Annotated in this window: 44 protein-coding genes, 1 tRNA gene and 1 pseudogene (1 of these 46 running past the window's edge); 31 read left to right on the top strand and 15 right to left on the bottom strand. The window is 65.8% G+C overall.

What is annotated here, in order from left to right:
- Positions 1-2509, bottom strand: partial view of a hypothetical protein gene (locus ABE423_RS06550; RefSeq protein ID WP_346485448.1) — the 5' portion only. 1235 nt of this gene lie to the left of the window's left edge; the window shows 2509 of its 3744 coding nt (coding positions 1-2509); the start codon lies at positions 2507-2509; its stop codon lies beyond the left edge, outside the window.
- Positions 2510-2869: 360 nt separating this feature from the next.
- Here ABE423_RS06550 and ABE423_RS06545 point away from each other — a divergent pair.
- Both ABE423_RS06545 and ABE423_RS06540 read left to right on the top strand, forming a co-directional pair.
- Positions 2870-3388 (top strand): annotated as a pseudogene (locus ABE423_RS06545) (DUF1629 domain-containing protein); the annotation flags it as partial.
- Between the two features lie 23 nt (positions 3389-3411).
- Positions 3412-3738, top strand: a complete 327-nt coding sequence (locus tag ABE423_RS06540; protein ID WP_346485446.1) for a DUF1629 domain-containing protein — start codon at positions 3412-3414, stop codon at positions 3736-3738.
- Between the two features lie 76 nt (positions 3739-3814).
- Here the strand turns inward: ABE423_RS06540 and ABE423_RS06535 are convergent, their stop codons facing one another.
- The 8 genes from ABE423_RS06535 to fdhE form a co-directional block, all read right to left on the bottom strand.
- Positions 3815-4198: a nucleotidyl transferase AbiEii/AbiGii toxin family protein gene (locus ABE423_RS06535; protein WP_346485444.1), complete on the bottom strand. Its 384-nt coding sequence runs from the start codon at positions 4196-4198 to the stop codon at positions 3815-3817.
- Positions 4199-4468, bottom strand: a complete 270-nt coding sequence (locus ABE423_RS06530) for a nucleotidyl transferase AbiEii/AbiGii toxin family protein (protein WP_346485442.1) — start codon at positions 4466-4468, stop codon at positions 4199-4201.
- A complete protein-coding gene (locus ABE423_RS06525) occupies positions 4465-4956 on the bottom strand; it encodes a helix-turn-helix domain-containing protein (protein WP_049400724.1) in 492 nt (163 codons plus the stop codon). The genes ABE423_RS06530 and ABE423_RS06525 overlap by 4 nt, the downstream gene beginning before the upstream one ends.
- 70 nt (positions 4957-5026) lie before the next feature.
- Positions 5027-6106, bottom strand: a complete 1080-nt coding sequence (selD, locus tag ABE423_RS06520) for a selenide, water dikinase SelD (protein WP_346485439.1) — start codon at positions 6104-6106, stop codon at positions 5027-5029.
- A gap of 26 nt (positions 6107-6132) precedes the next feature.
- A tRNA-Sec gene (locus tag ABE423_RS06515) sits at positions 6133-6228 on the bottom strand.
- 24 nt (positions 6229-6252) lie between these two features.
- The gene (selB, locus tag ABE423_RS06510; protein ID WP_346485437.1) at positions 6253-8184 is read right to left on the bottom strand and encodes a selenocysteine-specific translation elongation factor; all 1932 of its coding nucleotides are present in this window, start codon (positions 8182-8184) and stop codon (positions 6253-6255) included.
- A complete protein-coding gene (gene selA / locus ABE423_RS06505; RefSeq protein ID WP_346485435.1) occupies positions 8181-9605 on the bottom strand; it encodes an L-seryl-tRNA(Sec) selenium transferase in 1425 nt (474 codons plus the stop codon). The genes selB and selA overlap by 4 nt, the downstream gene beginning before the upstream one ends.
- Before the next feature lie 4 nt (positions 9606-9609).
- Positions 9610-10593 (bottom strand): formate dehydrogenase accessory protein FdhE, encoded by a 984-nt coding sequence (gene fdhE, locus ABE423_RS06500; protein ID WP_346485433.1) that lies wholly within the window; start codon positions 10591-10593, stop codon positions 9610-9612.
- Between fdhE and ABE423_RS06495 the strand changes: the two genes are divergently transcribed.
- Positions 10592-10831 carry a hypothetical protein gene (locus tag ABE423_RS06495; RefSeq protein ID WP_185749956.1) on the top strand — a complete coding sequence of 80 codons (240 nt, stop codon included), beginning with the start codon at positions 10592-10594 and terminating at the stop codon, positions 10829-10831. The genes fdhE and ABE423_RS06495 overlap by 2 nt on opposite strands.
- 49 nt (positions 10832-10880) lie before the next feature.
- On the opposite strand, the gene ABE423_RS06490 is transcribed toward ABE423_RS06495, so the two are convergent.
- Genes ABE423_RS06490 through fdnG form a run of 3 tightly spaced genes read right to left on the bottom strand, consistent with a single transcriptional unit; the run spans position 10881 to position 15521 of the window.
- Positions 10881-11528: a formate dehydrogenase subunit gamma gene (locus tag ABE423_RS06490; protein WP_032127833.1), complete on the bottom strand. Its 648-nt coding sequence runs from the start codon at positions 11526-11528 to the stop codon at positions 10881-10883.
- Entirely contained in the window at positions 11525-12442 is a 918-nt protein-coding gene (gene fdxH, locus ABE423_RS06485; RefSeq protein WP_012481154.1) for a formate dehydrogenase subunit beta, read from the bottom strand. Before fdxH ends, ABE423_RS06490 begins: the two co-directional genes overlap by 4 nt.
- 10 nt (positions 12443-12452) lie before the next feature.
- Positions 12453-15521 carry a formate dehydrogenase-N subunit alpha gene (gene fdnG / locus ABE423_RS06480; protein ID WP_346485431.1) on the bottom strand — a complete coding sequence of 1023 codons (3069 nt, stop codon included), beginning with the start codon at positions 15519-15521 and terminating at the stop codon, positions 12453-12455.
- A 290-nt stretch (positions 15522-15811) separates the two neighbouring features.
- Between fdnG and gmk the strand changes: the two genes are divergently transcribed.
- From gmk to recG, 5 genes are all read left to right on the top strand, one after another.
- Positions 15812-16477 carry a guanylate kinase gene (gene gmk / locus ABE423_RS06475; protein WP_014038334.1) on the top strand — a complete coding sequence of 222 codons (666 nt, stop codon included), beginning with the start codon at positions 15812-15814 and terminating at the stop codon, positions 16475-16477.
- Positions 16478-16587: 110 nt separating this feature from the next.
- Positions 16588-16887 (top strand): DNA-directed RNA polymerase subunit omega, encoded by a 300-nt coding sequence (gene rpoZ, locus ABE423_RS06470; RefSeq protein ID WP_005410877.1) that lies wholly within the window; start codon positions 16588-16590, stop codon positions 16885-16887.
- Positions 16888-16993: 106 nt separating this feature from the next.
- Entirely contained in the window at positions 16994-19156 is a 2163-nt protein-coding gene (locus tag ABE423_RS06465) for a bifunctional (p)ppGpp synthetase/guanosine-3',5'-bis(diphosphate) 3'-pyrophosphohydrolase (protein WP_019661980.1), read from the top strand.
- A 177-nt stretch (positions 19157-19333) separates the two neighbouring features.
- Positions 19334-19720 carry a RidA family protein gene (locus ABE423_RS06460; protein WP_005410875.1) on the top strand — a complete coding sequence of 129 codons (387 nt, stop codon included), beginning with the start codon at positions 19334-19336 and terminating at the stop codon, positions 19718-19720.
- Between the two features lie 7 nt (positions 19721-19727).
- Positions 19728-21839, top strand: a complete 2112-nt coding sequence (gene recG / locus ABE423_RS06455) for an ATP-dependent DNA helicase RecG (protein ID WP_346485429.1) — start codon at positions 19728-19730, stop codon at positions 21837-21839.
- Positions 21840-21983: 144 nt separating this feature from the next.
- Here recG and ABE423_RS06450 read toward each other — a convergent pair whose 3' ends face one another.
- Positions 21984-23312, bottom strand: coding sequence for a Fic family protein (locus ABE423_RS06450; RefSeq protein ID WP_346485427.1), 1329 nt, complete (start codon positions 23310-23312; stop codon positions 21984-21986).
- Positions 23313-23535: 223 nt separating this feature from the next.
- Here ABE423_RS06450 and ABE423_RS06445 point away from each other — a divergent pair, with 223 nt between their 5' ends.
- The 11 genes from ABE423_RS06445 (at position 23536) to ABE423_RS06395 (ending at position 39729) form a co-directional block, all read left to right on the top strand.
- On the top strand, positions 23536-24474 hold the full coding sequence (locus tag ABE423_RS06445) for a nucleoside hydrolase (protein ID WP_032127836.1): 939 nt from the start codon (positions 23536-23538) through the stop codon (positions 24472-24474).
- A gap of 88 nt (positions 24475-24562) precedes the next feature.
- The gene (locus ABE423_RS06440) at positions 24563-24805 is read left to right on the top strand and encodes a type B 50S ribosomal protein L31 (RefSeq protein ID WP_005418951.1); all 243 of its coding nucleotides are present in this window, start codon (positions 24563-24565) and stop codon (positions 24803-24805) included.
- Positions 24806-25101: 296 nt separating this feature from the next.
- On the top strand, positions 25102-26379 hold the full coding sequence (locus ABE423_RS06435; protein WP_032127838.1) for a citrate synthase: 1278 nt from the start codon (positions 25102-25104) through the stop codon (positions 26377-26379).
- A gap of 291 nt (positions 26380-26670) precedes the next feature.
- The gene (locus tag ABE423_RS06430; RefSeq protein ID WP_346485424.1) at positions 26671-27741 is read left to right on the top strand and encodes a hypothetical protein; all 1071 of its coding nucleotides are present in this window, start codon (positions 26671-26673) and stop codon (positions 27739-27741) included.
- Positions 27742-28041: 300 nt separating this feature from the next.
- Complete coding sequence (locus ABE423_RS06425) at positions 28042-28404, top strand: NirD/YgiW/YdeI family stress tolerance protein (protein WP_197617237.1); 363 nt, start codon at positions 28042-28044, stop codon at positions 28402-28404.
- Positions 28405-28908: 504 nt separating this feature from the next.
- Entirely contained in the window at positions 28909-29418 is a 510-nt protein-coding gene (locus ABE423_RS06420) for a CS1 type fimbrial major subunit (RefSeq protein WP_106469007.1), read from the top strand.
- Between the two features lie 51 nt (positions 29419-29469).
- Entirely contained in the window at positions 29470-32202 is a 2733-nt protein-coding gene (locus ABE423_RS06415; RefSeq protein WP_346485422.1) for a TcfC E-set like domain-containing protein, read from the top strand.
- Entirely contained in the window at positions 32199-33344 is a 1146-nt protein-coding gene (locus ABE423_RS06410) for a CfaE/CblD family pilus tip adhesin (protein WP_346485420.1), read from the top strand. Before ABE423_RS06415 ends, ABE423_RS06410 begins: the two co-directional genes overlap by 4 nt.
- 18 nt (positions 33345-33362) lie before the next feature.
- Positions 33363-34070 carry a pilus assembly protein gene (locus ABE423_RS06405; RefSeq protein ID WP_197616954.1) on the top strand — a complete coding sequence of 236 codons (708 nt, stop codon included), beginning with the start codon at positions 33363-33365 and terminating at the stop codon, positions 34068-34070.
- Between the two features lie 61 nt (positions 34071-34131).
- Positions 34132-38916, top strand: coding sequence for an ESPR-type extended signal peptide-containing protein (locus ABE423_RS06400; protein ID WP_346485417.1), 4785 nt, complete (start codon positions 34132-34134; stop codon positions 38914-38916).
- Between the two features lie 69 nt (positions 38917-38985).
- Entirely contained in the window at positions 38986-39729 is a 744-nt protein-coding gene (locus ABE423_RS06395; RefSeq protein ID WP_346485415.1) for a hypothetical protein, read from the top strand.
- Between the two features lie 281 nt (positions 39730-40010).
- Here the strand turns inward: ABE423_RS06395 and ABE423_RS06390 are convergent, their stop codons facing one another.
- Together ABE423_RS06390 and ABE423_RS06385 are read right to left on the bottom strand one after the other, a co-directional pair.
- Positions 40011-40655 carry a hypothetical protein gene (locus ABE423_RS06390; protein WP_012511978.1) on the bottom strand — a complete coding sequence of 215 codons (645 nt, stop codon included), beginning with the start codon at positions 40653-40655 and terminating at the stop codon, positions 40011-40013.
- Between the two features lie 295 nt (positions 40656-40950).
- Positions 40951-43374, bottom strand: a complete 2424-nt coding sequence (locus tag ABE423_RS06385; RefSeq protein WP_071229171.1) for a penicillin-binding protein 1A — start codon at positions 43372-43374, stop codon at positions 40951-40953.
- A gap of 219 nt (positions 43375-43593) precedes the next feature.
- On the opposite strand from ABE423_RS06385, the gene ABE423_RS06380 reads away from it, so the two are divergent.
- The 12 genes from ABE423_RS06380 (at position 43594) to ABE423_RS06325 (ending at position 57254) form a co-directional block, all read left to right on the top strand.
- Positions 43594-44652, top strand: coding sequence for a pilus assembly protein PilM (locus ABE423_RS06380; protein WP_010484061.1), 1059 nt, complete (start codon positions 43594-43596; stop codon positions 44650-44652).
- The gene (locus ABE423_RS06375) at positions 44652-45566 is read left to right on the top strand and encodes a PilN domain-containing protein (protein WP_346485412.1); all 915 of its coding nucleotides are present in this window, start codon (positions 44652-44654) and stop codon (positions 45564-45566) included. Before ABE423_RS06380 ends, ABE423_RS06375 begins: the two co-directional genes overlap by 1 nt.
- Positions 45563-46219 (top strand): type 4a pilus biogenesis protein PilO, encoded by a 657-nt coding sequence (gene pilO, locus ABE423_RS06370; protein ID WP_049400744.1) that lies wholly within the window; start codon positions 45563-45565, stop codon positions 46217-46219. Before ABE423_RS06375 ends, pilO begins: the two co-directional genes overlap by 4 nt.
- A gap of 26 nt (positions 46220-46245) precedes the next feature.
- A complete protein-coding gene (locus tag ABE423_RS06365; RefSeq protein WP_010484064.1) occupies positions 46246-46752 on the top strand; it encodes a pilus assembly protein PilP in 507 nt (168 codons plus the stop codon).
- Positions 46753-46773: 21 nt separating this feature from the next.
- Positions 46774-48747 (top strand): type IV pilus secretin PilQ family protein, encoded by a 1974-nt coding sequence (locus ABE423_RS06360; RefSeq protein ID WP_049422631.1) that lies wholly within the window; start codon positions 46774-46776, stop codon positions 48745-48747.
- 172 nt (positions 48748-48919) lie between these two features.
- Positions 48920-49945: a MoxR family ATPase gene (locus ABE423_RS06355; protein WP_032127852.1), complete on the top strand. Its 1026-nt coding sequence runs from the start codon at positions 48920-48922 to the stop codon at positions 49943-49945.
- Between the two features lie 8 nt (positions 49946-49953).
- Entirely contained in the window at positions 49954-50883 is a 930-nt protein-coding gene (locus ABE423_RS06350; protein ID WP_049422629.1) for a DUF58 domain-containing protein, read from the top strand.
- Complete coding sequence (locus ABE423_RS06345) at positions 50880-51329, top strand: DUF4381 family protein (RefSeq protein WP_032127854.1); 450 nt, start codon at positions 50880-50882, stop codon at positions 51327-51329. The genes ABE423_RS06350 and ABE423_RS06345 overlap by 4 nt, the downstream gene beginning before the upstream one ends.
- A complete protein-coding gene (locus tag ABE423_RS06340; RefSeq protein WP_032127855.1) occupies positions 51326-52330 on the top strand; it encodes a VWA domain-containing protein in 1005 nt (334 codons plus the stop codon). The genes ABE423_RS06345 and ABE423_RS06340 overlap by 4 nt, the downstream gene beginning before the upstream one ends.
- Positions 52327-54165 (top strand): tetratricopeptide repeat protein, encoded by a 1839-nt coding sequence (locus ABE423_RS06335; protein WP_346485409.1) that lies wholly within the window; start codon positions 52327-52329, stop codon positions 54163-54165. Before ABE423_RS06340 ends, ABE423_RS06335 begins: the two co-directional genes overlap by 4 nt.
- Positions 54162-55877: a BatD family protein gene (locus tag ABE423_RS06330; protein ID WP_346485407.1), complete on the top strand. Its 1716-nt coding sequence runs from the start codon at positions 54162-54164 to the stop codon at positions 55875-55877. The genes ABE423_RS06335 and ABE423_RS06330 overlap by 4 nt, the downstream gene beginning before the upstream one ends.
- Positions 55878-55934: 57 nt before the next feature.
- Entirely contained in the window at positions 55935-57254 is a 1320-nt protein-coding gene (locus ABE423_RS06325; RefSeq protein ID WP_032127858.1) for a dicarboxylate/amino acid:cation symporter, read from the top strand.
- Positions 57255-57671 lie beyond the last annotated feature (417 nt).

Below are 57671 nucleotides of genomic sequence, written 5' to 3'. Positions count from 1 at the left end.
TATAGCTGTCGACGGCGAGCTGTGCATTCAAGATGGCCAACCACTCACGGTTTCGAGTCACCTCCGGTGGGGCGAAGAAGACCTCCCTCGGGATGCGCTTCTTCACCAGAAATTGGTCCGTTCCTGGAAGCATCATCGGAGAGCCGTCCGCCCCCAGCGCTGTACTCGCGACGACATCGGCGATGGGTGTCAGAGCTACTAGAACATCGCAGGCCCGCACCACCGAGTCGTGAATGTCTGGCTGGACAGATGAAGCCACATACCAGATGTTTGACTGGACCATCCACCCCTCTTCGCAAGTCTGCAGATAGGGGGTATCGGCCCAGGAGACGTGCTCACTGAAGCGCTGATGGAGCGAAGGTTGGCCGACACGGTTGACCCATTCGATCGCCAGAGATCGGTCGATCCGTGCTGCCACGTCCAGCAAAGACACCACATCCTCAAAGTCGGCTGTCAGTAGCGGAGGACTTAGCTGGCCGAACTCGGACAGGAGTGCTGGCGGGATGGCTTGACCCAGGAGTGCAGAGAGGCAGTCGGTGAGTTCAGAAGTTTGAACGGCGCCCGCAAGAATTGGCCGGAGTTGCGCCGGAGCCAGTCGTGCCAGAAATCGGGCGGTCAAGCCGGATGTGGCCACTCCCGCTCGGATCTCCGTAAAGCGTCGACAGGCCGGAACCATCGGTCCGACATCGGGCGGCTCGACATTCGCGATCGCAAACCCGGCGGGTGCGGACTGTAGAGACTTCGGCACAGCCTTGGCCTCGGGCGTATCCAGCCATGTACGTACAGTTCGATGCGCGTTGGCGAGGTCCAGGCCAGTCAGGATGGCACTGAAGAGTACCGGACTGGGGGCTTCCTCCAGTCTGAGTGCCAGCGACTCAAGAACGCTATTGTCACATTCTGCGTACCGGGAGAGGGTTCGTTCCAAGAAACGCTTGAGGTCGTTGGCGGGAATAAGCAATGCCGCCATGGCGGCCGTATCGGCGAGCAGTGGTGGCGGATACTCATGGCACAGACGGAGCAGTTCTTGCGATCGAACTTCATGAAGCCCGACGACCAGCCCATCCCTGGTGTTCTGAGCAAGATGCTCGTTCTTGAGCCGAGTGAGGGCGTGGGAAACGGTCGACGGAGAAACACCGAGCCTCTTGGGAATCTCTGAGATGCTCGCCCCACATCCAGCGGCGTTGGCGCAACTGACAAGCCTCAGTATGTCTAGCTCACCGTGCCGCGCCGGGTCGTTCATTCTCTGGGCGACTTGCGCGTGAAGGGTTTCGCTCAATCGTTGCCCTTGGGTGAGGGCGTGGATGTACTCGAGCAGATGCCCCGCGGCAAGGTTCCATGGCTCCTTCCATCCCTTCCAGGCGGTTTGTCCCCGTTCCCGGAGCTCCCGCCAGACACGTTCGGCGAGCGTTTCGTCGCCCACGACTTCGATCTGCAAGGCGCGGCGCGCTTCCGTCAGGGGATATCGGTCTTCTTCTCGCACTGAAGCTAAGAGCAGAAGTCCAGGATTCCGATCCACCTCTGTGGCTAGTGCACCCCACCCGTCCGAGAAACCGCGGCCGACGTCATCGATGATGAAGCCCACCGGCGCTTCAGGAGAGGCACGGCGGGAGCGGGCCAGTTGGACCAGCGAGGGAACGGCGGATGGCGAAAGGCTGCGGATCAGGAACCAGCGAACCGAGTGGCGACTCGCATGCGCCGCTTCCCACAACAGCGCAGACTTCCCCGATCCTGAGGCGCCGTAAATAAGAGCGTTTCGCTTGGACTCCAAGCCAGAGAGAACGGTAGCACGGAGTTCAGGGCGCTCCACCACGAGGCCGGCTGCTACATGCGATGCCTGCACGTCCACGCCCAGATAGAACAGAGGGTCCGCATCCTGAGACAGGAAATCGACTGCATCACAGTAGCCAAGTGTGAGTGCCTCCTCGACGACGAGTGATGTCAACATTGGCTGCAACGCAACGAAGCGATACTGAACGTCGGAGATGGAAATGCCGAGGAACTCACCACCTGAGCGCAGACCATTGTCATCGGACACTCGCCCAACCAAGCCGATGAGATCCGAGAAGAAGATTTCGGCCTCAAGGAGTGTGCAGCCCTGTGTAGCTGCGATGAGATCTATCGCGCCGGAGCGCGGATTTGGCAGGACGAGTACCTTGGTTCTTGCAATCATGGCGTCCGGTGCGCTGCGCCTTTTCAGCTCCGCGACGACGGCATGATACGAGGACAAGTCGAGAAGGTTGTCCTCCGGGCTACGATTTTTGCCGACGTCACTTTCGAGCACCAGTAGAAAGCGGTCATCGGCCCCGAGGTCCTGGGCATCCCACATCTTTCTGATGAAAGAGGCCACGGTCCGCGGTGAAAATGGGCCGAGGTGGTCACGGCGTGACTTGACTTGGACCAGCGTTCTGGCGGCGAGAGATCTTAACTCGAGATCGTCTCCCCCTTCGGGGAACACCGAGCCATGGTGGGCGTGCCCCGAAATTTCCTGGGCGCAGAAGTACACCGCCACCGCGTCCTGGTATCGGAATCCTCGTCCTGCATGAGAGCCAGCTCTTGTCGACACGTCACATCTTCCTTTGCGATGGCCCTTGGGGCTCTGTACGTCTTCCTGAACGTCTCATGCCGTTGGCTGGGGCCGAAGCGGCTTGATCCTGCCTTGTATACCGCGAAAACGTCGAAGGAGCAGGGCACCATTCTAAGGGCCCGGATTGCTTTGGTTGCGTATCTGTCCCATTTGCCTGGCCAGTGACCGGAGTGCCTGGTTCGATGCTCCGGTATAGACCGAGTCACTATCGCCCGCGCGAGAACTGGAGATGCTCGGCAGCAGAGTATCGAGAGGCACGCCCGTTCGCTGGGCGGGCAGCGGGTGATGAGGGTAGCCGGGGCCTGCTTGAGTGCGTTGAGGCAGCCACGACGGACCTCCAATTGGGTCTGGCATGTCTGTATTCCCGTCGTCATTCTGATCAAGCGATACCTGCAATCGAATGTGACGTTTCATCCTGTCGCTCCATCACCTTCGTTCAGAGGCACAATTTTCATCAGGTTCTTGCAGAGCACGCATGGGCCAGGTCGACGCGCAAGGGAAAGGAACGCTCGTATGGAATCGAACCTCAAGCGTTGCCCTCATGTTGGGGAGTACTTCCTGTTCCACGTAAAGGTGGAGCGTCAAGGGCGCTGGCGGGGAGTGGAGTTCGAGAACCTTGAGCGACTGCTATCCCCCGATCACCCGAGCCTTCGGCCCCGCGGCGGCGGCTTTCCGCATCTGCGCGAAATGGCGCGCCTGGTGTTCAACCCGGAAGCCGGCGATCCTCCGCGTGATCTGGAGGGTGGCTTCTCAGGCTACTGGCTGGTGTCCGAGCGACTGCGGTTGGCGATACTCTCGGTGGACCAGCTGGCGTGCGCCTTTGTCGAGTGCGACTACGTCTGGTCGATGGCTCACCGGGGCCCCGCTATTTCCTCTGCGACGTGGTGCAGGAGCGCGATGCGCTGGATGAACAGGCCTCCACGGTCTCGATTGAGAACGGTCCGGACTTCCCCAGCGGCCGGTTCTATGACGTGGTCGGTGGCAGCCGTTTGGTCTTCCGTCCCGAGGCCCTGGCTGGTGCGCATCTGTTCTTGACCCCGCACTCCTATTTCGCGTTCTGCGACGGGATGCTGCGTGAGGCGATCGCGGCCGCCGGCATCGATGTGGAGCAGGGGCGTGACGGCGTGAGCTTTCTTGATGCGACCGATCTGTAAGGGCGTGACGCGTGCCGCGGACCTACCTGGCTGGAGCATGCTGTAGGGACTGTGGCAGCATGCGGGTAGGGCAGGATCACAGTCCTTCCAGGTAGTCCGCAGCTATCGCGACGCAGTGGTCGAAGTCTGGCGTGTAGTCCAGCGTGTCGATGGCCTTGAACGCAATCTTCAATGTCGGATGGGGATTGCGGATCTGATCAAGAAACGTTGATCGATGGCGGACCAGTGCGTCTGCGGCGGCCGCCAGCGCGTCCGGCTCGCGTTCGATGACCAGCGCAAGATCGAACAGGTCTCGGGCCGTTGTTCGATGCCCGCGATGGAACATTTTCTTGGCGATGATTTCCGCCGACGTTTCCACCCGTATGCGCTGCCCATCGATCGTCCATTCCTCCCAGGCATCATCGAGAAGATTGGGGGCCGCGACGAAATCCACCTCGCCTTCCTCGAACTGCAGCTTCACTCAGGCGCTGGGATCTTCGCTGTAGTCGCCGGTAAGGCTCGCGGCCACATCGCTCAAGCGGGGAGTAACGAACCCCAGGTACTGAGGATTCGGCACGAAGATGTCGATATCCTTGCTGAGCCGATGCCGATGTCGAAACATCAGTACCGTTCCGCCGCCCAACGTCCAGAACGGATCGATGATGCCGCCGTGGCGCCGGATCTCCCCGATGAGGACAAGCGCCCGAGGCAGCAGCGCCTGCCAGGCGCCGGCCGGCAGTTTGCGGTTCACAACCACAGGTCCTTGCGATGGGCAGAAAGTGTGTTGGCCATCTTCGCCACGTTGCGCCAGATGCGCCGTGGCGGCAGCTGCGCGCCGATTGCAGCTTCCTCGACTGCCATCACCATCATGGAGGGAGGGGCTTCATCCAGTAGGTGCGCCATCTGCGCTGCGTAGGTGGCAGGAACTTCCCCGCTGACCAGCACGCGGGCCAACTCGCCAGCCGTCAGTTCGCTCGCGTAGCTCACGTTCGCAGTTCGTGCGGCCATTTTCAGGCCTTGTTTGCGCTGCCGGTTTTCGGTGGTGGGTGCCGGAACATCCAGGCCGAGCACGGACAACAACTGGCCGACACGATTGACGCCCAGGTCGCTCAGGGTGCCCCCTTCCAGGCCGACCACGGTCTGCCGGGAAAGACCGCTGAGATGAGCCAGTTGGCCTTGCGACAGGCCAAGTTCCTCACGGCGGGCACGAACCGCCTTGCCGATGTCGATCAGGTTCATGGTATGAGTGTCCAATATTTTGGACATAAATCAAGTATCCGGGAGCGACGTGTTGGCAAACCTTCACGTCTCAAACCACCCTGACGCCCGGCGTTCCCTCGCCCAAGCGCCCCAGCACGGCCGCCTGGCCGAACCCCGCGTCGTGGAAACAGGCCAGCACCGCATCCACCGCTTCCGGCGCACAGGACACCAGCAGGCCGCCGCTGGTCTGCGGGTCGGTCAGCAGTGGCTGCCAGTGGGCGGCCAAGCCCTCGGCGAAGCGCACCTCGGCGCCGTACGAGGCCCAGTTGCGGTTGGAGGCGCCGGTCACGCAGCCACGTTGCAGCAGGTCCAGGGTCTGCGGCAGCAGCGGCACCTGTGCACTATCCACCTCGGCGGCCACGCCACTGGCGCGGCACACTTCCAGCAGGTGGCCGAGCAGGCCGAAGCCGGTGACGTCGGTCATGGCATGCACACCGTCCAGCGCGGCCAGCGGTACGCCCACGGCGTTCAGGCGGGTGGTCGACTCGATCATCTGCCGGTAGCCCTCGGCATCCAGCACTTCCTTCTTCAGTGCTGACGAATACACGCCCACGCCCAACGGCTTGCCCAGCACCAGCACATCGCCGGCGCGGGCATCGGCATTGCGCTTGAGCCGCTGCGGATCGAGCACGCCGATCGCGGCCAGGCCGTAGATGGGTTCCATCGAATCGATGCTGTGGCCACCAGCGACCACGATGCCAGCATCGGCGCAGGCGCGTTCGCCACCCTGCAGGATGCCGCGGATGGTGTCCTGCGGCAGGCTGTTGATCGGCATGCCGACGATGGCCAGCGCGAACAGTGGCCGCGCGCCCATCGCGTACAGGTCCGACAGCGCATTGGTGGCGGCGATGCGGCCGAAGTCGAACGGGTCGTCGACAATCGGCATGAAGAAATCGGTGGTGGCGACGATCGCCTGCCGGTCATCGAGGCGGTACACCGCGGCGTCGTCGCTGGTCTCGCGGCCGACCAGCAGCTCAGCCGGTGCGGGAAGCGCTGGAACGCCACGCAGCAGTTCGGTCAGCACGCCCGGCGCGATCTTGCAGCCGCAGCCACCGCCATGCGCGAGAGACGTCAGTCGTTGCGGGGCATCGGCCGTTGAAGGAGCGGGGGACTGCGCGTGCGTGGCCATGCCGACATCTCCTGCGGGAACGCGAATGGCGGAAGGCAGCAGGAGTCGAACCTACCAGGGAACGATCGACGCCCCCTACTGGGTTTGAAGCCCAGCCGCATGCCCGGATGCGCATGCCTTCCGAAAGTACGGTGGTACCGGTGGGCTCAGTCGCGGGCTGCGTTCCACTGCAGGTCGCCGCGCGGCCGATGCTGGTCACCGACGCGTCGAGTGTAGCCAACGCGATTGAAGAACTCCAAGATCTGGATGCTGCGTTTGCGGCCCAGGCCGATGGCATCGCGGAACGCCGCCGCATCCACCGTGCCGCTGGCCTGTGACAGCTGCGCGACGATAGCAGCGAGTTCCGCAATGCGCGCGGGTGAATAAAACAAGTCCGGTACCACCTGGAACAGTTCACCACGTGCGGCGGCGCGGCGCAGGGCGGCGCGGACTTCGTCTTCGGCCAGGCCGATCTCGGCAGCAAGGGTGCGCACCCACGGCGGATCGAAGCGACCGGCGTGCAGTTGCGGCAGCACGCGTTCCAGCAGCAGACGCTCGCGTTCCGGTGGCGCATGGTCATGCCCGGGCAGGCGCCACCAGGCACCCACGCGTTGCACGCTGCCGTCGTCCAGCAGGTCCTGCAGCAGCGCATTCCAGAGGCTCGCTGCAAGCGCGGGCAGGGTGCTGCGCTGCAGGCGGCCGCTGTCGACACCGGGTTCGTCGGGGCGTCGCTCATGCCATCCACGCAGCGAGGTGATTACCTGCTCGCGCAGCGCCTGCCAGTGCGAAGCGAAGATGATCACCGTGTCATCGCGGGTCGCGATGCGTCGCGCGTCCTCGGGCAGGTCGATGCGGTCGGCGGCGCGTCGGCAATAGCGTTGCAGCGCGGTGAGGGGAATGCCGGCAGGTGCCTGCTGCAGCAGAGGGACAACACCGGCACCGGCCGCCAGCTGCTCCAGTGCCTCCAGCCAGGCCAGTCGTGCAGGACTGCGCCGACGCCGCTGCGGAGGATCCGGATCGAGCACGACGCCACCGCCCAGCGTGCGGGTGGCCGCTGAATCTCGGGCGATGAAACGATCGCCACACATCGCGCAGACCGGTGCATCGAACACCAGCTGCACCAACTGACCATCGCCGTGGTCGTGGTCTTCCAGCAGCACCACATGGGCCTGCCGGTGCATCGTGCCCCAATGGATGTGCAGCGGTGACCAGTCGCGCAGTGGCGGCGCCAGTGCGGAAAGTCGCAGGCGCACGTCGACGCGGGTAGTGGCCAGCAGCGCGCGTGGATCGGCAATCCAGTCGCCACGATGAATCTCGTCACGGGCGATGGCGGCCAGGTTCAACGCGCAGCGTTGCCCAGCCATCGCGTGCTCGCTGGCCTGGTTCTGCGCATGGATGCTGCGCACGCGCACGTCGGTGGCGGCCGGCATCAGCTGCAGATGCTCACCCACCGCGGCGATGCCGCCATGTACCGCGCCGGTCACCAGCGTGCCGTGGCCGGCCAGCGAGAACACGCGGTCCACCGGCATGCGGAACAGCTCGCTGCCCAGTTCGGCCTGGCGCGTGCTGGCGTCGTCCGCCGCCCACGCGTGCAGCTGGGTACGCAGTGCGCTGATGCCGGCATCGTCGGCTGCGGTGCTGTTGCAGGCGAACAGAGGAGAATCCTGCAGCGGTGTCGCGGCCAGCAGCGCGGCAATCTCGATCTCGACCCGGGCGAGGCGCGCCGCATCCACACGGTCGATCTTGGTCAGGGCCACCGCGCCGCGATCCACGCCCAGCAGCTGCAGGATGGCCAGATGCTCGCGGGTCTGTGGCATCACGCCGTCGTCGGCAGCGATGACCAGCAGGGCGACGTCGATACCCGTGGCGCCGGCCACCATCGTGTGCACGAAGCGCTCATGGCCCGGCACGTCAACGAAACCCAGGGTCGCGGCCGGGCCTTCGACGTCCCCGCTTTCCACCGGGACATAGGCGTAGCCCAGTTCGATGGAAATACCACGCGTACGCTCTTCCTGCAGGCGATCGGTTTCGATGCCGGTCAGTGCGCGTACCAGGCTTGTTTTGCCATGGTCGATATGCCCGGCGGTGCCGACGATCATGCCTGCAGCGTGCTCCACTGGGCGAGGAAGTCGGCTTCGTCGGCCGGTTCCAGGCAGCGCAGGTCCAGCCACAGCGCGTCATCGGCAATGCGGCCCAGCACGGGTCGCGGCAGCTGACGCAGGCGCTTGGCCAGGCGATTCAGTCCGCCACGGCGCGCAGTCGTGATGCGTAGGCCGGCACTGCAGAGCTGCGCCTGTGGCTGTGCACCGCTGCCGATCTGGCTGTGCATCGAAGCCGGTTCAAGACCGTAGTCGGCCGCCAGCGCGGAACGCATCGGCTGCAGCAGGCGCTGGGCCTGCACATCGATGTCCTCCTGCGTACGTGACAGGGTGCGCAGGGTCGGCAGCCGCTGTGCCAGCAGCTCCGGTTCGCGGTACAGGGCCAGCACCGCTTCCAGTGCAGCCAGGCCCATCTTGTCCATGCGCAGTGCCCGCTTCAGCGGGTTGCGGTTGATCCGTGCAATCAGGTCGGCGCGACCGGCGATGATGCCGGCCTGGGGCCCGCCCAGCAGCTTGTCGCCACTGAACGACACCAGGTCGGCGCCGGCCGCCAGCGTTTCCTGCACGGTGGGCTCGTGCGGCAGGCCGAAGGCCGCCAGATCGCACAGGCTGCCACTGCCCAGGTCCACCACCAGCGGCAGGCCGTGCTCGTGCGCGATCGCGGCCATCGCTGCGGTGTCGACCTTGGCGGTGAAGCCGGTGATCGCGTAGTTGCTGGCGTGCACCTCCATCAGCAGCGCGGTGCGCGCGCCGATGGCATTGGCGAAGTCGGCGGGGTGGGTGCGGTTGGTGGTGCCGACTTCCAGAAGCCGCGCACCGGCACTGCGCATCACGTCGGGAATGCGGAAGGCGCCACCGATCTCCACCAGCTCGCCGCGTGACACCACCACGTCGCGCCGGTTGGCCAGGCTGTTGAGCAGCAGCAGGACCGCCGCGGCATTGTTGTTGACCACAGTGGCGGCTTCAGCGCCGGTCAGTTCGCAGATCAATGCCTGCACCCGTGCATCGCGGTCGCCGCGACGGCCGCGGCTGATGTCGAATTCAAGATCCACCGGCGCGGTCATCGCGCGGGTGACCGCGTGCACGGCGGCATCCGGCAGCAAGGCGCGGCCGAGATTGGTGTGCAGCACGGTGCCGGTCAGATTGAACATCGGCTGCAGATCCTGCCGTGCGTCAGCGGCCAGTGCGGCCTCGACTGCTGCCACCAGCGCCGGGCCGTCAACCGCTTCCTGCAGCTGCGTGGCCGAGAGCTGGCCGGCGCTGATACGGTCGCGCAGCACCTGCAGGTGCGAACGCAGCAGCTGGGTGATACGGCTGCGGCCGTGGCCCTCGATCAGTGCTGCCAAGGCAGGCAGATGCAGCAACCGGTCCAGCGAGGGCAGGGCAGCGGCCGATGCCGGGGTGGGGGGCGTGGCTGTCATCGCCTCACTCGCCGTCGGATTGCCACAGCAGCGGATTCTGGCTGGCGCGCGCATACCCTTCCTCGCCCAGCAGCAGGTCCAGCGCCAGCGTGCCGAGGTCGTCGGCCACCGGCTCCAGCGACGGGTCTTTCTCCAGATACAGGATCTTGCGGTAGCTGTGGCAGTGGTCGCAGGTCTCGGCACGGACCGCGCTCTCGCGCACCGCCTCGCCGCTGTCGCCGTCCACATCGGCCAGGGCGCGATAGGCGATGTCCTTGCCGGCGGCACCACACTGGCTGCACTGCACGCGTACGTAGTGCCACTGGCAGGCACACAGCGAGCACGACAGGTAGCGGTAGGAGGCATAGGGCGGCCGCGCCTGCACCACGCTGACCACCGGCAGGGTGCCGCACAGCGGGCACAGCCCCGGTGCATCGGCCAGCGGCTTCAGCTCGGTGGGGCGGAAGCTGTCCGCCAGCACTGCCCAGTAGACCTGCAGCGCGTTCATCACCAGCAGCGCAGCCACCGCATCCACCGACGGCGCGTCATCACGCTCCAGTACCGCATGCGCCTGCGCATCCAGCCACCCGTCATCGGCAGCAGCAACGCGCTGCAGTTCCTGGCGGGTTTCCGCCGGCAGGCCGGCTTCTTCAGCGCAGTGCTGGCATAGCGTGCGCAGCCAGCCGCGCCAACAGCCATCCAGCTGAAGTGTGTTGGCCGGCCGCAACGGCATCCCGGCGCCGGCCGCCGCACTCGACTGCTGTGCACGCGCCTGCGACTGCAGAGCTTCGCGCTGCTGCGGTGTCAGCTCATCCAGCAGCGCCTGCTGCGCATCGGCCAACGCCGCCAGCAGCTGCAGGTAACCACCGATGGCACTGTGTGCAGCCAGACTGCGCAGGCGGTCCGCACGTCCGGCAAACAGCGACGCGGTATCGGGCAGGATGATGCGCGGAACATCGCGCGAGGCCAGCGTCTCGATCTCACCGGGTTCAAGGATGCGTTGCGCCATGCAGGGCCAGCCAGAAGAACCAGGCTCCATCCTCGCCGTTGTCGACGCTGGCGTCCAGCGTGTTCCAGGCAAAGCAGTCGAGCAAAGCAGTCGAGCATGGCTCGACTCTACAAAAAAGCCGGTTTCGATCATTGCCGTGTTCATCGTGTCGACCAAGGTCGACACCCACCAAAAGCACCGGGGACCTGTCGAGGGGGACCGGACCCACCGCGCCATCCCTCAGGAAACCCGCTCTTGACGTTGATGTTGACGTTGATCCAGCGGGTGCAGGGCCGCAGGCCCTGCCGCTACCCCTCTTCCCGCCGTCCGCGCAGGATGTCCCGGAACCACTGCCGGTGATGCTTGTACGCCCACCCGTAGGTCACCTTGCCCTGGGTCATCGCCCGCACCGAGCCCTTGATCCAGATCGCTGCATAGATGTGCACCACGATCGCGCACACCAGCACCCAGCCGAACAGCGCATGGGCCAGCACCGAGAAGCGGATCACCCCGATCGGGAAGAAGTGGCTGAAGTACTGCCGCCAGATCACGAAGCCGGTCAGCAGCAGCGCCGAAAGGCATCCAATGATGGCCCAGAACAGCAGCTTCTGGCCGGCATTGAAGCGACCCACCGGTGGCAGCTTCTCGTCCTCGTTGCGCAGTACATCGCGCATGCCGCGCATCCACTTGCCATCGTCGGCGGTCGGCAGATTGTCGCGCCACATGCGGAACGCCAGCAGCGCAAAGCCGACGACCATGGCCAGGCCGATGAACGGGTGCAGGATGCGCGTCCATGGCCCACCGCCAAACAACTGGGTCAGCGGGAACAGGGCAGGGTGGAACAACGCCAGCCCGGACAGCGCGGTCAACACGAAGCAGATCGCCACAATCCAGTGATTGATGCGGGTCGGCGCGCGGTAGCGGATGATCTGCCGCGGGTGCGGGGCGTACTTCATGGCCGCTGCTCCTCTTCGATCTTCTTCGCCTCGTGCTCGGCTTCCTCTTCTTCCTCGTCATTGACCGTGTTGCGGCCGATGCCGATGTAATGCAGGAAGCCGGCGAAGGCGGTAGCGGCAATCGCCAGCACGCCCAGCGGCTTGGCCACGCCCTTCCACACCTCCACCATCGGGCTGATGCGCGGGTCCTTCGGCAGGTCGGCATACAGTTCCGGCTTGTCCACGTGCTGCAGCACGTACATCACATGGGTGCCGCCCACACCCTGCGGGTCGTACAGGCCGGCGTTCTCGTAGCCGCGCGATTTCAGGTCTTCCACGCGTCCCGCCGCGTGCTCGGTCATCGCCTGCTTGCTGCCGAAGGTGATCGCACCGGTCGGGCAGGTCTTCACGCAGGCCGGTTCCTGGCCCACCGCCACCCGGTCCGAACACAGCGTGCACTTGTAGGCCTTGTGGTCCTTCTTGGAGATGCGCGGTACGTCGAACGGGCAACCGGTCACGCAGTAGCCGCAGCCGATGCAGTTCTCTTCCTGGAAGTCGACGATGCCGTTGGCGTACTGGATGATCGCGCCCGGCGACGGGCAGGCCTTCAGGCAGCCCGGATCGCTGCAGTGCATGCAGCCTTCCTTGCGGATCAGCCACTCCAGCTTGCCCTTCTCGTCCTCGTACTCGCGGAACTTCATCACCGTCCACGACTGTTCGCTCAGGTCGGGCGGGTTGTCGTAGCTGCCAACGCAGCTGCCGACCTCGTCGCGCAGATCATTCCACTCCATGCAGGCGACCTGGCAGGCCTTGCAGCCGATGCACTTGCTCACATCGATCAGCTTGGCGACCTGGCCGGTATGCGCGCCACGCGCCTCCGGCGAAGGCGTGGTGGTGGCCGAGCGGCGGATGATGTCCAGGGATTGCAGTGACATGGCGTGTCTCCTACACCTTCTCGACCTTGACCAGGATGCACTTCGATTCGGGCGTCTGCGAGTTGCCGTCACCGATGGCGTTGGTCAGCGTATTGGCGATGTATCCGGGCTTGGCTGCACCGAGGAAGCCCCAGTGGATCGGCACGCCCACCTGGTGCACGGTTCTGCCATCAATCTGCAGGGCCTTGATGCGCTTGGTCACCATGGCCACCGCTTCGATATGCCCGCGCTTGGAACTGACCCGCACGCGGCTGCCGTTGTTGATGCCCAGCTCGTCGGCCAGGGCCGCGCCGATCTCGACGAACTGCTCGGGCTGGATGATGGCGTTCAACTTGCCGTGCTTGGTCCAGAAGTGGAAATGCTCGGTCAGGCGGTAGGTGGTGGCCACATGCGGGAACTCGTCCGGCGAACCGATCTGTTCGCGATCGCTGGCGAACACGCGCGCCGCCGGGTTGTTCAACGTCAGTGCCTGACCGGGGCTGAGCGGGTTGCTGCGCAGCGGTGTATCGAACGGTTCGTAGTGCTCCGGGAACGGGCCCTCGGCCATGCCGGCCTTGGCGAAGAAGCGGGCGATGCCTTCCGGATTCATGATGAACGGGCCCATGCCCCCGGCGGGATCTTCATCCGCCTTGAAGTCCGGCACGTCCACGCTGCCCCAGTTTTTCCCGTTCCAGGCCAGCAGCGTGCGGCGCGGATCGAACGGTTGGCCGGCCACGTCGCACGAGGCGCGGTTGTACATCACGCGGCGATTGGCCGGCCATGCCCAGGCCCAGCCCAGCGTGTTGCCGATGCCGGTGGGGTCGCTGTTGTCACGTCGCGCCATCATGTTGCCGGTCGGGCCCCAGGCGCCGATGTAGATCCAGCAACCGGAGGAGGTGCTGCCGTCGTCGCGCAGGTCGCCGAATGCCGCCAGCTGCTCGCCGGCCTTGCGCACCAGCTTGGTCGGGTCCTTCGGATCGAACACGTCGGCCAGTGCCTTGCCGTTGTATTCCATCGCCAGTTCTTCCGGCGTCGGCAGTTCCGGGTTGGAGTACTTCCAGGCCAGGTCGCGCACCGGCTCCCACCACGCACCGCCGTCCTTCTCGTACATCGCCTTGATGCGATGGAACAGCTCGGACATGATCTCGATGTCGCTGCGCGCTTCGCCCGGCGGATTGGCCCCCTTCCAGTGCCACTGCAGCCAGCGCGAGGAGTTCACCACTGCACCGTTCTCCTCTGCGAAGGAGGTGGTCGGCAAGCGGAATACTTCGGTCTGGATCGCACTGGGATCAACATCGTTCAGTGCGCCGTGGTTCTGCCAGAACGCGATGGTCTCGGTTTCCAGCGGGTCCATGCTGACCATGAACTTCAGCTTGGAGAACGCGCTGATCAGCTTGCCCTTGTTCGGCGCCGAGGCCAGCGGGTTGAAGCCCTGGCAGATGTAGCCGTGGATCTTGCCCTCGTTCATCAGCTCGTACGCCTGCAGCATGTCGTACGGCTTGTCGAGCTTGGGCAGATGGTCGAAGCACCAGTTGTTGTCGGCGGTAGCGGCGTCGCCCCACCACGACTTCATCAGGCTGACATGGAACTTCGGGTAGTTCTGCCAGAACGACATCTGGTTGGCGCGCAGCGGCTTCTGCGTGCGCTTGGCGATGTAGGCGTCGTAGTCCTGCTCGTCCTGTTTCGGCAGCGTCAGGTAGCCGGGCAGCAGGTCGGACATCAGGCCGATGTCGGTCAGGCCCTGGATGTTGGAATGCCCGCGCAAGGCGTTCATGCCACCGCCGGCCACGCCGATGTTGCCCAGCAGCAGCTGCACCATGGTGCCGGCACGCACGTTCTGCGCACCGATCGAATGCTGCGTCCAGCCCAGCGCGTACAGGATGGTCATCGCCTTGTCCTTGCCGGCGGTGGACGCGATCATCTCCCAGACCTGGCGGATGCTGTCCGCCGGCGTCCCGCAGATGCGTTCGACCATCTCCACGGTGTAGCGCGCGTAGTGCTGCTTGAGCAGGGTGTAGACGCAGCGCGGGTCCTTCAGCGTCGGGTCGCTGCGCACGAAGCCGTCGTCACCGTAGGCGTAGTCCCAGCTGGAACGGTCGTAGCTGCGCTTCTCCTCGTTGTAGCCCGAATACAGGCCGTCCTTGAAGGCGAACTCGTCCTTCACCAGGAACGACATGTCGGTGTAGTTCAGCACGTACTCGTGCTGGATGCGGTCCTCGGTCAACAGGTAGTTGATCAGACCGCCCAGGAACACGATGTCGGTGCCGGTACGGATCGGCGCATACACGTCGGCCACCGCGGCCGAGCGGTTGAAGCGCGGATCGACCACGATCAGCCGGGCCTTGTTGTGTGCCTTGGCCTCGGTCACCCATTTGAACCCGCACGGGTGTGCCTCGGCGGCATTGCCACCCATGATCAGGATCAGGTCGGCATTCTTGATGTCGACCCAGTGATTCGTCATCGCACCACGGCCTAGCGTCGGGGCAAGACCTGCCACCGTCGGGCCGTGTCAGACACGTGCCTGGTTGTCGAATGCCAACATGCCAAGGGAGCGGACGACCTTGTGGGTCAGCACCGCGGTTTCATTGCTGGTCGCCGAGGCGGCCAGCATGCCGGTGGTCAGCCAGCGGTTGACCGTCTGCCCGGCCTCGTTCTTCTGCACGAAGTTGGCATCGCGGTCTTCCTTCATCAGCCGCGCGATGCGGTCCAGCGCATCGTCCCAGCTCAGCCGCTTCCACTCGTTCGAGCCCGGCGCGCGGTACTCGGGGTAGAGCAGGCGCGACTTGCTGTGGATGATGTCGGCCAGGCCGGCACCCTTCGGGCACAGCGTGCCGCGGTTGACCGGATGGTCCGGGTCACCCTCGATATGGAAGATGCTCGGCTCGGCGTTCTTGGCGCCATCGCCGAGGCTGTACATCAGGATGCCGCAGGCCACCGAACAATACGTACAGGTGTTGCGGGTCTCGGTCGCGCGGGTCAGCTTGTACTGCCTGACCTCCGCGAGCGCGATGCCGGGCGCGAAGCCCATCAGTGCCAGGCTGGAGCCGACCAGGGTTGTCCCGGTCACTTTCAGGAACTGGCGGCGGCTCATCGATGGCATGCCGTTCTCCTGGGATGGCGGGGAGGCGCAGGCCTCCGGGCTGTCGTTGGGTACGGCCCGGTTATAGCACAGGCCCCCGCACGCCCATGTGGCACAAGGCCCGGCGCCTGCCGGACGGGCGCGCAAAGGGGCGGCTCTGGTAAAGTTGCGTGCCCGCACCCCGGGGAAGCGTCTGCCGGGCCTGGTTCCAGGATGTTCCGCGCAGCCCCCGCCGTCCTGGCGCGATCCTCCGCGCCGGATCTGGAACACCGAGGAAAAATTTTGCGAAATCAACCCGTTGGATCCCCCGCATGAGCGCCCCGTCGAAGCCGTCGGACGCCGTTGCGCGCGGCACGCTGTACATCGTTGCCGCCCCGTCCGGCGCCGGCAAGAGCAGCATCGTCAATGCTACCCTGGCGCGTGACCCGCAGATCGCCCTGTCGATCTCCTTCACCTCGCGCGCGATGCGCCCGGGTGAAGTGAATGGCCAGCACTACCATTTCGTCTCTGCGGAGAAGTTCGAGGAAATGATCGCCGCCGGCGACTTCTTCGAGCATGCCTGGGTGCACGGCGACTGGAAGGGCACCGCCCGCCAGTCGGTGGAACCGCAGCTGGCCGCCGGCCAGGACGTGCTGCTGGAGATCGACTGGCAGGGCGCGCAGCAGGTGCGCCAGCTGGTGCCGGGCACGGTCACCGTGTTCATCCTGCCGCCGTCCAAGCAGGCCCTGCAGGACCGCATGCGCAAGCGCGGCCAGGACAGCGAGGCGGTCATCGCCCAGCGCCTGGGCGCAGCCCGTGACGAGATGCTGCACTTCAACGAGTTCGACTACGTCATCGTCAACGAGGTGTTTGACACCGCCGTGGACGAGCTGTGCGCCATCTTCACCGCCAGCCGCCTGCGCCGGGAGGCCCAGAAGGTCCGCCACGCAGGCCTGATCCAGGCCTTGTTGACCCCCGATCCGGGCGCAACTGACTGATTCCAAAAGAATCGGGTAGGGGTTGGCTTGATTTTGTCCAGCCCCTGCCAGTACACTCCGTTCCCTTTCCCTCATTCGACTGAGCGGCCGACCGGTCGCCGGGAGCCCGTATGGCCCGCATCACCGTAGAAGATTGCCTGGAAGTCGTTAACAACCGTTTCGAACTGGTCATGATGGCTTCCAAGCGTGCCCGCCAGCTCGCCAACGGCGTGCAGGCCACGCTGGACAACAGCGAGACCGAGGACAAGCCGACCGTGCTGGCGCTGCGCGAAATCGCCGCCCGCAAGATCGACAACGCGCTGATCGACGAAGTCGAGAAGGCCGAGCGTGAGCGCGCCGAGCGCGAAGCGCTGGAGTGGGCTGCCGCGGAAGTGGTCGCCGACGAAGACATGTCCAAGAACGACGATTGATCGCATCGATCAACGTAATCGTTGGATGTGCCGAACAGCCCGCCCCGTGCGGGCTGTTTCGCATTCAGGATTTGCCGTAAACGTCGCGCTGGAATAGGCTGCGGGCATGAACCCAGGCCCCACTGCCAAGGTCGCCGCAGCCCCCGCTGCCGCCGTACCCGACTACGTCCTCCAGCTTGAACGCGCCGCCCATTACCTGCCGCCGGAACAGCTGCCGCTGCTGCGCCGTGCCTGGGAAGTCGGAGCCGCCGCACACGCCGGGCAGACGCGCAAGTCGGGCGAGCCCTATATCACCCATCCGGTGGCTGTGGCCCAGGTGCTGGCCGAGCTCGGCCTGGACGTGGAAGCGCTGATCGCCGCGATCCTGCACGACACCATCGAAGACACCCCGCTGACCCGTGAGGCGCTGGCCGCCGAGTTCGGCGAAGCCGTGGCCGAACTGGTCGACGGCGTGACCAAGCTGGACAAGCTGAAGTTCCGCGACCGCCAGGAAGCGGCCGCCGAGAGCTTCCGCAAGATGCTGCTGGCGATGTCGCGCGACCTGCGCGTGATCATGATCAAGCTGGCCGACCGTCTGCACAACATGCGCACGCTGGGCGCGCAGAGCCGCGAAGCGCGCGGCCGCATCGCCCGCGAGACGCTGGAGATCTACGCGCCCATCGCCCAGCGCCTGGGCATGAGCCTGGTCAAGAGCGAGCTGCAGAACCTCGGTTTCAAGGCGCTGTATCCGTGGCGCCACGCGATCCTGGAAAAGCACATCCGCAGCCAGCCGGTGGTCCGCCGCGAAGCGCTGGCGCAGGTGGAAGTGCAGCTGTCGCAGCGGTTGGCGAAGGAAGGCATCGAGCACCGCCTGGTCAGCCGCATCAAGACCCCGTGGAGCATCTACAACAAGATGCGCGACGAGAACAAAACCTTCGACCAAGTGATGGACGTGTTCGGCTTCCGCCTGGTGGTGCGCAGCGTGCCCAGCTGCTACCACGCGCTGGGTTCGGTGCATGCCACGTTCAAACCGCTGGATGGCCGTTTCCGCGATTTCATCGCCATTCCCAAGGCCAACGGTTACCAGTCGCTGCACACCGTGCTGTTCGGGCCGTATGGCTCGCCCATCGAAGTGCAGATCCGCACCGAAGAGATGGACCTGATCGCCGAACGTGGCGTGGCCGCGCACTGGACCTACAAGTTCGGCGGCGATTCACCGAACAGCGCGCAGAGCCGCGCACACGCCTGGATCGTTGAGCTGATCGACTCGCAGCGTGCCGCCGGTTCCTCGCTGGAGTTCCTCGACAACGTCAAGGTCGACCTGTTCCCGGACGAGGTCTACCTGTTCACCCCGAAGGGCAAGATCCTGGCCCTGCCGCGCAATTCCACCGCGCTGGACTTCGCCTACGCCGTGCATACCGACGTCGGCAACATGGCCGTGGCCTCGCGCGTGGACAAGAAGCTGGTGCCGTTGCGCACCAAGCTGGTGTCGGGCCAGTCGGTGGAGATCATCACCGCACGCTCGGCCACGCCGAAACCGCAGTGGCTGGAATTCGTGGTTACCAGCAAGGCGCGCACCGCCATCCGCCACCAGCTCAAGCAGCTGGAGCACGAAGACGCCGTGCAGCTCGGCCACCGCATGCTCGACCGTGCGCTGGAAGCGATGGATTCGTCGCTGGAGCGGCTGCCGAAGGGGCGCCTGGATGCGTTCCTGGCCGAACACCGCTTCCCGCGCCTGGAGGCGCTGCTGGCCGAGGTCGCACTGGGCAACTGGATGCCGACCCAGGCCGCGCAGGCGCTGATGGCCTACGCCGAACTGCGTGGCGGCCCGCACTCGCGCCACCATTCGCAGGAAAAGATCCTGATCAACGGCAGCGAGCGCGGCGTGGTCACCTTCGCCGGCTGCTGCCAGCCGATTCCGGGCGACGAGATCATGGGCTACCACACTGCCGGCAAGGGCATCGTGGTGCACCGCATGGACTGCCCGAACCTGGCCGAGCTGCGCAAGTCGCCTGAGCGCTGGGTGCCGATCGGCTGGGACACCACCGTCTCCGGCGACTACGACACTTCGCTGGTGGTGGAAGTGGAGAACGGCACCGGCGTGCTGGCGCAGCTGGCCGCCGCCATCGCGCAGAGCCATTCCAACATCGAGCGTGTGGACTACCTGGACCGTGATTTCAACGCCGCCGTGCTGGCGTTCAACATCCAGGTGCGCGACCGCAACCACCTTGCCGAAGTGATGCGCCGCCTGCGCCGCCTGTCGGTCGTGCAGTCGGTACGCCGCCAGTAACGCGAACCCGGTAGTGCCGGCCGCTGGCCGGCAACTTCGCGATGCTTCCGACGCTCATGGGTTTGCCGGCCAGCGGCCGGCACTACCAAAGCGGCGCGGTAGATCCACGCCATGCGTGGATGCGCCCCCACCCGGTACAATCACCGCTCTGTTTTCCCCCAAGCACCGGAGCGACCCATGTCCCGCCAGATCATCAACACCGAAAAGGCTCCCGCCGCCATCGGCCCGTACTCGCAGGCCGTGCGCGCCGGCAACACCGTGTATTTCTCCGGCCAGATCCCGCTCGACCCGGCCACCGGCGACATCGTCGGCGCCGGCGACGTCGAAGCACAGGCCCGCCGCGCCTTCGACAACCTCAAGGCCGTGGCCGAAGCCGCCGGCGGCTCGCTGGACAAGGTCGTGCGCCTGGGCCTGTACCTGACCGACCTGGGCGAGTTCGCCAAGGTCAACGCCGTCATGCAGGACTACTTCCAGGCCCCGTACCCGGCCCGTTCCACCATCGAAGTTTCCGGCCTGCCGAAGGGCGCCAACTTCGAGGTCGACGCGGTGATGGTCATCGACTGACCGCCACGTGGCACGCAAGGCGGCGGTCACCCCGGTCCTGTCACCGTCCGGCGAAGCATCGCTTGCGATGCTCGCCGGCGTCGGTCCGGCCGTGGCCGCCAAACTGCAGGCACGTGGCCTGGCCACCCTGCAGGATCTCTGGCTTCATCTGCCGCTGCGCTATGAAGACCGCACCCGGCTGACCCGCATCGAAGACCTGCGCAACGGCGTGCCGGCGCAGGTGGAAGGGCGGGTGGTCGCGGTCGAGCGCGGCATGCGCTACCGGCCGATGCTGAAGGTCGCCGTGGAGGATGAAGGGCAGGGCACCCTTGTGCTGCGCTTCTTCCACTTCCGCCAGCAGCAGGTCGGCCAGTTCGCGGTCGGCAACCGGCTGCGCTGCTTCGGCACGCCCAAGCCGGGCCACCTCGGCCTGGAAATCGTCCACCCCAGCTACCAGGTGCTGGGCCGCAAGGACGATCCCGAACTCGGCGACCGCCTCGACCCGGTGTATCCCACCGTCGAAGGCGTCGGCCCGATGACCATGCGCAAGCTGATCGGCCAGGCGCTGGACCGCCTGCCCGAGGAAAGCACGCTGGAACTGCTGCCCAGTGGCTGGCTGGATGGCCTCGGCCTGCCGTCACTGCGCAGCGCGCTGCTGACCGTGCACCGGCCGCCGCCGGATGCCGATCTGGCCGCGCTGGCCGCAGGCACCCATCCAGCGCAGCGTCGTCTGGCAATGGAAGAGCTGCTGGCCCATCACCTCAGCCTGCGCCGCCAGCGCATCGCCTTGCAGGCGCACCATGCGCCGCCGCTGGCCGGCCCCGGCAAGCTGGCCAAGGCGCTGCTGAAGCAGCTGCCGTTCGCGCTGACCGGCGCGCAGGCGCGCGTGTTCAAGCAGATCCGCGAAGACCTCGCGCGGCCCAGCCCGATGCTGCGGCTGGTGCAGGGCGATGTGGGCTCCGGCAAGACCGTGGTCGCCGCGCTGGCGGCGATGCTGGCGGTGGAGCAGGGCAAGCAGGTTGCATTGGCTGCGCCCACCGAGCTGCTGGCCGAACAACATCTCAACAACCTGCGCGGTTGGCTGGAACCGCTCGGCGTGCGTATCGCCTGGCTGGCCGGCAAGGTCACCGGCAAGGCGCGCGCCAAGGTGATGGAGCAGGTCGCCAACGGCGAAGCGCAGGTGGTGGTCGGCACCCACGCGCTGATGCAGGAGGCGGTGGTGTTCCAGGATCTGGCGCTCGCCATCGTCGACGAGCAGCACCGCTTCGGCGTGCACCAGCGGCTGGCCCTGCGCGACAAGGGCGCGGGTGGCAACAGCGTGCCGCACCAGCTCGTGATGACCGCCACGCCGATTCCACGCACGCTGGCGATGTCCGAATACGCGGATCTGGATGTCTCGGCCATCGACGAACTGCCGCCGGGCCGCACCCCGGTGCAGACCGTGGCACTCAACAACGACCGCCGTCCCGAACTGATCGAGCGCATCGCGCTGGCCTGCCAGGAAGGGCGGCAGGTGTACTGGGTGTGCACGCTCATCGAGGAAAGCGAAGAGCTCGACGCCACGCCGGCGCAGGCCACTTACGAATCGCTGCAGGCGCTGCTGCCGGGCGTGCGCGTGGGGCTGGTGCATGGCCGCCTGAAGGCCGCCGAGAAGCTGGCGACGATGGTGGCGTTCAAGGCGGGTGAGATCGATCTGCTGGTGGCGACCACGGTCATCGAAGTGGGCGTGGACGTACCGAACGCTTCGCTGATGGTGATCGAGAATGCCGAGCGCCTCGGCCTGGCCCAGCTGCACCAGTTGCGCGGCCGCGTGGGCCGCGGTTCGGCGGTGTCGCGCTGCGTGCTGCTGTACCAGGCGCCGCTTTCGCAGATGGCACGCGAGCGTTTGCAGACCATGCGCGAAACCAACGATGGCTTTGTCATCGCCGAGAAGGATCTGGAGCTGCGTGGCCCCGGTGAACTGCTCGGTACCCGCCAGACCGGCCTGGCCGGTTTCCGCATCGCCGATCTCGCGCGTGATGCCGGCCTGCTGCCCGGCGTGCATGACCTGGCCGAACGCCTGCTGGACCAGCAACCCGCGCTGGCCGATCGCGTGGTGCAGCGCTGGATCGGCACCGCCGTGCGTTACGCCTCGGCGTAATGCCGCATTGGTGGGTGTGGACCCTGGTTCACACATCCACGCATGGCGTGGATCTACTGCGCGCTGCGCGCGTGAGTCGAGCATGGCTCGACTCTACAGGCAGCGCTTTCGATCACCTTCCCGTCATCCCCGCATGGCGTAGATCTACAGCGCCAAACGTTCCGACAGACCGGGTAGCACGAGATACTCGGACGCCTTCCCGACGCGCTCTTTGCTGACAAGCCCGGAAGCCACCAATCCGTTCAGATCCTTCAACGCGGTCGGATAGGTAATGGTGTGTGCCGCCTGGTGGCTGGCGACGGTGTAGGTCCGGTCAGGATCCTTCAGCGCGTTGGCCAGCAACGCGCGCTGACGATGATTGAGAGGCACACCGCCAAGCCGGGCGGTTCGCAGCACGCGTCGCGCTGCCTGATCCTCCGCATGCTTCCTGGCGATGTAGGCATGCAAACCCTGGATCGATTGCTCAATCGCCTCCAGTTGTTGCGCCACGAAGTAGCCAAGATCCCGGTTGTCGCTTTCGGTGTAGAGGTAGGCCTGCATGTACTTGCCTGGGGACTCCTTCAACACGCTGGAAATGGAGAAGTACTCGGTCATCCAATATCCGGCATTCATCATCGCCCAGTAGAACAGTGCGCGTGCCGTACGGCCATTGCCATCCACGAAAGGATGGTCATAGCCAATCTGGAAATGCAGTGCGATGGCTTTGGCGACAGGATGGATGAACGGTGTGCTTTCCTCATTGATGAACGTGCACAGCCGCTCGATCCGTGCGGGCACTTCCTCGGCCGGAGGAGGGATGTGCAGCAGCGTAGGTGGTGAGCCGCGATCGAAGATCGCAACGTTGTCTTCGGCGGTTCTGAAACGCCCGCTGTCGGTTGGAAGCTCCAGCGTGCCGTCGGTGAGGATGCTGTGCAGCTCCAGAATCTCGCCGGGAGTGATCGGGCGTATGCCGCGCTCGCGGATCACGTTCATTGCCACGTAGTTGTTGTAGATCATGCGCTCGGACTGGTCGCGCGGCGCACGGCCTGTGCTCAGCATTTCCTTTGCCACCGCCCGCGTGGTCGAGGCGCCCTCCAGCTGCGATGAGGTCATCGCTTCCTCGATCAGCGAGCGGATCAGGAACCGTCCTTGGCCGCTGGCAGCATCCACCCCCTTCACCGAGCCTGCGGCCTCCCGATCAATGTAGTGCAGGTGCCGCTGCATTGAATCGGTAAGTGCCAGCCTGAAGGGTTGCTGCGTCTTGTCCAGCAACAGCGGTAGCGGCTTCAGCAATGCTGCGCGCGTCCACGTGATGCCCAGCCACCACTGCTCCGCGTTCAGGCCCGCCGGTGGCGCTCTGTGGCGGACTTTGTCCCAGTGCTCATAGGCGCCGTTCACCTCGGGCCCGATCCGGGCGTCCAGGATGGTACCGAGGGTCTCCATGTACTTCCGGGTGAGGGTTGCCAGATCGGGAGCTGGCGCGGGCAGCTTCATGGTTGTTTTCTATAAAATGTTCAACACTTTTTATAGCAAATGATGTTGGGCGCTCCAAGCGACCCGAACTAGAATCTGTTCATGTTCGTGAGTGCGTTGGGCGGGGCGTTGGTGGGGCAACGGATCCAACCCTCTCCACTACATCTTTGCCGCCGGGGCAGACCGGTATTGCAACGGTCATCATCCCGGTCCACACTTCGTTGCCGATCTGAAGACGGCAACGATGACCCACAAGATCCCCCTGTTGATCGACACCGACCCCGGTGTGGACGACGCCCTGGCCCTGCTGATGGCCTTTGCCGATGAACGGCATGACGTGGTCGCCCTGACCATCGCCGCCGGCAATGTCGGCCTGCAGTACACCGTCCGCAACGCCCTCAAGCTCTGCGACATCGTCGGCCGCGCCGACGTACCGGTGTTTGCCGGCAGCCCGGATCCGCTGCTGCATCCCTCCGTTGACGCCGCCCACGTGCATGGCCGTGACGGCTACGGCGACGTGGACCTGCCGCCGCCGAGCCGCCAGGCTGAAGCCGAGCACGCCGCACTGGCCATCCTGCGCCTGTCGCACGAGCACGCCGGTGAACTGATGCTGGTGATGCTTGGCCCGCTGACCAACCTGGCCCTGGCACTGAAGCTGGACCCGACCCTTCCCGAGCGCATCAAGCGCATCGTGGTGATGGGCGGTGCGGTCACCTGCCACGGCAACATCACCCCGGCGGCCGAATTCAACATCGCGTTCGATCCGGAAGCGGCGCACGTGGTGTTCACTTCGTTCAAGCACCTGCTGGTGTCGGACTGGGAGGCCACCGTCGCCCATGGCCTGCCGCTGCAGGATGCTGAAAAGTGGCTGCAGGCTGATTCCGATCGCGCCCGTTTCTACGAGCTGATCTCGCGCAAGACCCGTGGCCTGTCCGAGGACAGCAAGGGTGGCCGCTGGTATACCGCCGATGCGGTCGCCATGGCCTGGGCGCTGAACCCGGAAGGGCAGCTGCAGGTCGAATCGCGGCCGCTGAACGTGGAGCTGAACGGTACGTTCAGCCGCGGCGCCACCATCGTCGACTGGAACCGCCAGACCGGCCAGCCGGACAACTGCGATCTGCTGATGGCCTACGACCAGCAGCGTTTCGAGGCCCTGGTGCGCCAGGCCCTGGGCGCGGACTGAAGTCTGTTGACCCGCACCGGTTGCCCCGAGCGGCAACCGGTGCTTATAATGCCGCTCTTGACCACCAGCCCATTTACGGTGTGAGCCCATGAAGGCCGATATCCATCCGAACTACCGCGACGTCGTCTTCCATGACGTCACCTCCGATTTCAAGTTCCTGACCCGCTCGACCATGGGCACGAAGGAAACCATCCAGTGGGAAGACGGCAACGAATACCCGCTGGTCAAGGTTGAAATTTCCTCTGCTTCGCACCCGTTCTACACGGGCAAGCACAAGGTCATCGACACCTCGGGCCGTATCGACAAGTTCCAGAAGCGCTACGCGCGCTGATCTGTCGATCCAGCTTCGAACCGACGGCCGCGCTCTGCGCGGCCGTTTGTTTTTCCCCAACGCCTACCCAACGGGCGTTTGGATGGACGGAACACTGCGTTCGGATGACAACGCTTTTGCCGATCCGGGCCGCTCAACGGCCGGCGTCTGGCCGCCTGTTGTATACGACTTCTGTCTAGCGCCGGGCAAATGCTGCTGTGCGATAATGGCGTGATCCCCGGCACAGGCCGAGGACGTCATTCACGTGCCTGACCAATGCGCTTGGGCAGGCGCCTTCCCATGAAGGAGCGCACACAGTGTCCGATCTTGATCAGGTCACGCTCAACGCCGGCGATAAGTCGGTCGTTCTGCCCGTCATCAAACCCACCCTTGGCAACGACTGCGTCGACATCGCGAAGCTGACCAAGGAAACGGGGTATTTCACCTACGATTCCGGCTTCACCGCGACGGCCAGCTGCAAGTCCGCCATCACCTACATCGACGGCGACAAGGGCGTGCTGCTGTACCGCGGCTACCCGATCGAACAGCTGTCGGAAAAGTCGAGCTACGTCGAAGTGGCCTACCTGCTGATCAACGGCGAGCGCCCGAGCGCCGAGCAGCTGAAGGCCTTCACCGACGAGCTGGCGGCTGAAGCCAACGTCGATGAGTCGATCAACACCCTGATCGGCAGCTTCGCCAAGGATGCACATCCGATGGCCATCCTGACCGCCGCCATCGCGCAGCTGTCGGGCATCTACCACGCCTCGCTGGACCTGTCCGACGCCGAACAGCGCCGCCAGGCCGCTGTGCGCCTGATCGCCAAGGTGCCGACCCTGTCGGCGCTGATCTACCGCCACGGCAAGGGCCTGCCGGCCAACAAGCCGGACACCTCGCTGGACTATGTCAGCCGCTTCCTGAAGCAGACCTTCGAGTCGGCTGATGGCCAGTACGATCTGAACCCGGACGTGGTCAAGGCGCTGGACCTGCTGTTCATCCTGCACGCCGACCACGAGCAGAACGCCTCGACCTCGACCGTGCGTCTGGTCGGCTCGACCGGTGCCAACCCGTACGCGTCGGTTGCCGCTGGCGTCACCGCGCTGTGGGGTCCGGCCCACGGCGGTGCCAACGAAGCCGTGCTGAAGATGCTGGAAGAGATCGGCAGCGCTGACAACGTCGAGTCCGCCGTGGTCAAGGCCAAGGACAAGACCTCCGGCTTCCGCCTGATGGGCTTCGGCCACCGCGTGTACAAGAACTTCGATCCGCGCGCCAAGGTCATCGGCGAGATGACCAGCAAGGTGCTCAAGCAGCTGGGCGTGCAGGATCCGCTGCTGGACGTGGCCGTGAAGCTGGAACAGGCTGCGCTGCAGGACGAGTACTTCGTCGCCCGCAAGCTGTACCCGAACGTCGATTTCTACAGCGGCATCATCTACAAGGCGCTGCAGATCCCGACCGAGATGTTCACCGTCATGTTCGCCCTGGGCCGTACCTCCGGCTGGGTCTCGCATTGGCTGGAACAGCAGGTTGACCCGGAAATGAAGATCGGCCGTCCGCGCCAGGTCTACACCGGCAGCGACGTGCGCGACTACCAGGGCTGATCGCCCGCGTAGATTGTGCCGAGAACGCCCCGCATCTGCGGGGCGTTTTTTTTGGAGCGGACCTGGTAGGTGCGGACCGTTGGTCCGCACGATTTCGGCGCCCGCGAAAAATCATCCACGCATGGCGTGGATCTACCACCGCATCCGCCTTCGGTAGGTGCCAACCTTGGTTGGCACGCTCTTCACCGCGCCAAGACCGCGTGATTCAAGGGTCTCGCCAGCTTCACAAGCGCTCGCGCAGCCTCAGGACGCCAGCTGCATCCGCAGCATCTGATCCGGAGCGTCCGTCCCATGAGTACCCGATTCGACCCACCCGAGCGCGGCCCGCTCGGCCCTGACGTCGGCACTGTCGTCGCCGCCCCCATCGTCGCCCCGCCAAGCGAAAGCGCCGTGTCCTGGGGTGCAATCTTCGCCGGTGCCGCCGCCGCCGCCGCGTTGTCCCTCATCCTGCTGATTCTCGGCGTGGGCCTGGGGCTGTCCTCGGTGTCGCCGTGGTCGTTCGAAGGCGTCAGCAAGGAAACCTTCGGTTGGTCCAGCATCATCTGGCTCACCTTCACTGCGCTGGCGGCTTCGGGTCTGGGTGGCTATCTGGCAGGACGCCTGCGTACCAAGTGGACGCAGATCCACGGCGACGAAACCTACTTCCGCGATACCGCACATGGCTTCGTGTCGTGGGCGGTGGCCACGCTGCTCACCGCCGGTCTGCTCACCTCGGCCATCGGCGGCGTACTCGGCACGGGCGCGAAAGTGGCCGGTGCCACGGCTGGTGCTGCAGTATCCACCGCCGGCGTCGCCGCAGCGGGCGCCGGTAGCGTTGCGGCGGCTGCACCGGAAGGCGACCTCAACTACTGGGTGGACTCGCTGTTCCGCAGCGCCACCAGCGCAGGGCGGTCTGATCCTGCAACGCCGCCTCCGCCGGGTGCGCCGATGGATCCGAATGCGGCCCCGTCGCCGCCGGTCGCAAGCGTCGGCCCGCGCGACGCGCGCATGGCCGCACCGCCGCGTCCGATGCCGGGTAATGGCCCGGTGGCTGACCGCCGTGAAGTGCGTGCAGAGGTGAATCGCATCATCGTCAACAGTCTGCAGGGAGATGGCCTGGATCCGGCCGACACCCAGTACCTGTCCCAGCTGATCGCGCGCGAGACCGGCATGAGTCAGGCCGAAGCGCAGGCGCGCGTGACCGATGTGCAGACGCGCATGCGTGCTGCGCTGGAGAAGGCCAAGAACACTGCCAAGCAGGCGGCCGACGACGCCCGCAAGGCAGCAGCGTATGCCGCGCTGTGGCTGTTCATCACGCTGCTGATCGGCGCGTTCTTCGCCAGCCTCAGCGCCACCTGGGGCGGCCGCCGTCGCGACCTGTAACCCCCGTTCCATGCAAGGAGACCTGCCATGAAAATGATTCTGCTCTGGTTGTTGGGCGTGCCGATTCCGCTGCTGATCCTGTACGCGATCTTCTTCTGATCGCGCGCCAATGCGAGGTCCACGCATGCGTGGATGGGTATTTGTAGGGTCGAGCCGTGCTCGACTCTACAAAACCTTGCTTCAGGATCTGAACGAATTCTGACACTGAGTGTCGCTTTCACATCTTTTCGGATCTATTGCATAGGCATCACATCCGGGGCGATAGAACCTGAGGGCACTTACTCAGCCACGGAGACCACCATGAACCGACTGCTTGCCATTGCCCTCATCGCCACGCCGCTGGCTCTGCTGAGCCCGCACGCATTTGCCCAGTACACCGGCCCAGGCGCAGGAACCGCTGCCAGCACCGTGGCCGATGCGCGCGCCCAGCGCGACGACCAGCCGGTGGTGCTGCGTGGCAACCTCGTCGCCAAGCTTGGCCACGAGCGTTACCAGTTCCGCGATGCCAGTGGCCAGATCGAAGTGGAGATCGATGACGAAGACCTGCCGCAGCAGGCCATTGGTGCGGACACCGTGGTGGAACTGCATGGCAAGGTCGATACGCATCGGTTCAAGCCGACCGACATCGATGTTGATCGCGTGACCGTGGTGCCCGCAGGCTGAGGCTCGCGCTCATTGCGACATGTAGAGTCGAGCCATGCTCGACTCGCACGCACAGCGCGAACAGCAGTCGAGCATGGCTCGACTCTACAAAGGCGAGGCAATGAGGTTTGTTGTATTCAATGGATGAGGAAAATTGCATAGCCATGGCCGGTGGATCCACGCCATGCGTGGATGGCCCACTGTAGAGTCGAGCCATGCTCGACTCGCACGCATAGCGCGAACAGCGCGAACAGCAGTCGAGCATGGCTCGACTCTACAAAGGCGAAGCAATGAGATTCGTTGCATTTACCGAATGAGGGAAATTGCGTAAGCCTGGAACGTTGAACTAATTCAAAGATTCTTCTTAACGTTCAACGTTTTAGGAATGCTTGAATGGCCTGCAGGACAATGGGTTTCTAACATTCTCTCCGTCGCCCGCAACCACCTCTGCGGGCGGCGCCTCCCTCCCTTTCTCCTTAGGGGAGGGGGGCTTTCTCATTCCCCCTTGTCCGAGAGAGACAACCCATGCACGCCATTCTCAAGAAGGCCGCGCTCGCTGCAGCGCTGGCCACGGCTTCGCTGTCCGCGCACGCCGTGGAAACCAAGATCTCCGTCTACGCCGACGTCGACCCAACCCTGGCCCTGCTGCGTGATGACGGCAGCGCACTGCCGGACGCCGTCACCCTGACCCATGATCCGCTACGCGGCCTGGTGCCGAGCACCCAGCACGTGCGCATCCACTCCAATGATGAAGCCGCCGATATCGAGGCCAAGATTGGTAGCGCCTTCGTGCTCGCCAACGGTGATGGCAAGGTTACTGTGCCGATGACGGTCAGCCTCAACAACCGCGCGCTGGCAGTGACTCCGATTGAGTTCAAGGCCGCCGATCTGTTCACCGGTGCCGGTTCCACCCCGGGCGCGTCGATCTCGATGCCGCTGGTCATCGCGCAGACCACGCCGGCCCCGATTGCCACCAAGGGTGCCTACACCGGCATCGTCAACATCGTGCTGAACCAGAAGGCCACCACGCCGTAATCCCCGCGCCGGCCCGCACGCCGGGCCGGCTGCTTTTCCAGCGGTACCCCCATGACCCCACACGCCCCCGCCATCACCCGGCTGGCGGTCGCGCTCGCCCTGGCGCTGGCAACGCCGCTGGCGGCGGCGCGCGGCGTCCCGCCCGGCTTCGAGGATCTGGTCGAAGGCCAGACCGAACAACTCGACATCCAGCTGTTCGGCCGCTCGGCCGGGCTGTCGCCGGTGCGCGTGACCCTGGAACACGTACAGCTGGAAGATCCAGCAAGCGTGCTGCAGGCGCTCGACCTGCCCGCCGAGGCGCAGGCCGCGCTGCTGCCCGCGCTGTCACAGTCCATGCCGCGCAACAGCCATCTGGCCTGCCGCTTCGGTGGCGCTACTGCCGGCTGCGGCTATCTCGATCCACCGGATGACCCCGCCGCCGTGCGCGCGTTGTACGACGAAGGCGAGGGCGCGGTGCGCCTTTTCGTTGCCCGCCAGTGGATTCCCGGCAAGCCGGCCGCCGAACGCTTCCACACCGTCAGCGCCAACGCCGAGAACGCCTTCCTGCACCAGCAGGTGATCAATGTGAGTGGCAGCCGCGATTACCAGACGCTGTCCGCGCGTGGCACCGGCGTGCTGGGCTTGTTCGATCGCGGGCATGTCTCCGCTGAATGGAACTTCAACCAGCAGCGCTACCGCAGCCGCGGCAGTGACAGCGCGTTCCAGTTCGACAACGTCTATTACCGCCACGACCTGGGGCAGGCGCACTACCTGCAGGCCGGGCGCATGGACCGCCGCAACCTGTCCAGCCCCCAGGGTGGCACCTTCAGTTTCAGCATGCTGCCGCTGGACCGCCTGCAGGGCCTGCGCGTGGGCACCACCCAGGCCTATGTGGACGCCGATGCCGCCGTGCAGGCCACGCCGCTGACTGTGCTGCTGGCGCGCGCCGCACGCGTGGACGCCTACGACGGCACGCGCCTGCTGCAGACCTCCTACCTGCAGGCCGGCATCAACCAGATCGACACCCGCAACTTCCCGTTCGGCAACTACACCATCACCCTGCGCATCTACGAAGATGGCGTGCTGGTGCGCAGCGAAGAGGCGCCGTTCGACAAGGGCGGCGACTGGACCAACAGCCAGTGGCAGTGGTTCGTGCAGGGCGGCAAGCGCAACGAGCGCCGCAGTGATCGCTTCGATGGCGAACGCGTGGCGGTGGCCGGCATGCGCGTGCCGCTGGGCCGCGACGTGGCGGTGGTGGCCGGCGCCGCCGACCTCGGCGGTTTCCGCTATGGCGAGCTGCGCGTGGACCTACGCCGCCTGTATGCCACCCAGGAACTGCGCGCCAGCTTCGGCGGCATGCGCGGCAACGATGGCAGCACCGGCCAGCAGCACCAGTTGTCGTACCGCCGCACCGCATCCTGGAACATCTACCAGCAGCGCATGCGCGGCAAGGCCTGCCAGTTCGAGGCCGACGCGCGCGATCAGCTGGGCTGCACCAACTCCCTCACCGCCTCGATGGCGCTGCCGCTGGCCGGTGGCAGTGCCTATGTGGGCTACACGCGGCGCCAGACCTGGCGCGCCGGGCGCGAGCTTCCCGGTGCGGAGGGCGGCCCTCTGGCTGGGCTGGACCCGCTGCTGCCACCGCCGCCGTCATGGCAACCGCGCCGCGAGCCGCAGCTCAGCCGCACCTGGCAGGCCAGCTTCAGCCGCAGCCATCGCTGGCAGGATTTCAGTGTCTCCACCCGCGTGGGCGTGTGGCAACAGCGCGCCAGCGACAGCCTGCGCGGCAGTGACCAACGCGACCGCGGCATCTACTTCAACCTGAGCCTGACCCGCCTGCTGCGCGGTACCGCCGGCAGCGGCCAGCGCCGCTACAGCGTGGACGTGCGCCAGCCGCAGCACCAGCGCCCGGACATCAACTACAGCGTCGGCCACAGCCTGCGCCAGGAAGTCGACGCGCAGTACCGCGAGCTGTCGGCCGAACTGCGCGCCAACAACAACGACCGCTACAGCGCCACGCTCAGCGGCCAGCTGCAGAACAGCCTGGGCCAGAGCGGCGCCACGCTGGCGCACTACCAGCAGCGCGGCCGCAGCGAGACCGCCTACAGCGGCATGCACAGCTCCGGCTTCGCACTGGGCAAGCGCGGCTTCTACTGGAGCGGCAGCAACGGTGCCGATGCCGGCCTGGCCGTGCAGGTGGCCGACACCGATGACGTCGACCTGCGCGGCGTGGCGGCCGAACTGCAGGTGGGCGGCCTGCGCAGGCAACGCCTGCAGATTGGCGAGCGCCGGTTGCTGCCGTTGTCGTCGTACCAGTCGCACCGCGCCGAAGTGCAGGACGCCAGCACGCTGGACAGCATCGCCGCCATCCGCGTGACCGGCGTGGGTGGCGCACGGCCGATGTTCCTCAACCCCGGGCGGCTGATGCGCATGCCGGTGCCGATCGAGGTGACCTACACCTTCATCGGCAACGCCAAGGATCTCGCCGGAGCGCCGTTGGGCGGCGCCCGCATCCTCAACGCGCCGGTGCCCGGCACCAGCGCCAACGGCGGCTTCGTCGCCGACTTCCCGCGTCGCGAAACAACGCTGTACCTGCTGCAGGACGACCGCCTGCTGCACTGCCCGCTGCAGGTGCGCGAGCGCCGCCAGGTGGTGCTGCTGGTCGGCGCCGTGCACTGCGAGCCGCTGGCCGTGGCCCAGCTGCCGGCAGAGATCCGCCAGCAGGCTCGCGTGACGCGCCTGCTGCAGGAACGCGCCTTGATTGCCGCCACGCCCCAGACCGCTGCTGCAGGAGGAACGCCATGAACCGGCGTGTGTTGTTGGTGTTGATGCTGGTGTGTGCGCTGGTGGTGCTGGCGCCGAGGGCGTGGGCGCAGTGGCCACCGGAGACGCATCCGGCGGATCAGAACCGGGACATCGTGATGTCGTGGGATCGCTCGGCGGTGCCGGGTGATGTGGAGCTGTGGGCACCGCGGACGGTGTTGGGGTTCAGTCACGACCTGGCGATGAAGTACGGGCAGATCCATGTGGTTTGTGGGTCTGCTTCTGATAGTGAGTTTGGGAAGTGCCCAACAGAAGGCGAGCCCTCGCTTGCATCCGGAACATCTGAAGTTGTGTTGCGTCTTGCAGAGCGCCGGACCGGGCTGATTGCGGAAGTCCGTGCAATTGGAAGCATGCGGAGAGTCATGTCAGGACGGATATGCACTGGTGACTTCTGGGATGACCGGGTGCGCCCCTTGGAATCAGCATTCTGGTTTCGATGCGGTGTAGGGGGAGGCGCAGATGACCCGCTTGGAACTGGCGTCGAGCTGATCCTGCCTCAACGTGAGATCTCACGGCTCGTCGCCGGCCACTGGAAGGCCACGATGCGTCTGAACATCAAAGCCGACCCAGCCGCAGCACCGGTCGCCACAGCCACCTTCAACTTCGACTTCACCGTCACCGACTACGACGCCATCTCGATCTACTTCCCCGGCTTCGATGGCGTTGCACCCCTGGTCAACATGGACCTGCGCTACGACCCCATCCGCAAGGTCGTCGCCGGGCGCAAGGACGTGGACATGTGCCTCTACGACGGGGTGGGTTCGCAGAGCGAATTCCTCGGTGTCACCGTGCGCGACAGCGGGCCACGCCCACCGCCGGGGCGCGACTTTGCGGTTTGGCATCAGGACGGAGGCAGCGACGACACCCAGCGCCTCGACTACCAGGTCGGCCTGAACTACGGCGGCAATCTGCTGGCAATGAAGCACGGCGAAGAACAGCTGCTGCGTGGCATCGACAGCGCGCAACTACGCATGGTGCTGCTGCCGGGCATCAGCCAACCCGTGTACTGCGTGCCCACGCCACTGACGCTGGAAACACCGGCCACGCCCATCGCCAGCAAACGTCCCGGTCTCTACGACGGCGAGCTGACGGTAGAGCTGCGCGTGCCGACTGCCAAACCCTGATCTCCCCGGAGGCTCATCATGAAAAAGCTGCTGTTCTGCCTGTTGCCGTTGAGTGCACTGCTGGCCCCACCGGCACAGGCCAATCTGTCCATTCATCCGATGCGTGCCGCGGTGGACGCCAAGCACGGCACGAAGATCCGCGTGTACTCGCAATCCACCCAGCCACAGTACGTGCAGGCGCGGCTGCTGCGCATCAACAACCCGGCGCAGGTGGGGGAGGAAGAGATCGAAGTGGAAGCCGCCGATGCAGCGATTGCCATCACCCCCGGCAAGTTCGCACTCAGTGGCGGTAGCAATCGCCTGATCCGGGTGATTCCGCTGCAGACCGTCGAAAAAGAGGCGGCCTATCGCATCTACTTCGAGGGCGTGAATGGCCCCGACGGCACGATCCTGGAGGGCGACGAGCAGGCGGCGCAGGCCAACGTCGGCGTCAGCCTGATCTGGGGCGCGCTGGTGAACGTCGTGCCTGCCAAGGGTCGCGTGGATCTGCAACTGCAGGGCAACACCCTGCGCAACACCGGCACGTTGCGTGTAGGCATTACCGGTGCTGCCGAGTGCAGCGCCGGTGGCGTATGTACGCCGCGTGAGCTGTCGAAAAGCCTCTACCCCGACGCTGCGCTGACCCTGCCGTTCCAGCTCCAGCCCGGCAACACCCTGCAGTTGCAGTACCGCCTGTCGAACGACGGCTATCGCGATCACGTAACGACCCTGGCGCCGAGCGCCTGACCTTCTATCGCCCCGCGCAAGCGCGGGGCTTCATTTCCCTTTGGTGTTAAGGAGAACAAGCATGAATCGAATCTATCGACGTATCTGGAGTGTGGCCAAGCAGTGCTGGGTGGTGGGCAGTGAATTCGCCAAGACGGTGTGCGGAGCATCGTCGCAGCATCGCAAGGGCGCACAGCGCGTGGCTTTGCTTGTAGCCTTCCAGTCGCTCACGGTGGCCGCTCACGCCGCTGCAGTAGCGAGCCCTGACTGCGGAGCGGAAGAGGCGTGGCGTGAGGGGTGCCTCTACAAGGCGGCGACGGCTCCGGGCGTCCGCGCATTCTCGCTGCTGAGTTCGACGGCACCCTTGCTTACAGGTGGTGGCGCTATAGCGATAGGGCAGAATACAACCGGGTTCGGGCACGGAATTCGCATCAACGGCAACAACAGTTCCGCCTTTGGCAACTCGGTGGAGACCTATGGCGTCGACAACGTTGCCATAGGCTATCAATCGAAGGCTGTGGGTGGACACAGTGTGGGTCTGGGAGCGAAATCCAGAGCATCAGGATTCGGGTCAACGTCGCTGGGCAATGATTCCGGTGCAACCCGCACGAATGCGGTGGCACTGGGGAGCGGCGCGCTCGCGCAGAACCAGAACTCGGTGGCGCTGGGAGCCAACGCAATCACCAACGAAGACAATGTCGTCTCTGTGGGCAGCTCCAGCGAGAAGCGCCGCATCGTCAATGTCCAGGATGCGCGTTTGAATTCGGGTAGCACAGACGCAGTCACGGGCAAGCAGTTGTATGAAGAGCGCCAGAAGACCGAATCCATGATCTATCAGACGTCCGCGGCCGGAAACATCAGGCTGGGCTCTGGTAATACTGGAACCGTGCTTGATGTACGCAATGGCACGGGAGCCAATCGCAAAGTTACCGGCGTAGCGGATGGCACCCTGGGCACAAGCAGTACCGACGCGGTTTCCGGCAAGCAGCTTCATGCCACCAACACCAAGTTGGGGACTGTTGAGAAGACCGCAGATGCTGCGAAAGTAGACGTGGCAGCGGTACGGGCCATCGCGCAGGCGGCCGCGAATCGGATCGACGCCGCGACTCTGGCCTTGGGCAAGGGAGCTACCGCAGAGAATGGCAGCTTCGGCATCAGCACCGCACTCGGCAACAATGCCAAAGCGTACAACGGCCGCAGCGTAGCGCTGGGTGATGACGCGCGCGCCGGCGTGGATGCGGATGGGAACAAGGTGGCCAACCAGAACGCGGGTGTCTCGGTCGGTGCCGGAACCCGTAGCGCCAACGGCGCGGTTGCAACCGGCTTCCGTGCAAATGCAAGCGGCAACTTCTCGATTGCCGTAGGCGGTGATGCCAAAGCCCAGGCTGAGCACGCTACGGCGGTTGGCTATCTGAGCAAGGCAGGCGCCAGCCAGGCAACGGCACTGGGGCGTGGCAGCGAGGCAACGGCGCAGTTCGCCAGCGCGCTGGGCAATCTGGCCAAGGCTACGAACACCAGTTCCGTGGCGCTGGGTGACCGCTCTCAGGCTTCACATGAGAATGCCGTTGCGCTGGGTGCAGGTGCAGTGACCGCTTCGGCCAATTCGGTATCGGTTGGCAGCGCCAGCAGGAAGCGGAAGATCCAGTACATCGCCGATGGCGTAGTGGGGGCCGGCAGCACGGATGCCATCACCGGTAACCAGCTTCATGCCACCAACCAGGCCGTGACCAAGGCCCAGACAGCAGCAGACGGCGCGACCACCACTGCCAATGCCGCAAAGGTGGAATCGGGCAAGGCACTGGCCGAGACGGTGGTGCTGGGTGGCCTGGTCAACCAGACCGCTGCCAATGGCAGTGTTCGTCTGGGCCAGAAGAACAGTGGCACGCAGCTGGATGTGCGCAACAGCGCCAATGCGAACCGCAGGATTATGGGCGTCGCCGATGGGGCCATCAGCGCGACCAGCAACGAGGCCGTGACCGGCAAGCAGCTCCATGAAACCAACGCGAACGTGACTGCGGCCCAGACGGCAGCCACCGCGGCGAAGGTCAGTGCGGATAAGGCGTTGGCTGAAACCGGAGTGCTGAGTGGTCTTGTCGGTCAAGTCGCTGTCAACGGCAACGTTCGTGTTGGCGAGAAGAACAGCGGCACCGTGCTGGATGTGCGCAACAGCGCGAATGCGAATCGGAAGCTGACCGGCGTGGCCGATGGTGCGGTCAGCGCCAGCAGCTATGAGGCCGTCAACGGCAGGCAGCTCAACTCCACCAATGACAAGGTGACGATGGTGGAGGGCATTGCCAGGGCTGCGGGCACGGAAGCTGCTGCGGCAAAGACGGATGCAGCCAAGGCGCTGACCGAGACAGCGGCATTGGGTGGGCTTGTGGCGCAGGTATCTGCGTCTGGCAATGTGCGCTTGGGCGAGAAGAACAGCGGCACGACGTTGGATGTGCGCAATAGCGCCAATGCCGAACGGAAGATCAGTGGTGTTGCAGATGGCTCTATTGATGCCAGTAGCACAGAGGCCGTGTCGGGTCGCCAGCTCTACGCGACGAATAGTCGAATTTCGGATTTGGAGAGCGCCAATCACTATGTGAGTGTGGGTGTTGACTCATTCAGTGAGCGCGCAGAGGCGGCCTTGCTTGGGGTGGCTATTGGTGATTCAGCGAAGGCCGGAGCTGAAGGTGGCACCGCCTTGGGGGCATTCGCAACAGCGCTGGGAAAGAACTCAGTGGCAGTTGGCCGTGGAGCTGGAGTCGCTGGTGGCGCCTCAGATGGTTTTGCGATGGGGGCAGGTGCTCAGGTGCATGCAAACAACGGAGTTGCGATCGGAGCGGGCGCTGTGGTTGGGAGCTCTGCTGTTGGCTCCATGGCGTTGGGTGCAGACTCCGCTGCAGATGAGCCTGGAACGGCGTCTTTTGGTAATGCTACAACTCAACGTCGTCTCACCAACATCGCCCGAGGCACCGCCGACCACAACGCCACCACTGTCTCCCAGCTCAAGGATTCCCTCGCCACCCTCGGCGGCGGCGCAGGTATGGATGGCAGCGGAAATATCATCGCACCGACCTACGCAGTGCAGGGCGGAACGCAGAGCACCGTCGAGGATGCGCTGACGGCACTCGATGGCGCCGTCATCACCGCCGGTCGTCGCGCGGACAAGGTGGAAGGTCAGCTGAGCTCGATCTTCCAGGATTCACCCTCGGCCCGTGCCGACGGCATGAGCCAGATCGCGCTGAATGGCGTGAACGGCATGGTGCTGACCAATCTTGCCGACGGCCGAGTAGCCCCAGGAAGCCGTGATGCCGTAACAGGCAACCAGCTGTACGCCGCAGAGCAGAAGATCTCGCAGAATCGGAATGATCTGGAGGCGATGCGCAAGGAGCGGGAGATGGGGCAGCAGGCAATGCGTGGGTTGGATGCGAGCGTCATCGACTACGGTGGTGCGCGTTTGACTGGCGTGGCCGAGGCGAAGCTCTCGGCTGACAGCTCGGACGTTGTGCGCGGCAGTCAGCTCTATGAGACCAATAGCCGCATTTCGGAACTTGAGGGCGACGCGCAGTTCATGAGTATCGGCTCAGCCCCCTTCAGTGAGCGTGCTGCAGCCGGTGTGGCAGGCGTTGCGGTCGGAAATTCAGCAAAGACTGGACTAGAAGGAGGAACCGCGGTGGGCACGTTTGCGGAGGCGATGGGAAAGAACTCCACCGCAATTGGTAGAGCGGCGACTGTCTCTGTGGACTCTGCGAATGGATTCGCAATGGGAGTCGGTGCACAGGTCGGTGGAGGCGTGGGCGGTGCGAATGAAGGTATCGCGATTGGTGCTGCCGCAAGAGTTGAAGGCGGAGCTCATGGCTCCCTGGCACTTGGAAACGGTTCCCTGGCAGATGAAGAAGGAGTTGTGTCATTTGGGGGTGTCGGTATGAAGCGCCGCCTCGTAAACATCGCCAACGGCACCGCCAACCACAATGCCGCCACCGTCGGTCAGCTGCGCGGTGCACTCTCCGCCCTCGGCGGCGAGGTGGATGCCAACGGCAACATCGTCGGCCCGCGCTTCAACGTCCAGGGCCAGGCGCAGTCCACGTTGAATGGTGCACTGGAGGCGCTGGATGGTGCGGTCGTCACCAACACCTCGCGCGTGGACAGGGTCGAAACCCAGCTCCGCTCCGTTTTCCAGGACACGCCCTCGGTCCGCGCCGACGGCGTCAACCAGCTCACCCTCGCCGGCGCCAATGGCATGGTCATTTCCAACGTGGCCAACGGCCTGATCGCGGCCGGCAGCCGTGATGCGGTCAACGGTGGCCAGCTGCATTCGATGCAGCAGCAGCTCAACGGCCGCATGGACGGTCTGGAGCAGCGCATCGACGATGCCCCGGCACCGCGTGCACTGGTGTCGTCCTCGGTGCCGACGCCGCAGGCCGAGGAAACTCCTGTGATACCGGATGGCAAGGATTCCCAGCAGGTCGCCTCGGTAGGCGAGGGCGACAAGCCCACACCGCAGCCGAAGGCCAACAAGGATGACTCGCCGAAGCCGCAGGTCGACACCGCTGAACTGGAGAAGATGCTGGCCCGCGCCAACGAGTACACCGATGGTGCGATCAGCAACGTCGAGCGCCGCCTGGACAAGATGGACAAGCGCTTCAACCGCATGGCCGCGATGAGCAGTGCGCAGACGGCGATGGCGATGAACACCGCCGGCCTGGCCACCTACAACCGCCTCGGTGCGGGTGTGGGCTACAGCGAGGGTGAGTCGGCGATGGCGGTGGGCTACCAGCGCGTGCTCAACGAGAAGGGCTCAGCCACCTTCAGCCTCAATGGTGCGTTCACCAACAGCGGTGAGCGCAGCATGGGCGTGGGTGTGGGCATCGGTTGGTAAGCCATGGCGCCCCGGCGTGACGCGCGTAATCCACCCCGCCGCGCCGGGGTCCTCGCCCAGGAGATGGCGATGTACAGATGGGTAAAGGGAATCATCAGCTATCGCACGTTCTATATCTGGCGGGCGCGCTATCGCTACTACACGCGGAACCTGGATCTGTGGACGCTGATGAGCGGGCTGTGCATCGCCGGTCTGTTGCTGGTGCTGTGGTACATGTGGCGGATGCTGAGCGTGCCGACGCCGCGCGTGCACCCGGAGACCGCGGCGCTGCGCATCGAGGGTGTCACCAGGGAGGCGATCCATCGCATCGTGCTGGTACGCCACGCGGGCAGCACGCCGGGTGCCCCGTTCACTACGCCGGAGGAGGTGCGGGCAAGCACGCTGCGCACGATGCGGGTACGGCAGGTGATGGACAGCGAAGTGGTGTGGCGGCTGAAAGCCGACATGCTGGCGGACATTGCTGACTACATCACGGCCACAGGCGGGTGCTTCCCCTACGATTGCCGGCGGGTGCTGGATCGGCTGGACTACGTGCGCCAGGCCGGTGTGGAGAATGCGCAGATCAACGCGGCACTGGCGACGATCCTGGAGGTGTCGCTGGACCAGATGCCGTCGTTGGAGGCAGACGAGCATGAGCGGGTGAAGAGTGGCTGGTCGGATGGGTTCAACGACATCTACTACCAGTCCTGGGTGTTGCGGGACCTGCAGGCCATGCACGCACAGATGATGCGGGAGTATCCGCAGCGTGCCCCCGCACCGTGGTTGCCGCGGCTGCTCAGCGACCCGCTGCGCGATGCCCGTTTTGTCTGGTAGCGGGAGCAAGATGGGCATCATCTGCCAGAGCAGGTAACACCGCTTTTGTAGAGTCGAGCTTGCTCGACTGCTCTCCGCTCAGCCATCGAAATGCACGAAGCACAGTGCGGACCAGCGGTCCGCACCTACCAAACACGGGTGCAGCGCCCCTGTAGAGTCGAGCCATGCTCGACTGCTCTCCGGTCAGCCATCGAAATGCCCGAAGCACAGTGCGGACCAACGGTCCGCACCCACCCAAGGCAGGCACCGCTGCGCTCGCCAGCCATGGACCGGCGCTACCGTCATCCGCCGATGTACGCAGTGATCTCCGCTTCGGCCAGCACCTGCCGCAACTGTGCCACCGACGCGCGTCGCATCGGCTTCTCATCCACCGGTGACAGTGGTGCCTGGCGCAGGGCGTCATACGGCAACACCGCCAGGTCGAAGGTCAGCTCTTCGGCACTGAACACCCACACCGGCACGTCCAGGCAGCGTTCGCGGTCCATGCGCAGGCGGCGTGTTCGCGATTCGGCGGGGATGCCGTGTTCGTCCAGGAAGCGGTGCACGGCTTCCGGGTCGTCACTGTGCAGGTGCAGCTGCACGGGGCTGTTGGCGTCGGCGGTGCCGTCCAGCACGGGACCGGCCAGGCGCGGGGCGAAGCCGTGAAGGAACTCCAGCGCGCGCATCGCGGCTTCACGGCGGCGCTGCAGTTCGTTGCCGTGCTGGGGCCCGGAGAACAGCCGCTGGTACTCGCGCAGGGCGTCTTCGATCTCGGTGTTGCGGGGCAGGGAGGCATCGTCGTGGATGCCGAGCCGGCTGGCGGCCTTCAACTTGGCCTGGTGGTAGTCGCGGATGCCGCCTTCGGCCATCAGGCGGGCGGCTTCGTGGGCGAGGCGGTGACGCCGCTCGCGGGTCTGGCTGGCAGCATGCTGACGGGCGCGATGCATGCGATGACTCCCTGTTGCGACCTGGCTACAGACTAGCGCACGGATGTGACATCTGCGTGGGTATGGCGGATGCAACCGCTTTGGTGGGTGCCGACCTTGGTCGGCACGGGGCGCCAACCAAGGTTGGCAACTACCGGGGCGGCATCGGTGCCAACCGAGGTTGGCACCCACCAACGCTTTGGTAGGTGCCGACCTTGGTCGGCACGGGGCGCCAACCAAGGTTGGCAGCTACCAGAGCCGCATCGGTGCCAACCAAGGTTGGCATCTACCAGAGCGGCACCCACCGCACCCTTCCTCAGAAGATATCGAACGCGGCGGCGTCGGCCTGCGGCGTATTGAGGTTCAGGTCGTAGTCGGTCAGGCGGTCCATGTCCTCCACCTTCACCCACTCGGTGGCGCCGTTGAGGGTGGCCTGGACCATGCCGCTGGGCGGTTCGTTCTGTGCGATCGGGGTGTCCTTCAGCGCGGTGCGCATGTAGTCGATCCAGATCGGCAGGGCGGCCTTGCCACCGTATTCGCGGTAACCCAGCGAGCGGAAGTCGTCGCGGCCCACCCACACGGTGGTCACGTACGGGCCGCCGAAGCCGGAGAACCAGGCGTCGCGGTGGTCGTTGGTGGAGCCGGTCTTGCCACCCACGTCCTCGCGGCCGAGCACCTTGGCCTGGGCACCGGTACCGCGCTGGACCACGTCGCGCATCATCGACACCAGCTGGTACGCGGTGCGGGCGTCGATCGCGCGCGGGGCGGTGCGGGCATCGGGGTTGACCGGCGCGGCCGGGGTTTCGGTCTTGGCTTCGGCCTTGGCGGCAGCAGCCGGGTCCACCTTCGGGGCCGGGGCACCGAAGTTGAAGCCGTCCACCACCTGGTTGACCGGCTGGTCGCTGCTGCCGGCGCAGTCGCGGCAGGCCAGCGCCGGGTTTTCCTTGAACACCAGGTTGCCGTCGCGGTCATTGACCTGGTCGATCAGCCAGGTGTCCACGCGTGAGCCGCCGTTGGCGAACACGGCGTAGCCGCGGGCCACCGACAACGGGGTCAGCGAGGCGGTACCCAGCGACATCGACAGGTTCGGCGGCAGTTCCGATTCGGCGAAACCAAACTCGCTGATGTACTTGCGCGCATAGTCCACGCCCATGCCATCAAGCAGGCGTACCGAGACCAGGTTGCGCGACTGCACCAGCGCTTCACGCAGGCGCATCGGGCCGCGGAAGCCGCCACCGTCGTTCTGCGGGGCCCAGGTCTTGCCGCGGCGGTCGCGGAACACGACCGGGGCGTCGAGCACGATCGAGGCCGGGTTGTAGCCCTTGTCGAAGGCGGCCGCGTAGACGAACGGCTTGAAGCTCGAACCCGGCTGGCGACGGGCCTGGGTGGCGCGGTTGAACTTGTTGCCGGAGAAGCTGAAGCCACCCACCAGCGCCTTCAGTGCGCCGTTGTGGGCATCCAGCGAGACCAGTGCGGACTGGCCGCGCGGGATCTGGTCCAGCAGCCACTCACCTTCCTTGGCACCGGCGCGCACGCGCACGATGTCGCCGCGCTGCACCAGCTTGCCCGGGGTCTTGTTGGTCCACTTGGCGGCGCCGGCCGGCAGCACGATCTCGCTGCGGTTTGCCAGCACCACCGTTGCGCTGCCATCGGCACCGGTGCTGGCGACGATGGCCGGCAGCAGGCCGGCCTGGCCGTACATGCCACGCAGGTGCTCGGCCAGGGCAGCGGCGTCTTCGCCGGCACCCACCTGCACCTGCTTCTCCACGCCGTGCCAGCCGTGGCGGTGGTCGTACAGCAGCAGGCCGTCGCGCACCGACTGGTTGGCGGCGGTCTGCAGGGTGGCATCGATGGTGGTGGTGACGTGGTAACCCTTGTTGACCACATCGCCGCCGAAGCGGGCGATCATTTCCTGGCGCACCAGCTCGGCCACGTAGGGGGCATCGACCTGCACCGGCGGTTCATGCGCGGTGGCGTGCATCGGCACGGCCTTGGCCGCATCGGCCTCGGCCTGGCTGACGAACTTCAGGTCAGCCATGCGCTGCAGCACATAGTTGTCGCGACGCTGGCGGGCACGTTCCGGGTTGGAGATCGGGTTGCCCGAAGACGGGAACTTGGGGATGCCGGCCAGCGAGGCCATTTCATCCAGGTCCAGCTCGTTCAGCTTCTTGCCGTAGTAGAACTCGGCGGCGGCGGCCACGCCGTAGGCGCGGTTGCCGAAGAAACTCTTGTTCAGGTACAGCTCGAAGATCTCGTCCTTGCTCAGCTCGGACTCGATCTTACGCGCCAGCAGGATCTCGGCCAGCTTGCGGGTGTAGCTGTACTCGGAGCTGAGGAAGAACTGGCGGGCCACCTGCTGGGTGATGGTGGAGCCACCCGGCACGCGCTTGTCGTTGGTGGTGGCCAGCAGCCACACCGCTCGGCCGATGCCCATGTAGTCCACACCGCCATGCTCGTAGAAGCGGGCATCCTCGGTGGCCAGGAACGCCTGCTTCAGGCGCTCGGGCACGTCCTTCATGGTGATGGGGGTACGGCGGGTCTCGCCGAACACCGCCATCAGCTTGCCGTCGGCGGCATAGACGTACATGGGCTCCTGCATTTCCACGTCGCGCAGGGTCTGCACGTCGGGAAGCTTGGAAGACACGGCGTAGTACAGACCGCCCACGGCGGCCGCGCCGATCAGCGCCAGGACCAGGACAATCAGGAAGATCCAGCGCAGCCAGCGGCGGAGTCGAGTCATCGGGTTCAGATTCCGATTGCGAATTTCGTGGTCGCAGAGTATAGATTACGCAAGGTGGCGGCTGGGGTCGGCACCGGGGAGCGCAAGGGGAACAGTCAGGGGCTGCATGGTGAATCCGTGAGGGACTTCACAGCAGGGCCGTTGCCATTTGCTAAGAATACGTTATTAATGCTCGGGCGCAGGTCTTGCGTCCAAGTGCCCGTCGGCAGGGGAGAAACCGTGGGGCTCATCCCAAAAAGTCAGTCGCCGCTTGTAGGCGTCGACATCAGTTCGACTGCGGTAAAGCTTTTGCAGCTGTCCCGCAGTGGCAATCGTTTTCGTGTGGAACATTACGCTGTGGAACCTCTTCCGCCGAATGCGGTGGTGGAGAAGAACATCGTGGAAGTGGAGGCCGTGGGTGAGGCCATCCGCCGCGCGATGAACCGCTCGGGGAGCAAGGCCAAGCTGGCCGCTGCCGCCGTCGCCGGTTCGGCGGTGATCACCAAGGTGATCCCGATGCCGGCCGAGCTCGACGAGAACGACATGGAAGCCCAGATCGAGCTGGAAGCGGTCAACTACATTCCGTACCCGATCGAGGAAGTGAACCTGGACTTCGAGGTGATCGGGGCGATCCCGAACAACCCGGAGATGGTCCAGGTGCTGCTGGCCGCGTCGCGTTCGGAGAACGTGGAACTGCGCCAGTCGGCGCTGGAGCTGGGTGGCCTGCAGGCCAAGGTGATGGACGTGGAGGCCTTCGCGGTCGAGAACGCCTATGCCCTGGTCGCCAGCGAGCTGCCGGTATCCATCGAGGGTGTGGTCGCGCTGGTCGACATCGGTGCCACCATGACCACCCTCAATGTCCTGCGCGGCGGCCGCAGCCTGTACAGCCGCGAACAGGTGTTCGGTGGCAAGCAGCTGACCGACGAGATCATGCGCCGCTACGGCCTGAGCTACGAGGAAGCCGGACTGGCCAAGCGCCAGGGCGGGCTGCCGGAAAGCTACGAGATGGAAGTGCTGGAGCCGTTCAAGGAAGCCACGGTCCAGCAGATCAGCCGCCTGCTGCAGTTCTTCTATGCGGGCAGTGAGTTCAACCGCGTTGATCACATCGTGCTGGCCGGCGGCTGCGCCGTGCTGGGCGGTCTGCCGGAAATGGTCGAGGAACAGCTGGGCGTGCCGACCGTGGTCGCCAACCCGCTGGCACAGATGACCCTGGGGCCGAAGGTGAACGCGCATGCGCTGGCCCAGGATGCCCCCGCGCTGATGATCGCAACCGGTCTGGCGCTGAGGAGCTTCGACTGATGGCACGCATCAATCTATTGCCCTGGCGCGCCGAACGGCGCAAGCAACGCCAGCGCGAGTTCTACGCAATGCTGGGCATGGCCGCGATCGGTGGCCTGCTGCTGTCGCTGGTGATCTGGTTCTACTACGACCGCCAGGTGAGCGGCCAGATGGACCGTAACGCCTATCTGGAAGCCGAGATCGAGAAGGTCAAGGAACAGAACAAGGAGATCGACCGCCTCGACGCGCAGAAGGAACGCCTGCTGGCCCGCAAGAAGGTGATCGAGGAACTGCAGGCCAAGCGCTCGCAGATGGTGCACCTGTTCGATGCGCTGGTGCGCACGATTCCCGATGGCCTGGTGCTGACCGCGCTGAAGCAGGAAGGCGACGTGCTGACCCTGGAAGGCCGCACCCAGTCCAATGCCCGTGTTTCGGCGTACATGCGCAATCTGGAGACCTCCGGTTGGATGACCAACCCGGAACTGTCGATCATCGAAGCGCGTGATCCCGAGAAGGACAAGGACGGCAAGGTGGGCCCGCTGGCCGACATCAAGGCGCTGCCCTATGTGTTCGTGGTCAAGGTGAAGCTGCCGGCACAGAGTGAGGAAGTGGCCGGTACGCCAGGCCTCAACGCCGATGGTTCGGTGGCAGCGCCGGCTCCGCCCACAGTGGCACCGCTTGCAGCCGGCCCGGATGCAGCGGCACCTGCTGCACCGGCCGCCGGCCAGCCTGCTGCTGCACCGGCTGCACCGGCTGCACCGGCTGCACCCGCACCCGCCGCCGCGCCGGTCAACGCACCTGCTGCCACCCCGGCCCCGGCTACGCCGAACCAGCCGGCAGCCCCGGCTGCAAAGCCTGCGCCGAAGCCCGAGGGCAGCCGCCTGGCGCAGCCGCCGCAGGCCTTCAACGCCCCGCTGCAGGGGGATCGCGCATGAGCCAGAAAATCGATCTGAAGAACCTGGATTTCAACGACATCGGCAACTGGCCGCAGAAGGCCAAGATCGTCTTCTGCTCGCTGTTGGCGCTGGTGATCATGTTCGTGGCGTGGATGCTGCTGATCAGTGGCAAGCGCGAGGAACTGGCCGGCCTGGAATCGAAGGAAGTCGAGTTGCGTTCGGAGTTCACCAAGCAGCAGGAGCGTGCGGTGAACCTGGCGCCGCTGAAGCAGCAGCTGGCACAGATGGAACAGGTGCTGCAGCAGATGCTGCGGCAGCTGCCCAGCAAGACCGAAATGCCGGACCTGATCATCGACATCTCGCAGACCGCGCTGTCCAGCGGCCTGACCAACGAGCTGTTCGAGCCGGAACAGGAGCAGGTCAAGGAGTTCTACGCCGAGAAGCCGATCAAGCTGCGCATGGTGGGCAGTTACCACCAGTTCGGTGCCTTCGTCAGTGGCGTGGCGTCGCTGCCGCGCGTGGTCATCCTGACCATGCACGACATCAACCTCAAGCCCAAGGACAAGACCAGCGGCAACGCCCGCAGTGGTGCGCTGGAGCTGTCCGGCACGGTCAAGACCTATCGCTATCTGGATGAGACCGAGGTGCAGGCACAGCAGGCGGCTGACGCCGGCAAGGAGGAGAAGAAGTGATCCGTTCCCTCTTTGCGCGTTGTGGGATGGCTGCCGTCGTGCTGATGCTGGCCGCGTGCGGCCGCGATGTGACCAGCACGCCGGGTGATGCACCGAATCTTGAAAAGTGGGTGGAAGGCGAGCGTGCGCGACCGGCGCAGCCGCTGGAGCCGCTGCCGGTGATGCAGCAGTTCGAAACCTTCGAATACTCCGCACAGGGTCTGCGCGACCCGTTCACCGATGCCTGGACCAATCCGCAGCAGGGGAATGGCGGATTGCGTCCGGATCCGAACCGGCGCAAGGAGCCGCTGGAAGGCTTCCCGCTGGACGCACTGGACATGGTCGGCACCATCGGCACCGGAGCCGCCACCGTGGCGCTGGTGATGGGGCCGGACAAGGTGACCTACCGGGTACGCCCGGGCGGCTACCTGGGACAGAGCGACGGGCGGGTCACGGCGGTCTTCGAAGACCACGTGGAGCTGATCGAACTGGTGCCGGATGGCGCGGGTGGCTGGCTGGAACGGCCGGCAACGCTCTCGCTTGAAGATCAATGATCGTTTACTGGGGATAGCACGATGACCTTTCACCAAGCCAAGGGGCTGCGTCCCATCCGGCGCTTTACCTTGAACCGTGTCAGCGCGTTGGGAGTCGCGCTGATGCTGGCCTGCGCTCCGGCGCTGGCCGCCGCACCGGCGGAAAAGCCGGTGGGCGCCACCGTGGCACCGGCGGCAGCGCCGGCCGGCCTGTCGGTGGCCAAAATCGATTTCAAGCGCGGCGATGATGGCGCCGGGCGCCTGATCGTCCAGTTCGACGGCCAGGGCGCGGTTCCGGACCTGCGTACGCAGGGCAACAGCGTGGTGGTCGATGTCGGTAACGCCCGACTGCCGGCCAACCTGCAGAAGCCGATGAACGTCATCGACTTCGCCACGCCGGTGCAGCGCATCGACGCCAAGCCGTCCGGTGCCGGTACCCAGCTGGTGCTGAGCACCGGTGGCGCGGTGGAGTCGCTGGCCTACCAGAGTGGCAACGAGTACGTGGTGGAGATCAGCCCGCGGCAGGCGCCGGCCGCCGTCGGTGCCGTCACCGCCGGCAGCGTCACCCAGGCTGCCAAGGCCGTCGGCCAGCGCGGTTTCACCGGCAAGCCGGTGACCTTCAACTTCCAGGACGTGCCGGTGCGCACCGTGCTGCAGCTGATCGCCGAGGAATCCAATCTCAACGTGGTGGCCTCCGATTCGGTACAGGGCAATGTGACCCTGCGCTTGGTCAACGTGCCGTGGGACCAGGCACTGGACATCGTGCTGCGTGCCAAGGGCCTGGACAAGCGTCGCGATGGCAGCGTGATCTGGGTCGCTCCGCAGGCTGAGCTGGCCAAATTCGAGCAGGAGAAGGAAGACGCGCGCATCGCCATCGAGAACCGCGAAGACCTGGTCACCGATTACGTCCAGATCAACTACCACAGCGCCACGCAGATCTTCAAAGCGCTGACCGAGGCCAAGGGCATCGGTGGTGGCAGTGGTGGCGGCAATGGCGGTGGTGGCGGCTCGTCGCAGGAGGAGAGTGGCTTCCTGTCCGGGCGGGGCCGCATCGTCGCCGACGAGCGCACCAACACGCTGATGATCAGCGACATTCCGAAGAAGATCGCGCGCATGCGCGAGCTGATCAGTGTGATCGACCGCCCGGTCGACCAGGTGCTGATCGAAAGCCGCATCGTCATCGCGACCGACACCTTCGCCCGCGAGCTGGGTGCGAAGTTCGGCATCAGCGGCAGCCGCGACAACGTGTACTTCAGCGGCAGCCTCGCTGCCAACGAGGAAACCCGCAAGTCGCAGGTCGATACCGCACTGGCCAACGCCAAGGCGGTCCGTGAGTGGCAGGCCGGTGGCAGCGTCGGCCCGGCGCCGATTCCCAGCGGCCCGACCATCAAGCGTGGCCTGAACTGGAACCTGCCGGTGGCTACGGCCAGCAATCCGGGTTCGCTGGCGCTGTCGATCCTCAACGCAGGCTACCTGCTGGACGTGGAGCTGTCGGCCATGCAGGAAGAGTCGCGGGGTGAGGTGATCTCCAACCCGCGCGTGGTCACCACCAACCAGCGCGAGGCGATGATTAAGCAGGGCAAGGAAATCGGCTACGTCACCATCAGTGGCACCGGTGCTGCCGGTGGCGCCGGTTCCACCCCGAACGTGCAGTTCAAGGAAGTGGTGCTGGAACTGCGGGTGACCCCGACCATCACCAACGACAACCGCGTGTTCCTCAACATGCAGGTGAAGAAGGACGAAGTCGACCGCCTGATCGAACTGCAGGGCTATGGCACGGTACCGTCGATCAACCGCCGTGAGGTCAACACCGCGGTGCTGGTCGAGGATGGGCAGACCGTGGTCATCGGTGGTGTGTACGAGTTCACCGACCGCAGCAGCATCAGCAAGGTGCCGTTCCTGGGCGACGTGCCGTTCCTGGGCAACCTGTTCAAGAAGCGCGGCCGCAACAAGGACAAGGCCGAGCTGCTGGTGTTCGTGACCCCGAAGGTGCTGCGCGTGGCCAAGCAGAACTGAGCCCGCGCCTCCGCGAAACGCAGAAGGGCCGCCCTGCGCGGCCCTTCTGCGTTTCCGCCAGTAGATCCACGCCATGCGTGGATGGGCCGTTCAGCCGTTCTTGATGCCATTCGCAGGGCACCCTGCGATGATGTCGGGAACCCGTGCCGTCCCGCGCCGGTCAAAGGCCCCCATGAACCTGCCACCGCCGATGCCCGAAACCGTCTCGCCGCCGTCCGCGCCGGCCACCTCCCGCCTGCATGCCGCTTTCAGCCAGCTGCGCGACGCATTGTCGGCCGAGATCGTCGGCCAGGCCGCGCTGGTCGAACGCCTGCTGATCGCGCTGCTGGCCGATGGCCACCTGCTGGTGGAAGGCGCTCCGGGCCTGGCCAAGACCACGGCGATCCGCGCGCTGGCCTCGCGCCTGGAGGCCGACTTCGCCCGCGTGCAGTTCACCCCGGACCTGCTGCCGGCCGACCTGACCGGCACCGAAATCTGGCGCCCGCAGGAAGGGCGCTTCGAATTCGTACCCGGCCCGATCTTCCATCCGATCCTGCTGGCCGACGAAATCAACCGCGCGCCGGCCAAGGTGCAGTCGGCACTGCTGGAAGCGATGGGCGAGCGCCAGGTCACCGTGGGCCGCCACACCTACGCGCTGCCGCCGCTGTTCCTGGTGATGGCCACGCAGAACCCGATCGAGCAGGAAGGCACCTTCCCGCTGCCGGAAGCGCAGTTGGACCGTTTCCTGATGCATGTGCGCATCGGCTACCCGGACCAGGCCGCCGAATCGGAGATCCTGCGCCTGGCTCGCGAGCGCGCCCGTGGTGCGTTGGGCGAAGCCGCACAAGCGCCGGAAAAGCTGCCGATGCAGGATGTGTTCGATGCCCGCCGCGAAGTGCTGGACCTGCACATGGCGCCGGCGCTGGAACGCTACCTGATCGAGCTGGTGCTGGCCTCGCGTGATCCGTCGCGCTATGACGCTGGCCTTGGCCGCCGCATTGCATGGGGCGCCAGCCCGCGCGGTTCCATCGCGCTGGAACGCTGTGCGCGCGCGCGCGCCTGGTTGGCTGGCCGCGATTTCGTCACCCCCGATGACGTGCGAGCGGTTGCTGCCGACGTGCTGCGCCATCGCGTGCTGCCCAGCTACGAAGCCACCGCTGAAGGCTGGGATGGTGAGCGCTTGGTGCAGGAGCTGCTGGCCCGGGTGCCGGCACCCTGAGCCTGCGCATGACCGATCCATCCCTGCACCACGCCTCCTCCGTCAGTGACGGTGACGGGCTGCGCCCGCAACTGTCCGAACTGGTGGCGCTGCGCCGCCTTGCACAGCGACCGCCGCCGCCACGCCGTGGCCGTGCCGGCAACGCCGGGCAGGCGCCGTCGCCGCTGCGCGGGCGTGGCATGGAATATGCCGAGTCACGCGAGTACGTGGCCGGTGATGATGCACGGCATATCGACTGGCGGGTGACCGCGCGCACCGGACGTGCCCATACCAAGCTGTTCCAGGCCGAACGCGAGCGGGTCAGCCTGATCGTGGCCGATACCTCGCCGGCCCTGTACTTCGGCACCCGCGTGCGCTTCAAATCGGTGCAGGCTGCACGCGCGGGTGCCGTCGCCGCGTGGTCGGCGCAGCGTCGTGGCGATCGCATCGGCGCCCTGCGTGGCAGCGACCGTGAACCACCGATTGCACCGGCAGGCGGCCCGCGCGGCGTATTGCGCGTGCTGGACGCGCTCACCCGCTGGTATGCGCAGCCCCCGGCCGATGACCTTGGCCTGGAACGTGCGCTGGACCATGCCGGTCGCGTCCTGCGCCCGGGTGCACGTGTGCTGGTGCTGGCCGATCCGCAGCAGGCCATCCGTATTCCGCCGGCGCGCTGGAGTGCGCTGGCCCAGCACCACGACCTCAGTCTGGTGCTGCTGGTGGATCCATTGGAACTGCAGCCTCCGTCAGCCGCGCTGCAGTTCCAGACCCTGCAGCAGCGCATCGGCCTCGACCTGCGACGCAGCGAGGTCCAGGCTCATTGGCAGGCCCACTTCGTCGAACCGCTGCAGGACCTGCGGCGCCAGCTGGGAGCGCGCCGCGTCGATGTGCAGGTGCTGTCCACCGACGCGCCCAGCGATGCCTGGCTGGCGCCATCACCGACCGAGGTGCCGGCATGAGCGCGAACCTGCCGCTGCGCGATGTGCAGGTGCCACCCGCCCCATCATGGTGGCCGCCGGCACCGGGCTATCTGATGATCGGCGGCGTGGTGCTGCTGTTGCTGGTGGTGGCGGCCTTCTTCTGGTGGCAGCGTCGCCGTCGCCGCCAACGCTGGTTGCAGCTGTTCGATCAGGAGCTGGCATCTACCGCCGATGCTGCTGCGGAACTGGCAGCCATTGCCGGACTGCTGCGTCGCGCCGCACGCCAGGCGCAGCCCGGCAGTGAATCCCTGCGCGATGACGCCTGGTGGCAGCGCGTGGATCCGCAGGGCACATTGCCGGAAGCACGCCGAAGCCTGTTGGCCGAAGGTGCCTATCGCCCACGCGTGGACGTCAACGAGGTGGCCGCAGTACGCCGCTGGGCGCGCGAGCGCTACCTGGCCATGCTGCTGGAGCGGCGCCGATGAATCTGCTGGCAAGTTACTGGCCATGGCCGGACCTGCAGCTGGCGTGGCCGTTGGCCCTGCTGGCGCTGCCGTTGCCGTTGCTGATGCGCTGGTGGAAGCGTCGTGCCGATCCCGGCGCTGCGCTGCGGGTGCCCTATGCGGCGACGGAACTGCAAGCGCTGTCCGGTGGCGGCCGCGTTGACGTGTCGTGGCTGCGCACGCTGCTGTTGTGGCTGGGTTGGTGCGCGCTGTGCGTCGCACTGGCTCGCCCGCAACAGCTGGGTGAAGCGATCACGCCGCCGCAGGAGGGCCGGCAGATGATGCTGGCGATGGACGTGTCCGGCAGCATGGGCGAGGGCGACATGGTGCTGGGCGGGCAGGCGGTGGATCGCCTGACCGCGGCCAAGGCCGTGCTGGCCGATTTCCTTGATCGTCGTGCCGGTGATCGCATCGGCCTGCTGATCTTCGGCGACCGCGCCTACACGTTGACGCCGCTTACGGCCGATCTGGCCAGCGTGCGCGACCAGCTGCGCGACAGCGTGGTCGGCCTGGCCGGGCGCGAGACCGCCATCGGTGATGCCATCGGCCTGGCGGTGAAGCGCCTGCGCAGCCAGCCTGAAGGCCAGCGCGTGCTGATTCTGCTGACCGACGGCGTCAGCAATGCCGGCGTGCTGGAACCGCTGCGTGCCGCCGAAGTCGCGCGTGCCGAGGGCGTGCGTATCCACACCGTCGCCTTTGGCGGTGATGGCAGCATGCGCCTGTTCGGTATTCCCATTTCCGCCGACCAGGATCCGGTCGACGAGGCTACCTTGAAGAAGATCGCGAGCATGACCGGCGGCCAGTTCTTCCGCGCCCGCGACACTGCACAGCTGGCCGGCATCTATGCCGAACTGGACCGGCTCGAGCCGATCGCTGCGAAGGGACCAAGCCTGCGACCGCGCGAGGAACGCTATGCATGGGCGCTGGGCCTGGCCTTGCTGCTGGGCGCATTGGCCTGGCTGTGGCCGGAGCGTCGCCGATGATCGCACTTGCTTCGAATCTTCCCGACTGGAACGCGCTGCACTTCCTGCGTCCGGAATGGCTGTGGGCGTTGCTGGCGCTGCCGTTGATCATCGCTGTGGCGTTGTATCGGCAGCGGCGCAGCGACGTGTGGCGAACAGCGGTGGATGCCCACCTGTTGCCGCATCTGCTGGCTGCGGGCACGCGCCGCCGTGCACGCCTGCCCTGGGCCGTGCTGCTGGGCTGGACCCTGGCAGCGCTGGCCATGGCCGGGCCGAGTTGGCGGCAGCAGGCACAACCGATGTTCCAGGCCAGCGCACCGCTGCTGGTCGTGCTGGATCTGTCCAGCCGGATCAATGCCACCGATCTGCCGCCGTCGCGCCTGCTGCAGGCTCGGGCGAAAGTGGGCGAGCTGCTGCGTGCCCGCCAGGGTGGCCAGGTGGGCCTGGTGGTCTATGCCGAGGATGCCTACACCGTGGCACCGCTGACCGATGACGGCAGCAACGTCGCGCTGTATCTGGACGCGCTGTCGCCGGATGTGATGCCGCGCGACGGACAACGCGCCGACCGTGGCATCGACTGGGCGACGCGGTTGATGCGCCAGATCGGGGCATTGCGGGGGCAGATCCTGCTGGTCAGCGATCAGGCGGATGATGAAGCGGCACTGGCCGCAGCGCAGGCGCGCAGCCTCGGCATGCAGGTGTCGGTACTGGGGCTGGGCACATCTGCCGGTGCGGCGTACCGGGATGGCACTGGGCAGATCCGCCAGGCCGCGCTGGATGAAGGCAGCCTGCGTGCGGTGGCGACCGCAGGCGGAGGCCGCTATGCCCGCATCGCCACCGATGACAGTGATCTGCGTGCGCTGGGCGTACTTGATGCACGCGAGGGTACTGCGGCGCAGCGGCCCGGCGAGGGCAAGCAATGGCGTGATGAAGGGTTCTGGTTGCTGCCACCGGTGATGCTGCTGGCGCTGTTGGCCTTCCGACGCCGCGCGCTGCTGGCGGCGGTGCTGGCGGTGGGCCTGCTGCCATGGATGAGTGATGTGCAGGCGCAGGCGCCCGCGGTGCCTGCCGCACCGCCGGCGCCGGGCACGCTGTGGAAGCGCGCCGACCAGGTGCAGTACCAGCGTCTGGCCGAAGGTGCGCAGGCTTACCGCAACGGTGATTTCGCCAGTGCCCGCAAGCAGTTCGAGGGCATCGACAGCGATGCGGGCTGGTACAATCTGGCCAATACGCTGGCCCGCCAGGGCAACTACGACGAAGCCATTGCCGCCTACGACCGCGCGCTGGCACTGCATCCCGGCATGGCAGATGCGGTCGCCAACCGTGCCGTGGTCGATGCCGCGCGCAAGCGCAAGCAGTCGGGTGGCAAAGGCCAGGATCAGCAGAAGCCTCCGCAGAACGGGCAGCAAAAACAACCGCAGAATGGTCAGGGCCAGCAGAATCCGCAGGGCCAGCAGCCGCAGCAGGGCCAGCAGAATCCCGGTCAGGGACAGCCACAGTCGGGTCAGCAGGGCCAGCCCAATCCCGGTGACGACAAGAACCAGTCGAGCCCGCAGCCCGGCGAGCGCGGCCGCGATGGACAGCAGGCGCCACCACAGGTGGAGGATGCCAAAGCGCAGGCCCAGGCTGATGAGCAGCAGCGCCAGCGCATGCAGCAGGCCATGCAGCAGGCACGTGAGGGCAAAGGCGATCAGGATGGCAAGCCCGTGCCAGGCAGCGACGGCACCACCCCACGCCAACGCGAGGAGCAGCAGGCGGTGGAGGCGTGGATGCGGCGCGTGCCGGATGATCCAGGCGCATTGCTGCGGGCCAAGTTCCAGCTGGAAAACGAACGCAGGAAGAGGGAAGGGCGATGACGCGGGCGATCAACATGCACGGGCACTGGCCCCGACAGGTACTGGCGGCACTGCTGCTGTGGCTGCCGCTGCTGGCCTGGGCGCAGCCGCGTGCGTGGCTGGACCGCGACCGCATCGCGATGGGCGACACGGTCACGCTCAATGTCGAGAGCGACCAGGGCGCCCCTGACTTCACACCGTTGCGCACAGACTTCGACCTCAGCGGGCAGACCAGCAGCCGCCAGGTAGCGTGGAGCAATGGCAGCATGCAGCAGCGCAACCTGTATGGCGTGGCACTCACGCCACGGCGTAGCGGTGCACTGGTGGTGCCGGGCCTGCAGGTGGGCAACGTACGTACCGCTCCGTTGACCCTGCAGGTGGATGCCGCTGCCGTGGCAGGTCCCGACAGCAATGCGGTGGCGTTCATCGAAACCGCTGTCGATGACGAGACACCGTATGTGCAGCAGAGCGTAGGCGTGGTGGTGCGGTTGTATTTCGCTTCCCAGTTGGCCTCCGGCGAACTGGTGCTGGATACACCGGCCGGCGCGTCGTTGCAGCGGGTGGGCGATGACCGCACCGATGTGCGACAGGTCAACGGCCGCCGCTACAACGTGGTCGAGCGGCGCTTCCTGCTGATCCCCGAGCGCAGCGGTGCACTTCGGCTGGCCGGTGCGCGCTTCAGCGGGCGCAGTGCCGGTGGCTTCTTCGACGATTTCTTCGGCGGCGGCGACGGGCGCATGAATGCCACTGGCGCGGACCGCACGTTGCAGGTGCAGGCGCAACCGGCGCAGGCGCCGCAGCCATGGCTGCCGCTGCAGGGCCTGCAGCTGCGCTACACCAGTGCACCGACCAGCGCCCGTACCGGCGAGGCGGCCAACGTGGTGGTGGAGGCGATTGCCGAAGGCGCTACCCGCGCGCAGTTCACCGATCTGCCGGTGCCCGACGTCGGCAACGCCGCGCAGGTGTTCGCAGAACCTGCGCAGTACGAAGAGACCTTCAATGGCAGTACGCCGCGGCTGAAGATCACCCGCCGCTATTCGATCGTGCCGCGCCAGCCGGGTTCGCTGGTGGTGCCGGGGCCGCGCCTGCCGTGGTGGGACGTGCGCAATGGCAAGGCACAGGAAGCGAAGCTGCCGGACCTGACGCTGGCCGTGGTGGCCGGTAACGGGGGGGGCAGTGCGTCACCTGCACCGCTGCCGCCGATCGACACCGAAGCGGCGCTGCCGGATGGCGATGGCCAGGACAGCCGTATCGCGGCGACCGATCCGCGCGCCAGTGGTTTGTCCGAGCGTCCGTGGCCGTGGATGGGCGCCGCCATCGGCCTGGCGTTGCTGTGGCTGTTGACGCTGTTGTGGGGCTGGCAGCGAGGCCGTCGCCCGCGCGTGGCGGCACCCGTGGCGGCCAAGGGCGCTGTGCCGGCTGTGGCGACTGGACGTGCAGGCGTGGCCGAACTGCGCCGCGCGCTGGATGGTGAAGGGTTTGATCAGGTGGAAGCGCAGCTGTGTGCGATGGCCGGTGTCGAACGTATCGAGCAGGTCATCACGCGGCTCGATGACCCGGCCCAGCGCCAGGTGCTGCAGGAACTGCAGCAGGCCCGATGGGGCGGGCAGGGTGATCTTGCGCCGCTGCGCACGCGCCTGCGCGAGGTCTTCCGTGACGGACCGCACTGGTCGGCGGCAGCAAAGACCGCTGACACTGGCCTGGCGCCGCTGTATCCGCCGCGGCGAACCTGAACCGGCGCCGCTTGCGCGCTTTGTTAGAGTGCATTCATTTTTCGAGGAAACCCGCGCATGACAGCAGCTGCTGCCGACAAGAAGAAGTTGCCCCTGCATTGGAAGATGGGCATCGGCTTTGCGATCGGCCTGATCCTGGGACTGATCGTGCACGCCCTGGGCGGCAGCGTCGATGGTCTGCAGGCCGGTGCCAAGTGGGTAATGGACTACATCACCACCCCGGCTTCGGGCCTGTTCCTCAACCTGATCTTCATGCTGATCGTGCCGCTGATCTTCTCGGCGCTGATCATGGGTGTGTCGGAGATGGGCGACATCCGCGCCCTAGGCCGCATCGGCTGGAAGACCCTGGCCTATACCGTGCTGCTGTCCGGCATTGCCGTGGGCATCGGGCTGGTGCTGGTGAACCTGCTCAAGCCGGGTGTGGGCGTCGACCCGCAGGTCGCTGCGATGATGCTGTCGGAGAACGCCGAGCGCAGCAAGGAGATTGTCGCGGGCATCCACGGCACGCCGAAGGGCATGGACATGCTGCTGTCGATCGTGCCGAGCAACGTGCTGCAGGCCGCGTCTGACAACGGCGCGATCCTGTCGCTGATGTTCTTCGCGCTGATGTTCGGCATCGGCATGGTGCTGACCGACAACGAGAAGGTCGCGCCGCTGCGCCGCGCCATCGAAGGCGTGTTCGAAATTTCGATGACCCTGATCAACCTGGTCATCCGCCTGGCCCCGTATGCGGTGGCCTGCTTCATGTTCAACCTGGCCGCGCTGTTCGGCTTCGAGCTGATCATCCGCCTCGGTGCCTACGTGGGCGTGGTGGTGCTGGCACTCGGCCTGCACATGGTGGTGAGCTACGGTACGGCCGTATGGCTGTCCGGTCGTTCGCCGCTGTCGTTCTTCCGCGATACCCAGGAAGCGACGGTGATGGCGTTCTCCACCGCCTCCAGCAACGCCACCCTGCCGACCGCGCTGCGCGTGGCCGACCAGATGGGCCTGCCGCAGCGCGTGTCGCGCTTCGTGTTGACCGTGGGCGCCACCGCCAACCAGAACGGCACCGCGCTGTTCGAGGGCGTGACGGTGATCTTCCTGGCCCAGTTCTTCGGCGTGGACCTGAGCATCGGCCAGCAGATCATGGTGATGGCGGTCTGCATCCTCGGTGGCATCGGCACGGCCGGCGTGCCGTCAGGCTCGCTGCCGGTGGTGGCGATGATCTGCGCGATGGTGGGCGTGAACCCGCTGGGCATCGGCCTGATCCTGGGCGTGAACCACTTCCTGGACATGTGCCGTACCGCGCTGAACGTGACCGGCGACCTGGCCCTGACCACCCTGGTGGCCAAGGGCGAGTCCCACGATGGCCCGGCGCTGGGCCCGCAGCAGGACTGAGTCCGGATTCCCGTCCCGGGACTCCGGGGACGGGTAGTGCCGGCCGCTGGCCGGGTACGCGTCATCGCATGCGCGCTGCCGCTCCCACGTTTCGCGATGCGAATCGCGGGCCCCCCTTACCGGCCTCCACACCCCGGCGCCTATGGCGCAGCCCCCGAACTCCGGGGGCGGGTAGTGCCGGCCGCTGGCCGGGTACGCGTCATCGCATGCGCGCTGCCGCTCCCACGTTTCGCGATGCGAATCGCGGGCCCCCCTTACCGGCCTCCACACCCCGGCGCCTATGGCGCAGCCCCCGAACTCCGGGGGCGGGTAGTGCCGGCCGCTGGCCGGGTACGCGTCATCGCATGCGCGCTGCCGCTCCCACGTTTCGCGATGCGAATCGCGGGCCCCCCTTACCGGCCTCCACACCCCGGCGCC

The organism is Stenotrophomonas sp. TWI1409 (assembly GCF_039673015.1).
Classification (GTDB): domain Bacteria; phylum Pseudomonadota; class Gammaproteobacteria; order Xanthomonadales; family Xanthomonadaceae; genus Stenotrophomonas; species Stenotrophomonas maltophilia_A.
The sequence above is the reverse complement of the archived record's forward strand: the minus strand, read 5'-3'. Positions and strand labels throughout refer to the sequence as shown.

Coding starts and splice junctions, on each gene's coding strand:
- ABE423_RS06525 (WP_049400724.1), bottom strand. CDS start 4,956: ATGAACCTGATCGACATCGGCAAGGCGGTTCGTGCCCGCCGTGAGGAA.
- selD (WP_346485439.1), bottom strand. CDS start 6,106: ATGGCCACGCACGCGCAGTCCCCCGCTCCTTCAACGGCCGATGCCCCG.
- selB (WP_346485437.1), bottom strand. CDS start 8,184: ATGATCGTCGGCACCGCCGGGCATATCGACCATGGCAAAACAAGCCTG.
- selA (WP_346485435.1), bottom strand. CDS start 9,605: ATGACAGCCACGCCCCCCACCCCGGCATCGGCCGCTGCCCTGCCCTCG.
- ABE423_RS06495 (WP_185749956.1), top strand. CDS start 10,592: ATGCAGGGCCAGCCAGAAGAACCAGGCTCCATCCTCGCCGTTGTCGAC.
- fdhE (WP_346485433.1), bottom strand. CDS start 10,593: ATGGCGCAACGCATCCTTGAACCCGGTGAGATCGAGACGCTGGCCTCG.
- ABE423_RS06490 (WP_032127833.1), bottom strand. CDS start 11,528: ATGAAGTACGCCCCGCACCCGCGGCAGATCATCCGCTACCGCGCGCCG.
- fdxH (WP_012481154.1), bottom strand. CDS start 12,442: ATGTCACTGCAATCCCTGGACATCATCCGCCGCTCGGCCACCACCACG.
- gmk (WP_014038334.1), top strand. CDS start 15,812: ATGAGCGCCCCGTCGAAGCCGTCGGACGCCGTTGCGCGCGGCACGCTG.
- rpoZ (WP_005410877.1), top strand. CDS start 16,588: ATGGCCCGCATCACCGTAGAAGATTGCCTGGAAGTCGTTAACAACCGT.
- ABE423_RS06465 (WP_019661980.1), top strand. CDS start 16,994: ATGAACCCAGGCCCCACTGCCAAGGTCGCCGCAGCCCCCGCTGCCGCC.
- ABE423_RS06460 (WP_005410875.1), top strand. CDS start 19,334: ATGTCCCGCCAGATCATCAACACCGAAAAGGCTCCCGCCGCCATCGGC.
- ABE423_RS06450 (WP_346485427.1), bottom strand. CDS start 23,312: ATGAAGCTGCCCGCGCCAGCTCCCGATCTGGCAACCCTCACCCGGAAG.
- ABE423_RS06445 (WP_032127836.1), top strand. CDS start 23,536: ATGACCCACAAGATCCCCCTGTTGATCGACACCGACCCCGGTGTGGAC.
- ABE423_RS06440 (WP_005418951.1), top strand. CDS start 24,563: ATGAAGGCCGATATCCATCCGAACTACCGCGACGTCGTCTTCCATGAC.
- ABE423_RS06430 (WP_346485424.1), top strand. CDS start 26,671: ATGAGTACCCGATTCGACCCACCCGAGCGCGGCCCGCTCGGCCCTGAC.
- ABE423_RS06425 (WP_197617237.1), top strand. CDS start 28,042: ATGAACCGACTGCTTGCCATTGCCCTCATCGCCACGCCGCTGGCTCTG.
- ABE423_RS06420 (WP_106469007.1), top strand. CDS start 28,909: ATGCACGCCATTCTCAAGAAGGCCGCGCTCGCTGCAGCGCTGGCCACG.
- ABE423_RS06415 (WP_346485422.1), top strand. CDS start 29,470: ATGACCCCACACGCCCCCGCCATCACCCGGCTGGCGGTCGCGCTCGCC.
- ABE423_RS06410 (WP_346485420.1), top strand. CDS start 32,199: ATGAACCGGCGTGTGTTGTTGGTGTTGATGCTGGTGTGTGCGCTGGTG.
- ABE423_RS06405 (WP_197616954.1), top strand. CDS start 33,363: ATGAAAAAGCTGCTGTTCTGCCTGTTGCCGTTGAGTGCACTGCTGGCC.
- ABE423_RS06400 (WP_346485417.1), top strand. CDS start 34,132: ATGAATCGAATCTATCGACGTATCTGGAGTGTGGCCAAGCAGTGCTGG.
- ABE423_RS06395 (WP_346485415.1), top strand. CDS start 38,986: ATGTACAGATGGGTAAAGGGAATCATCAGCTATCGCACGTTCTATATC.
- ABE423_RS06390 (WP_012511978.1), bottom strand. CDS start 40,655: ATGCATCGCGCCCGTCAGCATGCTGCCAGCCAGACCCGCGAGCGGCGT.
- ABE423_RS06385 (WP_071229171.1), bottom strand. CDS start 43,374: ATGACTCGACTCCGCCGCTGGCTGCGCTGGATCTTCCTGATTGTCCTG.
- ABE423_RS06375 (WP_346485412.1), top strand. CDS start 44,652: ATGGCACGCATCAATCTATTGCCCTGGCGCGCCGAACGGCGCAAGCAA.
- pilO (WP_049400744.1), top strand. CDS start 45,563: ATGAGCCAGAAAATCGATCTGAAGAACCTGGATTTCAACGACATCGGC.
- ABE423_RS06365 (WP_010484064.1), top strand. CDS start 46,246: ATGGCTGCCGTCGTGCTGATGCTGGCCGCGTGCGGCCGCGATGTGACC.
- ABE423_RS06360 (WP_049422631.1), top strand. CDS start 46,774: ATGACCTTTCACCAAGCCAAGGGGCTGCGTCCCATCCGGCGCTTTACC.
- ABE423_RS06355 (WP_032127852.1), top strand. CDS start 48,920: ATGAACCTGCCACCGCCGATGCCCGAAACCGTCTCGCCGCCGTCCGCG.
- ABE423_RS06350 (WP_049422629.1), top strand. CDS start 49,954: ATGACCGATCCATCCCTGCACCACGCCTCCTCCGTCAGTGACGGTGAC.
- ABE423_RS06345 (WP_032127854.1), top strand. CDS start 50,880: ATGAGCGCGAACCTGCCGCTGCGCGATGTGCAGGTGCCACCCGCCCCA.
- ABE423_RS06340 (WP_032127855.1), top strand. CDS start 51,326: ATGAATCTGCTGGCAAGTTACTGGCCATGGCCGGACCTGCAGCTGGCG.
- ABE423_RS06335 (WP_346485409.1), top strand. CDS start 52,327: ATGATCGCACTTGCTTCGAATCTTCCCGACTGGAACGCGCTGCACTTC.
- ABE423_RS06330 (WP_346485407.1), top strand. CDS start 54,162: ATGACGCGGGCGATCAACATGCACGGGCACTGGCCCCGACAGGTACTG.
- ABE423_RS06325 (WP_032127858.1), top strand. CDS start 55,935: ATGACAGCAGCTGCTGCCGACAAGAAGAAGTTGCCCCTGCATTGGAAG.